Genomic DNA, 57671 nt, shown 5'->3' with positions numbered 1-57671 from the left:
TCCGGCCGCGCTGGAGCCGGTGGGCCTTGGAGAAGGCCCTGACCACCGTGAACGAACCGGTGGTGTCGCTGTCCAGCTCGACGGCGGTGACCTCACCGGTGAACAGCCGCTCGCGCACCCGCTCCTGCACGGTGACCACGGAGATCTTCAGCGGGGTACCGATGGTGATCCCGGTGGCGGTGAGCAGTTTGTGGTCGGGGTCCCGGTACATCAGCACGGCGGTGTCCGGCAGGCCGACGTTCTCGTCCACCACACAGCTCACCAGCTGGGCCGCCCAGGCCGCGGGCAGCTCACCGGGGGCCTCGACGATCGGATCGGCGGCGAAGGAGCGGCCGGCGGCGGTCATCGGCCACCCTCCGGAGCGGAGTCTTCGAGTCCGGGCACGACCAGCTCCCTGCCGGGTATCAACTGCATCGGGTCGTCGACGTCGTTGGCCTCGGCGATGGTGCGCCACGCGGTGGCGTCGCCGTACTCCCGCCACGCGAGCAGCGGCAGGCTGTCACCGGCGACCACCCGGTGGGTACGGCGTGCCTCGCGCGAGCCGGAGGTGGGGTTCTGCCCGGCCGGATCGACGCTCGCCTCCTCGATCGAGAGCGAGCAGGTGGCGCGCAGCGGCTTTCCGTCGACGTCGAACAGGGTGTACGAGACCGAGAGGCTGGACATCACGCCGTCGAACGAGGTCGTCTTCGACGTGCCCCAGTCGAAGCGGACCCAGGGGCTGGCGGGCGTCTTGCGGGCCAGGCTGCTCGGGGTGGGTACACAGGCCGTCATGAGCTGTTCCACCGCCTTCTCCACCGAGTTGTCATGGGTGGCGGTGGCGTCCAGGAAGACCTCCAGGGACAACGACCGGGGCCCGCTGCCCACGAATTCGGGCAGCGCGGACTGCCCGGCCATCCGGGACGGCGTACGCCGCCACTCGGTGCTCTTGCTCAGCGACAGCTTCGCGGGATTGAACTGCAACGTGAGCCGGGCGAGGTTTCCGCCCGGTTTGGCGCCGACGGTCGTCGGCGGTTCCATGATGGTCAGCTGGGCGCGGGCACGGCTCGTACGGACAGCGGGTGACATTGCGCTCCTCCTTCCCGGATCTTCTCTGCTACCTGTGGCCACTGCGATGCGCGTTGAGGGACATGACGGTTCATCAGGACGGTTCCAAGCCCTCGTGCGCGATCTCCAGGGTCTCGATCGCCGCCTGGGAGTTGGCGGGGTCGAAGGACGGCCCCTGCCAGCGGACCGGCACGATGCCGTGCACCTGCCAGCTGATGATGCGGCTGAGGTCCGGGCGGAGCGCGACGATCTCGCCGTCCTTGGGCTCGACCCGCTGGATCGTCTCGTTCAGCCATCGCGCGATCTTGAGCGTGTCGGCGGTGACGGGACGGGTCAGTGTGATGTTGGTCCAGGTGATCCGCCCCGGCAGCTGCCAGGTGAAACCGTTGTTGCCGCCCTCGGCGTACTGCTCCATCTCCACCTCGGCGCCCAGACCCGAGCAGGTGTGGAAGGCCCCCAGATCGCTGCCTCCGATGACGAGCTTGAAGAACACACTCGTCGCGAAGATGTTGTCCGTCATGTGCTTCTCTTCTTCTCTGCCGTTGCCACGTGCGTTGCGGAGGGGCCGGACCCTTGTCAGCGGCGGCCGTCGTACGGCCGTCCGGTACGTTCCCGCCCTCTGCGCAGGTCCGCGCGGATCAGCCGGCTCACCGGATCGATCAGCCGGCGGGCCAGTTCCTCGATGTCCGCCCCGGTGACCCGGTGCGCGGCCGGCGGGTCCGCGGTGGCCGAGGCGTCCGGTCCGGTCGAGGCGGGCCTGCCCGGCGGCTCGGCGCGCCTCACCGGGGCCGCCCGTACCGGAACGCCGGTGATCCCGGCGTCGGCCGCCGCGCGCTGGAGCACCTCGGCGGTGGCGGCGGAGGCACGGGCCCCGGCAGCCGGAGGCGGACTCGGGAGCGGCGTCGGATTCGGTGCGCGTTGTGGAATCCGTACCGCCAGGGCCGGAGGTCCGGTGGGCGCGGACATGGCGGACTCGGGCACCGGTCCGGTGGTCGCGGGGGTGGCCGATTCCGGCACCACCGGGAAGGTCATCCGCTGTACGGGGACGGCGGTTGCTCCTGGCCGGCCGGTCCCGGGCGGATGCGGGCGCACGACCGGGACCGGCCGGGTGGCGGACGGCGCGGACGGGATGTCGGGTACGGGGTCGCGGGGCGCCGGGGGCGGCGGCGGGGCGGAGTACGACTGCGTGGGGCCCGGCTCCGCGGGGCGTACGTCCGACCGCGACGATGGCGTTGTCGCCCCGCCGCGCGGCGAACGCTGTACGAGCCGCAGGAGAGAGCGGGCTGCCGACGGACCGCGACCAGGGATCCGGTCGGGGCCCCGATCGGGCTCGGTCCCGGCCCTGGATTCTGTTCCGGCTCCGGTCCGCGCGCCGCGGCCGGGGGCGGCGGCGGGCGGGTGGCCCGAGGGCGTTCCGCTGCTCCGGGTGGTGCCCGTCGACGGGCTGGCGGACACGAGGCGTTGGACGGTGCTGCCCGGAGCAGTGCCACCGGGTGCCGACCCACCGGACGTCGGCCCGCCCGGAGCCGACTGCCGTGGTGCGGGGGCCGGTTGTGTCCGGTGTTCCCCGGCGTGCGCGTTACCGAGCGCCGATGACGGCGACGCGGTATGCCCTGACTGCTGTGCATCACGGCGCCAGGTGGCCGCCACGACCGGCCGGGCCGTGCTGCCCGCCGTGGTGGGTGCCGAGAAGCCCTCGGCGGAGCCGGTGCTCACGTCCAGGGCCCTGCTCGCGAGGAGGGCCCGCGAGCGCTGAACGACGGATGCCGGTCCCCCGGGGACGGCCGCGGTCCCGGCTGCCTGGCCCTTCTGCCGCTCCGGGGTGATCCTCCGGACACGTACCGGCCCGGCGGGAGCGGGAGCGGAAGGGGACGCGGACGCGGACGGGGGCGGAGTGCTGAGGGAAGCGTTCGGACGTGTGGCGCCTGCCGTGCGCTGGACGGCGGCAGGTTCCGGCACGGACACGTCGGGCCGAGCGGGCACCCCGGACGAGCGCACCGGCATCTCGGCAGGTGTGCCGAGGGCCTTCGACGTCGGGCCGGCCGGTGCCGAGGACGAGAGCTGGAGCGGGGCTGCCCCGGGCTCTCCTGCCGACGCCGTGTCCGGCCGAGGGGCCGCGCTTCCCGGCTGCGCCCTGCGGCGGTCACCGAGCAGCGGTGCGTCGCTCCGGAGCATGGCGGTCGACGGAAGCGAGGTGAGCGGGGTGCCGATCCCGCCACGGACGCGTGCCGATGACCCGGACACATCCGGCTGGGACGGTTGGGACGGCTGCGACGAGCGCGACGACTGCGGCGCCCGGGTGTTCGGGACTCGACCGTCCGAGGCCGGCGGCTGACGCACCGACGGCTTCGCCGCCTCCGGCGACGGTGTGTTCGCCGCAGGGGCGGCCGGGTCCGACGCCTGGCGTTGCAACACGGGCATGCCCGCCGGCTCCTGCCCTGCCGGGGCGGACGGCACAACGCCGCCCGGCGCCGTCGAGTCGGCGGCCACCGCCCCGATGGGCAGCTCCCGCAGGGGCTTGCCCAGGGCGGGGCGCACCGGCGCGGCAGCCGGCCGGTCGGCGGTGTGGCCCGTCGGCAGGGCGGGTGCGGATGTGGTGCCGGCGGCGGTGGCGTCGGGAGTGACCGGTGCGGAGACTTCGGAAGCCTCGGTCGGCAGGATCCCGGCGATCTGCCGCAATGCCATCGCCGGACGCCGGGCGATGGTCAGGGGCGGGGCGGTCCGCCGAGGGCGTACGGCGACGGGCCGGGCGCGCTGGAGCGAGACCGGTGCCGATGACGCGGTGCCCGCGGGCTGCTGCGACGCCGATGCGACGACCGGGCCCGGGGCCGCGACCTGCCCCCGAGCCACGTCCGTTCCCGGAGCCGCATCCGTTCCCGGTGCCGACGGCGTACCGCTCGCCCCAGCCGTGGTGTTTCGCCCGGTCGCGCCGTCCCCGCGGCTCTGCCGCCCCGGTGCCCCGCTCCCGGAGGAGCGAGTGGTCGTCGTACCGCCGGACCTCTGAACGGTCTCGGGAGCCGGCCTCCCGCCACCCACCGCGGGTTCCGCCTCCCCCTCCGTGCCGGTCCGGGCGGCACGCAGCAGCAGCGGTCCGCCGGGGGCCGTGGACCGCGCGCCGCCCGGACGGGCGACGCCGTGGATCAGGCCCACCGGTGCGGACGGCAGCACGGCATGGCCGAGTTCGCCCGCGAACGCGAGGTTCTGCCACGAGGCGAGGCCGTCCCGGAACCGCAGACCGTCGCTCACCCCGATCGAGGACCGGGCGACGGTCACCGCCGGCGGCGCGACCCGCCGCCAGCCACCGTCCCAGCCGTTGTCCCGCCGGCCGGCCCCGCCGTCGCTCCGGCCGGCCTCCGGTTCCCGGGTGACGGCGGCAGTGACGGAGCCGGAGCCGGCCACGTCCCCGCCTCCGTCTGCGGCCCCGTCCCGGGAGGGCGTTGGGGACTGCTGGCGGTCCCCTCGGCGGAACCAGTTCCCGAGACCCACACGATCACCCGCCTTCGTTGACGCGGGTGTTGATCCGCGCTATCTCCCGTACCCACTCCTGACGCTCGGCGTGGGTGAGGTCGAGGATGTCCTCTCGTGGCCAATGGAAGTGGTAGGCGACGTACGCGATCTCCTCCCGCAGCCGGGGAAGCGCGTACGTCACGATTCCCCCAGGCGCCCACCCGAGAGGTCCACCTCGAACGATCCGTGGCACAGCGGACAGGTCACCGCGGCGTGCGTGTGCCCCTCGCTGTTGATCCGGCGGTAGAAGTCCTGGAGGAACGCCACGTCCGTGGCGTACATCCGCTCGACGACCCCGGCGTGCACATCGGTGATGGTGCCGAGCTGGGTGATCACCTGGCTCAGCAGCACCACCGACAGGTACGCCGGGTTCTCCTTCACCCGCAGATCGATCTGCGGGCGCAGTTCGTCCCGTGCCGTCGCGAGCCGCATCGAGCCGCGCCGGTGGACCTGGCCCTCGTCGTCCACGTATCCGCGCGGGAGCTCGAACTCGAACTCCGAACGCATCGCCTGCTGGTCCCGGGCCGGAGGCGGCGCCGGAGCGGCCTCCTCCCGAGCGGCGGGCTGGGCGGACGCGAGGCTGTCGAGGACTTCGTCGAGCCCGCCCGACGTAACGGTCCTGCGCCTCATTCGACCACGATCTCCTCGAAGGTGATGGTCACCGACTCGGTGGCGGCACTGGATTCACCGGCCTTCAGCGAGGGGCCCTCCCACTTGCTGGCCCAGCCCTGCATCAGCTGGATGCGCCGGACCGTCTCACCCTTCGAGTCCTTGATCTCGATGGTCAGGTTCTGGCGCGCGGTGTCGACCGCACCGTTGTTGAGCGTCTCCTTGATCCATTTGGTGAACTCGCTGCTCTTGTCGAGCCCGCGGGTGATCGTCACCTCGCCCGCCTGACGTGCGCCGGGCTGCTTGCGGATGATCTGCTTGCCCTCGGCGGTCACTTGACGGACCTCGACGACTTCCTCCTCGACGGTCAATCCGCTGATCTCTTGGATCGACTCGACGAGATAGCCGCCCAGCTGCACGCCGAAGACGTGGGTGGAAAGAGCGTCGCCCTCTGCCATGACTCTGTGTCACCTGTTCCGTTCGGGGACCCTGTCGGGTCACTCGTTGACGAGGCTCGTGCTGTCGGAGAACTGCGCGAGGCGGAAGATCACGAACTCCGCGGGCTTCACCGGAGCCACGCCGATCTCGCACACGACCTGGCCGAGGTCGATCGACTCCTGCGGATTGTTGTCGCGGTCGCACTTGACGTAGAAGGCTTCCTCGGCCGTGCGGCCGAAGAGCGCGCCACGGCGCCACTCCTCGGTGAGGAAGGCGGTGACGTTGCGCCGGATGCTCGACCAGAGGCGGTCGTCGTTCGGCTCGAACACCACCCACTGGGTGCCCAGGAGGATCGACTCCTCCAGGTAGTTGAAGAGGCGGCGCACGTTGAGGTAGCGCCAGGCCGGGTCGGACGAGAGGGTGCGCGCGCCCCAGATCCGGATGCCGCGCCCGGGGAAGGCGCGCACACAGTTGACCCCGATCGGGTTCAGCAGGTCCTGCTCGCCCTTGCTGAGGCGGATCTCCAGGTCCAGCGCGCCGCGGATGACCTCGTTGGCGGGGGCCTTGTGCACACCGCGCTCGCCGTCGCTGCGTGCCCAGACGCCGGCGACGTGACCGCTCGGCGGCACCAGGGAGTTCTGGCCGGTCGCCGGGTCGAAGACCTTGAGCCACGGGTAGTACACGGTGGCGTAGCGCGAGTCGTATCCGGCGTCGTCGTTGCGCCAGGTACGGACGCGCTGGGCGTTCATGCCGGGCGGGGTGTCCAGGACGGCGACCCGGTCGCCCATCTGCTCGCAGTGCGAGATCACCGCCAGCTGGACGGCCTTGACGCCGTCGGCGTCGATGTCCCCGCGCTGGTAGGCGCTCATCAGGTCCGGGACGGCGACCATGGTGATCTCGTCGATCGCTTCGAGTCCCGCGAACCCGGTGCGGGCGGCGGCGTCACCGACGTACTCGGACGGGTCGAGCCGTGCGACGCCGGCTCCGGGGGCGGCAGCGGCGGGCGCCAGGGCGAGGCTCTGGTTCTCGGGGCGGGTCTGGGCCGCGCCGGGCTGCTCGGTGACCTCGATGAGCTTGGACTGGCGGGCCTGGGTGACGAGATAGCCCTTGACGTTCTTGCGGCTGGAGACGTCGTAGGTCTCCACCACCTTGCCGGCCTGCCGCACCAGCAGCCGGAACCGGTCCTCCGGAGGGTTCTCGCCCTCGGCGTCGGTGACCTCGACGGAGAGGTCCGCGCTCGCGCCGGGCCGCGCGGAGACCTGGAACCCGCCGAGTGCGGCAGGCGCGGCCGACCCGGAAACGGACTGCTGCGCCTGGTCCTGCGCGGAGCCGCCGATGCGCACGATGTAGGCCGCGCCGCCGCCGTTGGCGAAGTAGCCGTAGACCGCGGGGGTCAGATAGGTGCCGTCGGTGAAGGTGCCGAAGGTCTGGACGTACTGGTCCCAGTTGGTCACCAGCGTCGGCTGGTGGAAGGGGCCGGACGCCGCGAAACCGACGAAGGCTGCGACCGCGGTGCCGACTCCCTCGATGGGCCGCGCACCGGACTGCACCTCCTCCACGTAAACACCCGGGGTGAGGTACGACGGCATGCTCGCTCCTTCGCGTGGTCATTCGTTCGTCGCCGAGTCTTCCCCGGCGGCGGTGGCGGACAGTAGGTCTCAAGGTCCTGGGCACGGGGCAAGGGTGCTGCCTTCCCAGGCACCCGCGGGGGCAGGAAGAGCTTCCCTTCGCGGGCCGGGCCCGACGGCCGGCGCCTTTCCTGTTCCGGCCATGTGACAGCGGTGTGAACAGTGGATTTCCGAAAGGCACTCAGCGGGGCAACGGCCGGTGCTTCGGGGAAAATTCGGGTGCTCGGCCTCCGGCGTCACAGCGGCGGAAATCAGCCAGAGTTCTCGGGCTAAGACGGCCCTGTCGGGCTCGGGTGACCGGATCCGGTCCTTGACCGCCCATCCCCAACTCTTAATGTGCGCAGGGAAGGAAACCGCCAAAGACCGGCAAGCCGGGTTTCCCTGGAACGGGATCTCTGCTGTTCTCATCTCCTGTGGAGGAAGCAGGAGGTCAGGCGCTTTGTTCCTACGGTGCGAGGTCGCTGAGCTCACCGCTGACATTGAGCACCTGGTGACACTTGGAAGCCTGAGTTCCGGTTGCCGGGGTGCCTGGTTTGTTACAGGTCACGGATGCGGTGACGGTTTCGTTCTGCTGAATCTGGATGGGGGTGACCCAGTGATAGTCCTGGTTGCGGAAGGTCTCCAGTGCGATGGTGGTGATCTTCCGTTTCCCGAAGGAGATCGTCAGCACTCCTTCGTCGCCCTGGAAGTTCGCCACCACGATGTCCGTGATTCCGAATACCTTGCCCTCCGGAACCTTGTAGGTCCCCTTCCTCTCACCCCCGGACCGGGTCTGCACATCGATCGTCGCCGAACTCTGCTGGGTGCCTCCGGTCCCGCCGTCCGCCCCCGAGCTGGAACCGCCCGAGCCGGCGCCCCCGGAGCCGTTCGGCTTGCCCTTCCCGTCACCCTTCTCCTGCCCCTGGCCGCCGGTCGGGTCACCCGTACCGCCGGCCGTCGCGTCCTGTTTCCCGCCGGGGGGCGTCTTCTCCTGCGCGGCCTCGTTCGCCGCCTGCTTCGCGGTGCTGCGCACCGCGGGCCGCACCAGCGCGAACCACGCGAGCAGCAGGGCCAGCAGCGCGGCGAGCACGATCAGCAACCAGCGGGGCAGCACCGGCAGTTGGGAGAACTCACCGGGCAGCGTCTCGGAGCGGCCGGGCTGCTCCCCGCCGGTTTCCCCTTCGGTGGTCTCGGCGGCTTCGACCTCGAACGGCCAGGCGACCGGCTGCCCGAACCAGATCAGTTTCCGGGCCCGTACCCGCAGGCCCACCTCGGCCGACTCGCCGGGTTCCAGGCGCCGTTGGCCCTCGGTGAAGGCCAGGCGGAGTTCCTCCCCGGCCTGCTTGCCGGTGAGAGCGACATCGACCGCGGTGTTCCCCCTGTTCTGCACCGCGGCCCGGAAGCGGGCGCCCAGCCAGCCGGAGCGCCGGCGCGGGTCGAGCTCCGCCCGGAGCTCGTGGAAGGGCCCGACGACCACCGTGGCCTCGGGGACCGCCACCGACTCGGGGTGCTCGGCGGGCAGCACGCGGACGCCCAGGGGTATCTCGCCGGCCCGGACCTCGTGGGATCTGGGCGGCGCGAGCCGCACGGTCACCACTTCGGAGGTGCCCGGGTAGAGGGACACGCGGGCCGGCTCGACGGTGCTCCAAGCGGCGCAGTCGCCGACCACTTCGAGCGTGTACGCCTCGACGATGTCGCCGTCGTTGCGCACGGTCAGGGTCGTCGTCGCTTCGGTGCCGGGCGACACCGTCACCGTGGGCGTTTCGAGTTCGGCAGATGTGGTCACGATGCGACGTTAGGCCGAGCCCCCGGCCGCGCAGCAGAGACGCGAGGGCAACGCACGGGCAGGGGTGGTGCCCCGGCGGCCCAACGGCGCGATGTCCCGGCGAGCCCTCCCCGGGCCCGGTCGCCGTGCCCGGGACCCGGGCGGTCGAGACCGGAACCAGACGTATCGGACGGAAGCAGCTGAGGAAGACAGGCACACAGAAGAATGACGACGACAGCAGCAGAAACGAACGAACGGGCAGTGGATCGCGGCCTGTTCCGCAGGTCCACCTCGCCGGCGTACGCCGCCGGCCGAGGCACCCCCGAGGCCCCCGGGGGCAGAGTCTCCGTGGCGGTCTACGCGGAGGACCTGATCCTGCAGACCGGTGTGGTGCACCAATTACGTCCACGGCCCGAGATAGAGCTGATAGCCGAGTCCGAGGCGGACCGGGCCCAAGTCTCCCTGGTGGTGGTGGACATGGTGAACGAACCCACCGTCCAGCTCCTGAACCGCCTCCAGCGCAACACCTCCACCCGTACCGGACTCGTCGTCGGCTTCTTCGAATCGGGTGCGCTCCAGACCATGATCGAGTGCGGTGTAGCCGCCGTGCTGAGGCGCGGGGAGGCCGACCAGGACAGTCTCGTCCATTTGGTGACGGCGATGGCGAACGGAGAAGGGGTGCTGCCGGGCGACCTGCTCGGAAAGCTCCTCACCCATGTCAGCAGCCTTCAGCGCACGGTCCTCGACCCCCGGGGGCTCTCGCTCTCCACCCTCACGACGCGGGAGGCGGAGATGATCAGGCTGGTGTCGGAGGGCTACGGCACCGCGGAGATCGCGCAGAAGACCTCGTACTCCGAACGCACCGTCAAGAACGTGCTGCACGAGGTGGCGACCCGGCTGGAACTGCGCAACCGGGCCCACGCCGTCGGCTACGCCATGCGGCACGGGCTCATCTAGGGCCTTTCGTCTGGATCAGGCGCGTGCCGGACCCCGCGAGCTCGGCGTGATCCAAGCGAGAGGCTCTGGGACCCGGCGCGGGCTCCCGTGCGGACGGCGTGCCGCCGCCGCACGGGGGCGCGCCGTGCGGGCGGCAGGGACGGCCGGGCGGGGCAGGAAGGCGCCGCAAAGGGCAACCACCCCTTCCCCCTGGCCGGGTCCCCGGGACCTGTGATTGCCCCCGCGCGAGCGGGATGCTCGTCGTGGAGAGTCATCGACAGAACTGCGAGGTGGGCCGTGACCGGCACCGCTGGCCCGGCGAGCCGTACCCGGCTGGGCCGACTGACAGGCGCTGTGGTGCTGTTGGCACCACTGCTGGTGGCGGGTTCCGCGTCCGCCCCCCAGGGCGCGCCGAGACTCGCCGCGGCGGCGGACGAGAGCCCCGTGGACGCCGGACGCATCACCTACGCCGGAACCGAGCACCGCAGCCTCGGCCGGGTCTCGGACCAGGCCACCACCGCGCCGCTGTTCGGCCCCGGACCGGCCCACTACGACCAGGACCCCTCCGCACGCGGTGAGGTGATGGTCTTCACCAGCCTGCGCGACAGTGTGCGGCCGCAGGTGTACGTGCGCGACGCGGGCGGAGAGGTACGCAGGCTCACCACCGACCGGGACGCCGCGCATCCCGAACTCTCCCCGGACGGGCGGACCGTGGTGTTCGACTCCGCGGAACGGGGGCCGGGCGATGTGGTCCAGCGCGAGCTGTGGACCATCGGGGTCGACGGCTCCGGACTGCGACGGCTGACGGACACCCCCAACAACGAGACCTCCCCGACGTTCTCCCCGGACGGCTCGCGGATCGCCTACTCCTGCGACTCCGGTCCCGGGGGGAACGGGCTGATCTACGAACGGGCGGTGGCGGGCGGCGCGGCGCGGGTGATCAGTGACGGACCGGCCGGCGACGCGACCGAGCCGGAGTGGAACCCGGTGGACGACGACACCCACCGCGCCCGCATCGCGTACACCCTCACCACGGACGCGAAGACCGGGCCCCGGCTCCGGGTGACCGAGGGCATCGGGAACGACCGTCCCCTGCTGGCCGGTGTCCAGGCCGGCTGGCGCACCCGCTCGGCCGCCTGGCTGCCGGACGGAAACGACCTGCTCTTCCTCAGCCCCGACACGATCTGCGGGTGCAAGGACTACGACCACGTCTACCGGGCGACCGCCTTCGACGGGAAAGAGCCGGGCCTGAACCTCGGCGAGGACCGGGCGGTCGAATCGCCCACCTGGATGGGCCCCATGGACCCCGGGACCATCGTCGTGGCCCGGCGGACCCCGCTCCTGGTGAACGACGTGACGCTCCAGGACGTCAGGCAGGACGGTTCGGATCCCCGGGACCTCGGGGTCGAGATCCTGAGGGAGGACCCGGCGGCCAGAACGAACACCGACTCCCGCAAGGACCCGCTGTTCAACCCGGCGGCGGACTACGACCCGTGGACCGAGCGGCAGAACTACACCCCGGACGGCAGGCGCATCGTCGTGACCCGCTTCGAGGGGGAGCCGAAGCAGCGCGTCGAACGGATCTGGCTGACCGACGCCGACGGCCAGAACAAGACGGCGATGCCGCTCGCCGGACGCGGTCCCCGCGACTGGGACACCGACCCCACGTTCTCGCCGGACGGCACCAGGCTGGCGTTCACCAGGACCTCGCCCGGCGGGGTCGGCGAGGCCGCGGGGCCGAGCAGCATTCTCATCGCGGACGTCGCCACGGGGGCGATCGTGGGCAGGATCGTGCCGCCTCAGGGGGAGTTGGCGGGCGGTGACGCGCAGCCGACCTGGTCGTCGGACGGCAAGACCCTCGCCTTCACCCGCAACCATGTGATCCGGGGCCTGGGCGGCATCAAGCACGTCTGGACGGTGCCGGTGGCGGCGCTCGACCAGCAGCGGGACCTCAGCGTCACCGTCTGCCCCGGCGAGTGCAAGAAGATCGACGACAGCCCCGCCTTCTCCCCCGACGGCACCCGGATCGCCTTCAACCGCAAGGACCGCGGCGGCCTGGTCAACGAGCGCACCGGCATCGTCGTGACCTCGCTGAAAGGCGACGACTGCCGGGTCGTGCTGCCTTCCGCGCAGCGCGACAACCCCGACGCGTGCCACCAGGAGATCCCCGACACCACCCTGACCGGGCCCTTCCAGCCCCGCGACGTGGCCTGGTCGCCCGATGCACAGCGGCTGGTGCTGAGCTCGCGCAGGAAGGTCGGTCCGAACTCCCCGGAGCAACTGTCCATGCTCGACCTCGCCTCCGGCACCCTGACTCCGTTCGGCGAACGGCTCGGCGGGCGGCAGAAGGAGCCCGCCTTCCAGCAGTCGGTCGACCTGGCCCTGACCGCACCGCCCACCGGCCCCTCGGTGGAGGTCGGCTCCTCCGTCACGGTGCCGGTCACCGTCACCAACCGGGGCCCCGCCGCATCGCCCGGCACCGTGCTCACCGCCGACGCCCCGCCCGGCGTGCGCCTGGAGGAGCTGACCACCCCGGCCGGCACCTGCGCCACCGGGGCGCCCCAGTGCGGCCTGGGCGTGCTGCGGCCCGGGGAGAGCATCGAGGTCACCGCCCGGATCACCGGCGTGACGAGCGGCGACCAGCAGATCGGCTGGTCGGTCACCGGGGCCGTGGTCGACCCGAACCCTACGGACAACGCCACCACCACCACCGTCCCGGTCCAGGACGCGCCCCCGGCGCCCACCCCGACGCCCAAGCCGCCCAAGCCGGCCCCCGAGCCGCCCGAGCCCGAGGCGGGGCCCGGGGTCACGGTGCGGGCCCAGCCCAGCCCCGGCTACGTCGGCGGCCGGGTGGTGGTGACGTACACCGTGCGCAACGGCCGCAACGCGCTCGCCACCGGGCTGCGGCTGAAGCTCGGGCTGCCCGCGTCCATCCCGGCGGATCCGCTTCCGCCGGGCTGCACGGCCGGCGTGTGCACCCTGCCCGACCTGACGACGGGTGCCTCCACGGTCGTGCGCGTCGTGCTCAAGCCGGACCGGGCTCTGAGGACCACCATCACCGGGACGCTGACCACGACCGGCACCGATGCCGACACCCGTGACAACGTCTCCAGGAAGCCGCTGCGCATCCTCCGGCCCCGGATCGTCCCGGTGCCCGCCGTCGGCAAGCCGGGATTCGTCACCTCCGTACGGGGCAAGGACTTCCCGCCCGGCGCGCCGGTGAAGCTCACCTGGAAACCTGGGATCACGGCGACCGCGCCGCCCGCCTTCCCGCGCCGCGACGGTACGTTCATCGCGCAGCTGCTGATCCTGGCGAAGGACCAGACCGGGCCGCGCACGATCACCGCCTCGGGGCCGGGGTTCGGCCCCGTCACCACGCGCTTCCTGGTCGTGGCCGGCACCATCGTCCCGCCGGACGAGGTGGGGCGCCGGTGATCCACGAAGTCGACGAGGGGCTGCGGCTGCTGCTGGTCGAGGCCGGACTCCAGGACAGCGGCGTCGACCTGGTCTTCGACGCGCCGACGAAGGACTGGTCCGCCCGGCGCAACGCCCCCACGATCAGCGTCTTCCTGCACCGCATCCGTGAGGACGCGGGCCGCCGCCGTACCGGCGCGGCCGAGGAGCACGACGAGGACGGGGTCGTGATCGGCTGGCGGACCCCGCCCCGCTGGTACGAGCTGACGTACCTGGTGACCGCGTGGACCAATCGCCCGCAGGACGAACACCGCCTGCTCTCCGAGGCGTTGCGCTGTCTCGTGCGCTCGGACGCACTGCCCGCCCACATGCACACCGGCAGCCTCGCCGAGCTGGGGCTGACCGTGGAGATCGAGGCGGCGGGTCCGGGCACCGACGGGCCGTCCGCCTCGGACGTCTGGTCGGCGCTCGGCGGTGAGCTCAAGGCCGCGATCGACCTGCGGGTGTGGGCACCGCTGGCCGGTGAGCGGACCACCGCGGGACCGCCGGTCACCGAGGGGCTGGTGGTGCGCAGCGCGCCCGGCCGGGACGGCGAGGGTGCGGAACCGGGGCGCCGGCTGCGGTACGACGGGGCGTCCGACCCCGGCGACCGGGGTTTCGCGGCGCAGCGGGAACGGCAGTTGCCGCCCGGCCGGCGCAGGCGCGGGGGCGCGGCCCGGTGACCACGACACAGGGCACCCGTGCCGTCCACGAAGCGGCCGGGGCCCCGACGGCGGTCATCGAGGACCTCTGGGAACGGCTGGTCCATGTCGAGCAGCGGGTCAGGAACGCCGTGGCCGTCCGGCGGGCCGTCGACCCGCAGCCGGACGATCCGTACCGGGGGCAGTACCTCACCCCCGAGGCGGCCGCGCGGATCGTGGACGCCCGCGACGCGTTCGCGCCCGTGCCGGAGTACGGCTCCGGGCCCTCGCCGCAGTCCCCGCCCGGGAGCCGGATCGGGCGGCTCGCCGAGCGGTTCGGCCTGGTGGAGCTGGACGTGGACCTGCTGCTGGTCGCGCTGGCCCCGGACATCGACAGCCGGTTCGAGCAGCTCTACGGCTACCTCAACGACGACCTGACCCGGCGCAGGCCCACCATCGGCCTGGCCCTGGAACTGTGCGGGCTGCCCGCCGCGAGTTCCGGCCGCTTCCGCTTCTCGCCGTCCGCCCCGCTGGTCGCGGGCGGGCTGCTGGAGGTCCGTGACGCCGAACGCCCGCTGCTCTCGCGGGTGCTGCGGGTGCCGGACCGGATCGGTGCGTATCTGCTCGGCGACGACGAGATCGACGGAAGGCTGCGCGGCCTGGTCCGCGTGGTCGGGCCCGGGGAAGCCCCGGCTCCCGGGACGGACGCCGGGCCGGAGGTGCTGCGGGTCGCTGCGGCGCTGGGCACGGGCAGTGGTCTGGTGCATCTGCTCGACCGGGGCGGCGACCCCGGCCGGCTGGCGGTCGAGGCGCTGCTCGCCGCGGGGCGCCGTCCCCTGGTGGTCGACATCGCGGAGCTCGCCGCCCTTCCCGAACCGGCGGAGGCCGTACGGACGCTGGCGGCCGAGGTCCGGCTGGGCGACGGCGGGATCGTCCTCGGGCCGCTGGAGGCGCTCGCCCCCGAACGCCCCGAGCGGGCCCGGCTGCTGGGGGCCCTGTGCGCGGCGGTCGGCGGCGCTCCGCTGGTCGCGTACGGGAAGAAGAACTGGGACCCGCTGTGGGCCGGGGAGAGCCCGGTCCCGGTCCAGGTCCACTCCCCCGGCCCCGCGGGCCTGGCCCGGCGGTGGCGGCAGGCGCTCGCGGAGGCCGGCACGTCCGTCGGGCTGCCGGCCGGGGGCGGGTCGGCCGACGAGGAGCTCATCGAGGCCACCGCCTCGTACCGGCTCGATTCCGAGCAGGTGCGCAAGGCCGCCGCGGTGGCCTCCCGGCTGGCCGTCCTGGAGGACCGCCCGGTGGACGTGCGGGACCTGCGCACGGCGGTCCGGGCCCAGAACGGCGCGGGGCTGGAACGGCTCGCCCGCCGCATCGAGCCGGCGGTCGGCTGGGACGACCTCGTACTGCCCCCCGCGACCCGCCGCGAGCTGTCCGAACTCGCCCTGCGGGCCCGCCACCGCGAGCAGGTGCTCGGTCAGTGGCGGATGCGGCCGGGCGGCGGCCGGGGGCGCGGCATCATCGCGTTGTTCGCGGGTGAGTCCGGCACCGGGAAGACCATGTCGGCCGAGGTGGTGGCGTCGGAGCTCGGCATGGAGCTCTATGTCGTGGATCTGTCGACGGTGGTGGACAAGTACGTCGGTGAGACCGAGAAGAACCTGGAGCGGATCTTCGTCGAGGCCTCCGACGTCAACGGCATCCTGCTGTTCGACGAGGCGGACGCCATTTTCGGCAAGCGCTCGCAGGTCAAGGACGCGCACGACCGGCATGCCAACGTGGAGTCGGCCTATCTGCTCCAGCGGATGGAGTCCTTCGACGGGATCGCGGTACTCACCACCAATCTGCGTGGCAATCTCGACGAGGCGTTCACCCGGCGCCTCGATGTGATCGCGGAGTTCCCCATGCCGGACGCCCGGCAGCGGCTGGCCCTGTGGGACCGCTGCCTGGGGACGGCGCTCCCGCGCGAGGCCGGGCTCGACCTGGAGTTCTGCGCGGGCCGCTTCGAGCTGGCGGGCGGGTCGATCCGGGCCTGTGCGGTGACCGCCGCCTATCTCGCGGCGGAATCGGGGAGTCCGCTCGGTATGGAGCAGATCGTCACGGCCGTGATCCAGGAGTACCGCAAGCTCGGCCGGCTGGTCCGGGAGAGCGAGTTCGGCACCTGGCTGGAGCGTGGGCGGGGAGGCGCCGGTCAACACCGGGCCGGGCGGGCCGTTCAGCCGAGGATCAGCTCGGGTTCGTAGAGGTCGAGCCAGGTGGCGAGGTCCAGGGTGCGTTCCAGGCCGCGACGGGAGGCCGCGGTGACCTGGGGCGCGCCGTGGTCGGCCGCCCTGCGGAGCCGGTCGCGGTCGATCAGGTCGAACACGCGGTGGTCCGGACGGGCGAGCAGCTCGCGGGCCTGCTCCTGCAGGGCCAGGGCGTACTTGGGGTCCTGGGTCGACGGGTAGGGGCTCTTGGTCCTGTCGTACACCGACTTCGGCAGCAGATCGGCGGTGGCTTCGCGCAGCAGGCTCTTCTCCCGGCCGTCGAAGGACTTGAGGGCCCAGGGCGCGTTGTAGACGTATTCGACGAGCCGGTGGTCGCAGAACGGCACCCGGACCTCCAGGCCGACCGCCATGCTCGCCCGGTCCTTGCGGTCGAGCAGGACCCGCACGAAGCGGGTCAGGTGGAGGTGGCAGATCCGGCGCATGCGGTACTCGAAGTCGCTCTCGTCGGTGAGCCGTTCGATGCCGGCGACGGCGGTCTCGTAACCGTGGCGGACGTAGCCCTCCAGGTCGAGGGCGCGGCCGAGGTCGTCGCGGAGCACGTCCGAGTCCTCGCCGAAGTGTTCGGCCATCCGTACCAGCCAGGGGAAGGTGTCGGCGGTGCGGGCCCGCTCGTCGAAGAACTGGAGGTAGCCGCCGAAGACCTCGTCGGCGGACTCGCCGGACAGGGCGACGGTCGAGTGCTCGCGGATGGCCCGGAAGAGCAGATAGAGGGAGGCGTCCATGTCGCCGAAGCCCATGGGCAGGTCCCGGGCCCGGATCATCCTGGCCCGTACCTCCGGGTCGGCGAGGGTTTCGGGGTCGAGCACGATGTCCCGGTGCAGGGTGCCCGACTGCTGGGCCACGTCGTGCACGAACGGGGTGTCGGGGGTGGTGCGCAGCTCGTCGGGGACGAAGTTCTCGGTGCGTCCCACGAAGTCGACGGCGAAGGTGCGGACCTTCTCGCCGCTGTCGGCGAGCTGCCGGGCGGCGAGCGCGGTGACCGCCGAGGAGTCGAGTCCGCCGGAGAGCAGGACGCAGCGGGGTACGTCGGAGACCAGCTGGCGGCGGACGATGTCGTCGAGCAGTGACCGTACGGTGGCGATCGTGGTGTCCCGGTCGTCGGTGTGCGGGCGGGTCTCCAGCCGCCAGTAGACGTGCCGGTGCAGACCGCGGCGGTCCACGGTGACGACCGTGCCGGGCTCCACCTCGTACATGCCGTCCCAGACGGCGTGGCCCGGGGTCTTGACGACGGTGAAGAGCTCCCGCAGCCCGTCGAGGGTCACCCGGGGCCGGGCCAGCGGGTTGGCGAGGACGGCCTTGGGCTCGGAGCCGAAGAGCACACCGTCGGGGGTCGGCCAGTAGTAGAAGGGCTTGACTCCCATCCGGTCGCGGATCATGACGAGCCGGTCGTGGCGGCCGTCCCAGAGCGCGAAGGCGTACATGCCGTTGAGCCGCTCGGCGAGGGCCTCGCCCCACTCCAGGTAGCCGCGCAGCACGACCTCGGTGTCCGAGTCGGTGGTGAACCGGTGTCCGCGGGCCATCAGTTCGCCGCGCAGCTCGGTGAAGTTGTACGCCTCACCGGAGTAGACGAGGGCGACCGGCCCCTCGGGGGTGTCGACGGCCATGGGCTGGCGCCCGCCGGGGAGGTCGATGATCGCGAGCCGCCGGTGTCCGAGCGCGGCGTGCCCGTCGGTCCAGGTCCCCCGGTCGTCGGGGCCCCGGCACGACATGGTCCGCGTCATCGCGTCCAGGGTCGCGGTGGCCTCCGCCGCCCGTAGATCGTGGTCGAAGGAGACCCAGCCCGTGATGCCACACATACGCGTCCTCCCGATCCGGTCCCGCCCGGCAGAACCACTTGTATCTAGCAGCTATATGACGAGCCTCTTCCTGGGATTGCGTACGGTCAACACGGTCGTTACCCGGACGGCGGCGCGTCCCCCATGCTTTCGGCCGCGATTTGCCGCTTCCTGTACGGAGTGCCGTGCACCGGAACCCGTGCGGGAAGGGCTCGTGGGCCCGGTGGGGATGCCGAATCGGCCATCGGCAAAGACTTGCCCAACCCGGAGTGGGCCAGTGGGGTGCACCGGTCGGCCGGCGCACCCCACCGCGCTCAGGACTTGTCGCCGGCCATCTCGGCCGTGATCGCCCACCGCTCGTGGTCGCGCCAGGCTCCGTCGATGAGGAGGAAGTCGGGCGAGAAGCCTTCGAGGCGGAATCCGGCCCGTCGCACCAGGGCGAGCGAGCCCTCGTTGCCGGGCTGGATGTTGGCTTCGAGGCGGTGCAGCGCGAGCGGCCCGAAGGCGTGGCGCAGGACCAGTTCCAGCCCTTCGCTCATCAGACCGCGTCCCAGCGCGTGGGCGAAGGCCCCCTAGCCGAGCGCGCCGCAGCAAAACCCGCCGGCGACGATGTTGTTGATGTTGATGAAACCCGCGATCGGGTCGGCGGGAGTGCCGCCGCCGCGTTCGCAGACGAGGAAACCGGCCTTCGTGGGATCGTCGATCAGCCGGCCCGCGTAGGCGGCGTACGCGCGGGCGTCGTCGGGCGGGAAGAGCCAGGGACGGTGCACGTCCCGGCTCTCCCGCGCCCGGGTGGTGAACTCCTCGGCATCGGCCTGCGTGATGGGGCGGATCGCCGTGCGCCGCCCCACGGCCAGGTAGTCGCTTTCAGGCATTCCGGCAGCTTAGACCGGTCGGCGATCGGGGGCGGACCGGTCATCCGGCCGTCCGTGTCACTTCAGCCGGCCGCCGACCGCCGGAAGCTCCAGCACACCGGTGTCCTCCGGGGCGCTGACCACCGTGACCGGCTTGATCCCCCGGTTGCCCGAGTACGCGCTGTCGCTCGCCGCGATCACGAATTCGAGCCGGTGACCCGCTTCGTACCGGTGGACGATGCCCGGCAGCTGCACGGTGAACGAGCGGGTGACGTCCGGCACCCGCACCGGGGAGACCAGCCGGTTCACGAGCGTCCTGCCGCCGTCCGGGGCGACGTCGTAGACCTTGGCGAACAGGACGAGCTTGTCGGCGGCGTCGCCGCTGTTCTGGACCCGCTCCGTCTTCGGCGAGACGACCTTCAGGGTGGCCTTCGGGGCGCCGACGACATCGAGGGGCGAACTCAGCGGGGCGCTGGTCCAGCCGAGGTAGGTGCCCTTGGTGTCATAGGGCTTGGGGTCGGGCAGCCCGATGATTCCGGCGAGCGAGCTCTCCGAATGGCTGGTGGGCACGAGCCAGTTGGCGTACTGGCGGCTGCCCCGGGTGACCTTGGACCGGTTGTCGACGAGTTTCCCGTCGCCGGACAGGTACAGCTTCTGCGAGAGCGCGGGTACGGAGTCCGCGGTGCCGTATCCGCTGCGCCAGTCGCGGTAGTAGGCGAAGTCGGGCCCGGTGTCGGTGTTCGTCCGGTGCTGGAGGTAGCGGTCGAACCAGGCGAGGACGCGCTGCCCCACGTAGCTGGTTTCCAGGTTGCCCTTGCCCAGGTCGAGTTCGCCGGGCACCTGCCCGCCGCTGTGGCCCCAGGCCTGCCAGATCATCTTGGCCGTGGTGCCCTGCGCCTTGAGGGCCTCGTACGTGGCGGTCGCCTCGTTCAGGTTGAACAGGCTGTCGGCCTGGCCCTGGACGAGCAGGGTGGGCGCCTTGACCTTGCCGAGGTGATCGACGGGCGAGACGCTGCGCGCGTAGTCGAGCATCTCGGTGGTCCGGTCGGCCGGGTAGCGGCCGGAGTTGAGCAGCCGGATGGTGTCGCACGCCTTGGACGCGAAGTGCAGGCAGGTGAGGTTGTTGAACCGGGACGGGTCCAGGCTCACGTTGAGGATCGTCTGCCCCTCCCCCATGAGGTAGAAGCCGTTGGTCCACTGCCACTTGAAGACCCCGGCGGTGTCGGAGGAGACGCCCTGACGGGTTCCGGCGTTGTTCGGGGCGAGCGCGTACGCGAGGTCGTTCCAGGTGATCAGCGGTACGAGGGCGTCCACGCGCCGGTCGACGGCCGCGGTGGCCAGCTGGATGGCGCCGCCGTACGAGCCGCCGATCATGCCGACCCTGGGGTCGCCCTCGCCGTCCCGGGTGACGTAGTCGGCCTTCGTGCCGTCGTCGGCGGCCCGCGTCCCGGCGAGGAAGTCGATGAGCCCGGCGGCCGCCCTGCCGTCGATGGCCGGGTCGTCGAGGGTGATGAGACAGCCCGACTTGCCGAAGCCGAGGCCGGAGTAGACGAGGCCGACATAGCCGCGGGAGGCGAAGGCCTTGCCGATGGCGTCGGTCGAACCGTCCGACTTGCTGCCGCCGAAGCCGTTGGTGGCGAGCACGGCGGGGGCCGGATGCTGTGCGTCGGCCCCGGCGGGGCGGTACAGATCGGCGTCGACGATGCAGGAACGGCCGCCCGCCTCGATGGTGAACTTCAGCGGGGTGACGGTGTAGGGGGACGGTTCGGCCGCGGTCGCGCGCGCCGCGCCGGTGAGGACCAGCGGTGCGGCAAGCGCGGCCCCGGCCACGTACGCGGCCGACTTCCGGGAGAACGTCCGATAGGCGGACCGGGGGCGGGGAACAGCACGCGACACGAAGACCTCCACACCGAGGGCGACTTACCAACCAGTAAGTAATGAGCCGCGCTCATGCTGTGACACGTGTCATAGTGCTGTCAACGATCGGGGCGGCGTTTCCTGAATGTCGCTCAACTTCTTTACGATTCGCCGCCGTTCAGCACAGGGCGGGCACCTCGACGGTCAGGGTGGCGGGGCCGCCGCCGGCCGGGGCGTCCAGCACGGCGGGCACCCCGAGCGGGACCGTGAGCGTCGTCGGGCCGTGCCCGAAGCCCAGCTCCTCGACGACGGGTACGCCCAGCGGGCCGAGCCGGTCGGCCAGCACGGCCCGCACCTCCTCGTACGGGCCGCAGCCCGCCCAGGAGCCGCAGGCCACCCCCGCCACCCCGTCGAGCGCCCCGGCCCGCAGCAGTTGGGTGAGGATGCGGTCGATGCTGTACGGGTCCTCGGTGGTGTCCTCGATCACCAGCAGCCCGCCCCGGGCCGAGGTCCGGGCGTGCGGGGTGCCGAGGTCGGCGGCGAGCAGGCTGACACAGCCGCCGTAGGTGATCCCGCGGGCCCGGCCGGGGACCAGCGCCCGTGCCCCCGGCAGGCCGAGGGTCCGCACCGATTCGGGCTCGAACAGGGTGGCCCGCAGGGACTCCTGGGTGTCCGGGTCCTTGAGGAAGGTCTCGGTGCCGGCCATCGGGCCGTGCAGGGTGGCGAGCCCCATGCGCTGCGCGAACGCCTCGTGGAGCACGGTGATGTCGCTGTAGCCGACGAACACCTTGGGCCCGGCAGCGCGCATCGCCGCCCAGTCGACCAGGTCGACCATCCGGTGCACGCCGTACCCGCCCCGGGCGCAGATCACCGCGTCCACGGACGGGTCGCACCAGGCGTCCTGGAGATCCCTGGCCCTCGCCCCGTCCGTGCCGCCGAGGTAGTCCAGCTCCGGGTGGACGTCGCGGGCATGCGGTGCCTCGACGGGCTCCAGGCCCCAGCCGCGCAGGATGTCCAGGCCCGCTTCGAGGCGGTCGGCGGGCACCGGACCGCTCGGTGACACGACGGCGATCCTGGCCCCCGGGCGCAGCCGGGCCGGGCGGGTCAGCGGTGCGAGGGTCGTCACTTCTTCAGCTCCAGCCGCGGCACGTCGGTGCGGTCGATCCCGAAGGTCTGTGCGTACAGGGAGAGTTCGGCCTCCAGGGCGCGGACCATGGTGTCGGCGCGCCGGAAGCCGTGTCCCTCGCCCTCGAAGGCGAGGTAGGCGTGCGGGATGCCGCGTCCGTCGAGCGCGGCCAGGAACCGCTCGCACTGGACGGGCGGGCAGATCGGGTCGTCCAGCCCCTGGAGCAGCAGGAAGGGGGTGGCCAGCCGGTCGACGCGGCCGACGGGCGAGCGTTCGCGGTAGCGTTCGGGGACTTCGGCGAGCGGGCCCACCAGGGACTCCAGGTACCGCGACTCGAAGTCGTGGGTCTCGTCCGTCCCCCAGCCGGTCAGGTCGAGGATGGGGTAGATGATCGTCCCGCAGGCGTAGACATCGGTGCCGGTCAGTGAGGCCGCGGTGGTCCAGCCGCCGGCGCTGCCGCCCCGGATGGCGAGCCGCCGCCGGTCGACCGTGCCCTCGTCGGCCAGCGCCGCGGCGACGGCCGCGCAGTCCTCGACGTCGACGACGCCCCACTGTTCGCGCAGCCGGTTGCGGTAGGCCCTGCCGTAGCCGGTGGAGCCGCCGTAGTTGACCTCGGCGACGCCGATGCCGCGCGAGGTGAAGTAGGCGATCTCCAGGTCGAGCACGAGCGCGGCGTGGCCGGTGGGGCCGCCGTGCGCCCAGACCACGTAGGGCGGCCGCTCGTCCTCGGGCCCGGTCCGGGCGGGGTTGCGCGGCGGGTAGATGTGGGCGTGGATCTCGCGTCCGTCGGGCCCGGTGAAGGTGCGGTCCTCGGGGCGGGGGTAGTACGCGGGGTCGACGGCGTCCTGGTGCGGTGCCCCGATGACCCGGGTGCGGCCGGTCGCGGTGTCCAGCTCCACCACCTCGAACCCGCTGTACGGGCTCGCCGCGACGCCGACGACCCGGCTGCCGTGCACGGCGAGCGTCTCGGCCCAGGCGGTCCAGGGTCCGGCGACGTCGACGAGTTCGCCGGTCTGCGGGTCGAGGATGCCCAGCGTGGTGGTGCCCTTGCCGTGGATGGTGGCGATCAGCCCGTTGTCCAGCGGCCGGAACCAGCTGAGCCCGATCTTCCAGAGCGGTCCGGCGAACTCCTGCTCGCGGGGGCAGAGCGCGACCATGCCCCGGTCCGGATCGGCCCGGTAGAGGTTCCACCAGCCGCTGTGGTCGCTGGCGAGGAGCAGTTGCCCGTCGGCGGCCCACTCGATCTGCGGCACCGATTCCTCGGGGCCGCCGGCGAAGGAGCGGGGGTGGTGGAAGGTGCCGTCGTCGGCGACGTCCGCGAGCATCACCTCGGTGCCGTCCCACGGCATCCGGGGATGGTCCCAGGCGATCCAGGCCGCCTGCCGCCCGTCGGGCGAGAGCTTCGGGCCGGTGACGAACCGGCTGCTGTCGTCGGTGAGTTCACGCACCGCGGCGCGGTCGTCGGCGGCCGAGCCGTCCAGCGGGACGGCGGCGATCACCCGGCGCAGCTCGGTGGGGCCCTCGCCGGTGAACTCCTCCAGGACGCACCACACCTCGCCCCGGTCGGGGTGGAGCTGCGGGTCGGCCCAGCGCAGCCCGCCGCCGGTGGCCGTGGCCGGGGTGAGCGGCACGGGGTCGCCGGGCCCGTCGGGGGCGTAGGCGTAGAGCCGCTGGTCGGCGAAGTGGACGAAGACGACGAGCGGGCCGCCCTCGGTCCGCGCGGTCCCCGCCCAGGGCACTCCGCCGTACTCGATGACCCGGCTCCGTACGTTCCACGGCGCGGGCAGCACGCTCTCGGTGCTCCCGTCCGCCCGTCGGCGGACCAGGGCGCGGCGGCCCGCCTCGGCCGGGCGCGGCTCCGTCCACCACACCTCGTCCCCGACGGTGCCGACGTACTCCGGGCGTCCGTCGTGGGAGGCGGCGAGCGCGGCGTCGATCGGCGACGGCCAGGTTCCGTGAGCCCCAATGGGCAGCATGATCGATTCCCCCTGTAGCGGTCAGGCAGTACGCAGGTAGTGGTCGAGGACCCGGACACCGAAGTGCAGGGCGTCGACGGGGACACGTTCGTCGACGCCGTGGAACAGCGCCTGGTAGTCGAAGCCGACGGGCAGCTTCAGCGGTGAGAAGCCGTAGCCGGTGATGCCCAGCCGGGAGAACTGCTTGGCGTCCGTGCCGCCCGACATGCAGTACGGGACGGTGTGGCCGGCCGGGTCGAAGCGTTCGATCGCGGCGCGCAGCTTCGCGAAGGTCGGCGAGTCGACCGGGGCCTGGAGCGGGACCTCGCGGTGGTGGAACTCCCAGTCGACGTCGGGTCCGGTCAGCCGGTCCAGGGTGGCGTGGAACTCGTCCTCGCCGCCGGGCACCATCCGGCCGTCGATGAAGGCGGTGGCGTGGCCCGGGATCACGTTGACCTTGTACCCGGCCTCCAGCATGGTCGGGTTGGAGCTGTTGCGGACGGTCGGCGCGACCAGGTCGGCGGCGGGGCCGAGCTTGCCGAGCAGTTCGTCGACGTCGAAGCCGGGGGCATCGAGGTCGGGGTGGATGCCGTGCAGCGCGGCGATCTCGGTGAGTGCGGCGCGGACCGTCGGGGTGAGCCGGACGGGCCATTCGTGCTGGCCGATCCGGGCGACGGCGGCGGCGAGCGAGCTGACCGCGTTGTTCCTGTTGACCTTGGAGCCGTGCCCGGCCTTGCCGTGTGCGGTGAGCTTCAGCCAGGCGGTGCCGCGTTCACCGGCGGCGATCGGGTAGAGCGGCAGGCCGGGTCCGGCGTGGAAGGTGAAGGCGCCGGATTCGCTGATGCCCTCCGTACAGCCCTCGAAGAGCCCGGCGTGCTGGTCGGCGAGGAAGCCGGAGCCGTCCTCGGCGCTGGCCTCCTCGTCGGCGGTGTACGCGATCACGATGTCGCGGCGGGGCCGGATGCCGGCCCGCGCCCAGGCGCGGACGACGGCCAGGACCATCGCGTCCATGTTCTTCATGTCGATGGCGCCACGTCCCCAGACGACTCCGTCGCGGACCTCCCCGGAGAAGGGGTGCACGGTCCAGTCGGCCGCCTCGGCCGGGACCACGTCGAGGTGGCCGTGGACGAGCAGGGCGTCGGCGGACGGGTCGGTGCCGGGGATCCGGGCGACCACATTGGTACGCCCGGGGGTGCGCTCCAGCAGGGTCGGCTCAAGACCGGCGGCGGCCAGCCGTTCGGCGACGTACTCGGCGGCCGGGCGCTCGCGGCAGTCGCCGCCGCCCCGGTTGGTGGTGTCGATCCGGATCAGTTCGGAGGTGAACGTCACCGATTCGTCCAGCGCCTGCTGGTCGACGTTCTCCCGGGGACCGTTCGGCTCAGCCATACTGCTCCTCCACGGCGGACGACACGATCGTCGTCACCGCCTTGAACGTGCGGATTGCTTCGTACATCGTCGCGCTGGTGTAGGCGACGCGCCGTTCGCCGCTCGGCGCCGCACCGGGGACCACGGTGGCCGCCTGGGCCAGGTGCTCGGCGTCGAACTCCAGCTCCACGGTGAAGGGTCCGCCCTCCACCGGTGTGTGCCGCACGGCGAGCGCGGCGGCTTCCTTCGCGGCGGCGCGGATGTCGGCGGCGGTACGGGCCGGGGTGCGGCAGACCGCCGCGTACCGCGACACGTGGTCCTTGACGGCGACCTTGCGGGCCCGGGGGGCGTAGCCCTCGGCGTCCACGCAGGTCAGGTCGTCGCCGGTGACGAGGACGACGGGCACCCCGTACTCGGCCGCCACATGCGCGTTCAGCAGTCCCTCGCTCGCGCGGTTGCCGTTGAGCCAGACCCCGGTGATGGAGTTGGCCAGGTAGGTGTGGGCGAGGACGCCCTCCGCGCCGGCGCCCGTGTGGTAGCCGATGAAGGCGATGGCGTCGACGTCACCGTGCTGGATTCCCTCGACCATGGAGAGGGGCTTGTGCCTGCCGGTGAGCATCTGGACCCGGTCGTCGAGCCGCTCCAGCAGGAGGTTGCGCATGGACCAGTGGGCCTCGTTGACGAGGACCTCGTCCGCGCCACCGTCGTAGAAGCCCAGCGCCGCCGCGTTCACGTCGGAGGTGAACAGGGGACGGCACCGCTCCCATTGCGGAGTGCCCGGCAGCACATCGCCCGGCCAGGTCACACCGGTGGCGCCCTCCATGTCGGCGCTGATCAGGATCTTCATGCCGGGTCACGCTACGCGCCCGGGAACCGCCAGGCCAGAGCCACCGGGACGTTCAATGGTCCAGTCCTCCGAAGAGAGTGCGGCGCACACCCCGAACAGCCGCATCACGGACATCCCGCCGGCGAGGCCGCCCGGCGCGCCTTGACACTTTCCACTACCCCAGACCATGATTCCATTAATTGACTAATGGAATTGAGGCGAAGTGCATGGCAGACGCATTCACTCCGGACGGCGCATCGGGCGCCTGGGCCCTGGAGGCCCGCGGCCTGGGTAAGCGCTACCGTCGCGGCTGGGCGCTGCAGGACATCTCGTTCCGGCTCCCGGCCGGCCGGATCTGTGGTCTCGTCGGCCCCAACGGGGCGGGAAAGAGCACCCTGTTGGGGATCACGACCCGTCAGGTGCAGCCCACTGGAGGTGACTTGCGGATCTTCGGCGTGCCGGTGGACGACCCCGAGGTCATGCCGAAGTTCGCGTTCCTCGGCCAGGACAAGCCGCTGTTCAAGCGGTTCACCGTGGCCGAGACGCTGCGCATGGGCGCCGAGCTCAACCCCGGCTGGGACATGGCCGCGGCGGAGCGGATCGTGCGGTCCGGACAGGTGCCGATGGACGCCCGGGTCGGCACGCTCTCCGGCGGCCAGCGCACCCGGGTCGCGTTCGCCCTGGCCTTCGGCAAGCGGCCCGATCTGCTGCTGCTCGACGAGCCGATGTCCGACCTCGACCCGCTGGCCCGCCACGACATGAGCACCCTGCTGATGTCGGAGGCCGTCGAGCGCGGGACCACGGTCGTGATGTCCTCCCACATGCTCTCCGAGCTGGAGGACATGTGCGACTACCTGCTCGTCCTGGCCGACGGCAGGATCCGGATGGCGGGCGACGCGGACGCGCTCGTCCCGGCCCACGCACTGGTGACCGGACTCGCCACGGACGGGGATCCGGCCGCCGCGCTGGCGCCGCACACCGTGATCCAGTACCGCGTCCAGGGCCGGCAGTTCCACGCGCTGGTCCGCCCGAACGGCCCGCTGTCGGGTGACTGGGTGGTCGCCGAACCGAGCCTGGAGGAGGTGCTGCTGGCGCATCTGCGCGCGCCGGACGCGCCCCCGCTGTTCACGCCCGGTGCCCGTATCGAGGCCGAAGGGAGCCACACCTCATGAGCACCACCCTGACCGACGCGCCCCGGACCGGGCGCACCCCCCGGCCCCGCCTGCTGCGCGGGCTGAGCTGGCTCGTCGCACGCCAGCACCGGGCCGCACTGCTCAGCCTGCTCGCCGTGACGGTCCTCGGCTCGGTCTGGCTCGTCTACGAGCGCGGCCACATGAAGGACGTCCTGGACGCCGCGGGCTGGCCGGGGAAGGAACTGGCGCAGCCGGTGTTCGACTCGGACGGGGTGGGTCTCGTCGTCACCGCGCTGGGCGGGCTGCCGCTGATCCTCGCCGTCTTCGTCGGCGCCCCGCTCATCGCGGGCGATCAGGAACAGGGCACCGCGCAGCTGGTGACCACCCAGTCGGTGTCCCGCCTGCGCTGGGTGGCGACGAAGTTCACCTGGGTCTACGCGGCGGTGCTCGTGACCACCGTGGCGCTCTCGGCGCTGTTCACCTGGTGGTGGAAGCCCTACCGTTCGGTGTTTCCCAGCCAGTGGTCGGAGGGGTCGATCTTCGATGCCACCGGTCCGGTGCTCCCCGCGCTCTGTCTCTTCATGACGGCCCTCGGCATCACCGTCGGTGTGCTGGTCCGCCGCGTCCTGATGTCCATGGCGATCACCTTCGTCCTCGCCGGGGCCGTCGGGATCTTCTGGGACCGGATGATCGTCAACCTCGCCCCGACCCGGACGATCACCTACCCGCTCGACGCGGACATGCCCTCGCTGCTCGACGAATCGCTGGAGGTGGACCGCTGGATCGGTTCCGCCGACGGCCATCTCTACGGCTGGGGCATGTGCGCCAAGACGACCGAGGCGGCCTCCGACGCGTGCGTCAAGGAGCACGGAATCGTCAACAATGTGTACGAGTACCTCGGCTTCGACCAGATGCCGGCCATGCAGTGGACCGGGGCGGGCATCCTGCTCGCGGGTACCGTCGTGCTCACCGCGTTCGTCCTGTGGCGGGTGTCCCGTCGGCCCCTCTAGGACCTGCCGACGCAGGTGCGCGGGGATTCGGCAGTTGAAGAGGAGGTGAAGGCAGTGGTCGTGTTCCGTATCGACCGGCGCAGCGGAGTGGCGACGTACCTCCAGATCGTGCGGCAGGTCGAACAGGCGCTGCGCATGGGCGCCCTGGAGGAGGGGGACCGGCTGCCCACGGCCGCTCAGGTGGCGGCCGAGACCAAGGTCAACCCGAACACCACTCTCAAGGCGTACCGCGAGCTGGAGCGCGCGGGGCTCGCCGAGGTCCGGCAGGGGGCGGGCACCTTCATCACCCGCTCCCTCGTCCCGCCCCAGGCGGGCGCCGACTCCCCCTTGCGCACGTCACTCACCGAGTGGCTGGACCAGGCACGGGCGCAGGGCCTCAGCGGCCCGGAGGTCGACGCCCTCTTCCGGTCGGCCTTCGCGGCCGTGTATCCGGCCGGGGCGGACGCCGGCTGAGGCGCGGCGCCGTGCGCCTCGTGGACGAGTGGTGGCCGGTCCCCCGGTGGGGGGGGCCGGCCACCGTCATCACCGCGCGGGGTAGTCGCCCGTGGCGCCGTCGGTCCGCTCGCGCAGCAGGTCCGCGTGGCCGTTGTGGCGGGCGTAATCCTGGATCATCACCGGATACACCCGGCGCAGGCCGACGGTCCGGCCGGGGATGGCGTACACGAAGGTCTCGTCGAGGCCGCGCCCCGTCACGCCGGCGGTGCGGACCGTCGTGGGGCCGGGGCAAGCGACACGGAGATCTCTACCCCCCGGGGCGGGCGCGAAGGCAGCGGAACCTCAGCCCCGGAACTCCGGAGTGATCGCCTTCCGCACCACGCCTTTGAGCGTGGCCTGTCCCCCTGCCGCCCCGCCTTGTAACCTCTGGTCATATTGTTCACGGAAGACGACGGTTCGGGCTCACCGTCGCCTGTCTCCGACGGTGGGGCGAATGTCTGCCAGCGATTCCGACACACGCAACCTGCCGGCGATCGCATCACCCGGTTTGGTCGGGCGCGAGCGCGAACTCGCCGCCTTGAAAGCCGCGTTGTCCGACCCGCCGGTGGTCGTGCTGATCGAGGGCGAGGCCGGGATCGGTAAGAGCCTGCTGGTTCAGGAGCTACTCGCGGCGCATGCCCCGGCCCGGCAGCTGGTGCTGCTGGCAGCCTGCCCGGCTGTTCGACGGCCTTTTACGCTCGGGCCGGTGGTGGACGCGATCCGATCGGCGACCGAGGACGTCGCCCGGCTCGGTCTGAGCGGGCTGGCGGGGGCGCTCCGGCCGTTGTTCCCCGAGTGGGCATCGGCGTTGCCGCCCACACCCGACCCGGCCGAAGACGCGGCAGCGGCACGGCATCGGCTGTTCCGGGCCATCGAGGAGATCCTCGAACGGCTCGACATCGGCTTGCTCGCGGTCGAGGACGTGCATTGGGCGGATGAGGCCACCCTGGAGTTTCTGCTGTTCCTGGCATCACGTCCGCGACAACAGGTCAGCCTGCTGGTGAGCTACCGCCCGGAGGAAATCGCGCCGGACTCTCTGCTGCTGCGGTTGTCGTCGCGGCAACCGGCGGGGGCGGCGCGGCTGCGACTGTCGTTGGAGCCGTTGGATGTCCCCGGGACTGCCGCGATGGTGTCCTCGATGCTGGGTGGGGAACGGGTTGCCGACGAGTTCGCGACCATCCTGCACGACCGGACCGACGGGCTTCCGCTCGCGGTCGAGGAGTCCGTCCGGCTGATGTGGAACCGCGCAGACATGCCGCGACAGGGTGATTCCTGGGTGCGGCGGCGGCTGAGTGAGATCGACGTACCGCCGACGGTCCGGGACGTCGTGCTGGAACGCAGCGCACGTCTCGGCCCGGCGGCGCAGGCCGCGTTGCGCGCGGCCGCCGTACTCGGCGACCCCGCCTCCGAGGACGCCGTCGTCGAGGTGATGGCTCCGGAAGGCGATCCGGCGAGCAGGCTGGCGGGCCTGGCGGAGGCAGTGGGTTCGGGGCTGCTGAGGGAGGACCAGCGCGGGCTGGTCTCGTACCGGCACAAGCTGGCGTGCCGCGCGCTGTACGAGGCGATTCCTGTGCCGCAGCGGCGGGCGATACACCTGCGTGCCGCACACGTTCTCGAAGACACCTCCCCGTCCCCGGTCGCCCAGCTCGCACGCCACTTCAGGGAGGCCGGCGACACGGCGGCGTGGTGCCGGTACACGGAACAGTCCGCCGACCTCGCCCTCGCCTCGGGTGACGATGCGACGGCGGTCGCTCTGCTGCACGATCTGCTCACCAACGCCGTACTGCCGCCCGCCGACGTGGTCCGGCTGACCGGCAAGGTTCCGTTCCATCTGCTCAGCGGGCACGAACGCTACCGCGCACTGATGGACGCCCTCCACCTCGTACTGGACACCGGCGGGCCGACGCCGAGCGAGGCTGCGGAGATCCGCTTCCACGTCGCCCGTCTGCTGCAGCAGACGGAGGGGTTCGAGCAGTCCCGGATCGAGATGGAACGCGCGCTGCCCGACCTCGGGCACGACCCGGCGAAGTCAGTTCGCGCAATGATGTTTCTCGGCCTGCCGTACGGGACGACGACACCGGCAGCCGAACACCTCAGGTGGCTGCGGCGCGTGGCGCAGGTGCCGGCCTCGATCGCGCCGATGGACCGGCTGCCCATCCGGGTCGGACGGGCGAGTGGGCTTTTGCTGCTCGGTGAGGAGGAGGGTTGGGCCGAGGCGGCATTGATCGCCGATGACGCGTCCACCTCCGCGGAAAGGCAGCAGATCACGGTCGGCCGTCACAACGTCGGGCACATGGCGCTGATCTGGGGGAGGTACCCGGAGGCGAGGCGGTCGCTCACGCTGGCCGCAGGACTGACCGACACGTATCAGTACCAGAAGCTCCACAGGAAGGGGCAGGTGACGCTGGCTCAGCTCGACTGGCTTACCGGAGCCTGGGACGGGCTGGCCGACCGGGCCCTGTCGCTGGCCGGTGACGAGGAACTCCTGCAGCCGGTGAGCCGCCTGGCGCCGGCCGTAGTCACCGGCTTGCTGTATGCGGCCCGCGGCGACCAGGGCAGAGCGGACGAGTGCCTGCGGCGCGTCCTTGAACAGGCGGACCGACATGGCGGTGCGGAGTATTCCGTCGAACCTGCCGGCGCCCTGGCCAGGCTCCGGCTCGGCGCCGGGCGGGTCGACGACGTGCTGCGGTTGACCGACGGGCCGATCCGGTTCCTGGAACGCAAGGGCACGTGGATCTGGGCCAGCGAACTCGCCCCGGTCCGGGCCGAGGCACTACTTATGGCCGGCCGCATCGACGAGGCCGGCGACTTGGTCGACGCATTCGCAGCGGGAGTGCGTGATCGCCGCGCACCTCGGCCGCACGCCGCCTTGTCGACCTGCAGGGCGATTCTGGCCGAGCATCAGGACGATCCCCTCAGCGCCGCCGAACTGTTCGCGCGTGCGGCCGACGCGTGGCAGGGCCTTCCGCAGCCGTACGACGCCCTGCTCAACCGTGAGCGACAGGCCCGTTGTTTGCTTCGTGCGGACCAGTCCGATGCGGCTCTCTCCCTCCTTACGGAAACTTTCCAGGGGTTGTCCACCCTCGGCGCTCGTGGCGACGCCGAGCGCGTCATGCGCACACTGCGTGCGTCCGGTGTCGGGGTGAAGCGCCCGTCGTGGCACGGTGGACGGCGAAGCTACGGCGATCAACTGTCTCCCCGTGAGCTCGACGTGGTCCGGCTGCTCGTCGGAGGCCGGACCAACCGGGAGATCGCCGGTGTCCTCATCCTGTCGCCGAAGACGGTCGCGCGGCACGTGGAGACAGCGATGCGCAAGTTCGAGGTCTCGTCCCGGACGGCGCTGGCCGTGAAGGTCGTCGAAGCCGGTGTCGTCGCCGACAGCACGGCCGACGCGCACCGTCAGGGCCTGTTCTGAGCTGTTCCGTGCCGGGCGTCTCGAAGCCGCGGGCCAACTCGGAACAGGCCCTGGGCGGGCGCGGCAGCAAAATTGGGTCATCTGCCCAGTCGTTGGGTGGCCGGTCCGTGAACAACACTCAGCGTCATGGAATCACTACCTCCGCCTGTCGCCACTCGTCCCCTGCGTCCGTAGAGCTTCTGTCGCACGGTCACATCTGACGGATCGCCTCGACCGTCCCTGATTCCCCGACGAGGCCAGGTTCCGGAACGAACCCCGCGGGCCGGCCGACCGGTGCCATAGCCGCAACAGCGGGACGCGTCGTTCGCCGCCCGGCGCTGTACCACCGATCCGCCCGAAGCAGCCCTGGCCGGCATTCACCACATGCATCCGCAGCCATTCGGCGCGATGCGCAATCCCCGCAACCGCGCGGTATCCGCGCGCATCCTCCCCCTCAGAAAAGGTCATTGCCGCATGAGACAGTCACCACCGGCCGGGGCATCCGGGCTCCCGGTCCACCTGACCACCCCCATACTCCGGCGCTTGCCACACCGTCCGCATCGCGCGCTCACGGCGCTGCTGGCCACGGCCTGCGTGGCCGGGACACTCGGCATCCCCGCCATCGCCGCCGCCGAGACGCCGGCCACTCGGGCGAGCCAGGCACAGCAGAACGGCCCCGTCGTCGCCACGCACAGGCTCACCCTCGTGACGGGTGAGGTGGTGACGCTGGAGCGTCATGCCAATGGTTTGCAGGCGGCGACGGTGGAGCCCGCGGCCGACGGTACCCCGGCGGCGTTCACCACCATGAAGGTGGGCGACGAGGTCTACGTCGTCCCGGACAAGGCGCAGCCCTACCTTGCCGCGAACGAGCTCGATCGCGAACTGTTCAACGTCACCAAGCTGGTCGAGTACGGCTATGACGACGCACACCGCTCCGCCGTGCCTCTGATCGCGACGTACGGGGGCGTGCCGGGCAAGGCCGGCAAGGCACTTGAGAAGGCCGCGCCGACAGGTTCGGTGAAGAAGGACGAGCTGCCCAGCGCCAACGCGGTGGCGCTGCACGCCGGCAAGAAGAAGGCGGCGACGTTCTGGGAGGCGGTCGACGACGACAGCACCGCCGGGACGAAGGCACCGAAGCTCGCCGGTGGCATCATCAAGAAGCTCTGGCTCGACAAGCCGGTGCACGTCGCTCTGGACCAGAGTGTGCCGCAGATCGGTGCCCCGGAGGCGTGGGCGGCCGGCTACGACGGCACCGGCACCAAGGTGGCCATCCTCGACACCGGTGTCGACCCCGACCACCCTGATGTGGCGGGGCGGGTGAAGAAGGCGCAGAACTTCACCGACGACCCCGACGCGGTCGATCACCACGGCCATGGCACGCATGTCGCCTCGACCATCGCCGGCTCGGGTGCCGCGTCGGGCGGCAGGCTCAAGGGTGTGGCGCCGGGCGCCGACCTGTACATCGGCAAGGTCCTCAACACGGCCGGTTCGGGCTCCGAGTCGGGGGTCATCGCCGGCATGGAGTGGGCGGCGGCCCAGGACGCGGACGTCATCAGCATGAGCCTGGGCGGTGCGGCCAGTGACGGCACCGACCCGATCAGCCAGGCCGTCAACCAGCTCACCGAGTCCTCCGGGTCCCTGTTCGTCATCGCGGCCGGCAACGACGGCCCGGGCAAGGGGACCGTGGGTTCGCCGGGTGCCGCCGAGGACGCACTGACCGTCGGCGCGGTGTCCAAGCAGGACCAGCTCGCGAACTTCTCCAGCCGCGGCCCGGTCAAGGAAACCTTCGCGGTCAAGCCGGAGATCACCGCACCCGGCGTGGGCATCGTCGCCGCGCGCGCCGCCGGCACCACGATGGGCACCCCCGTCGACGCCAACTACACCGCGGCCAACGGCACCTCGATGGCCACCCCGCACGTGTCCGGCGCCGCCGCGATCCTCGTCCAGCGCCACCCCGACTGGACCGCCGACCGGCTCAAGCAGGTGCTGGTCAGCACCGCCAAGCAGGGCTCGTACGGCGCCTACCAGGGTGGTAACGGCCGCGTCGACGTTCCCAAGGCGATCGACGCCACGACGTACTCCAGCCCCGCTGTCGTCAGCATGGGCAAGAAGTCGGCCGAGAGCGAGCCGGTCACCAGGACGATCGACTACGTCAACACCTCCGCGACGGACACCACGCTGTCGCTCAGCCTGTTCAGCGCCGGAGAGACAGCGCCTCCGCCGAACGGCATGTTCACGCTCAGCGCCAACAGCGTTACGGTCCCGGCCAACTCCACCGCGAGCGTGACGGTGACCTACCACCCCGAGCTCGGCGCCGTGGGCGACTACACCGGTGTCATCACCGCCACCGGGGCCGACGGCACCGCGATCCGCACCACCGTCGGCGCCACGAAGGACGTGCCCACCGTCGACCTCACTCTCAACACGATCGACCGGAACGGAGGCCCGGCAGGCGCCGAACTCACGGTGTTCGACCTGGACAACGGCGTCGTCCGCCAGGTCTTCCCCCAGGACGGAACCAAGACCGTCGCGCTGCCGCAAGGCCGCTACTCCGTCATGGGCTTGGTGTACACGAAGGACAAGGCCACGGGCCTGGCCGTGAGCAACACGCTCGCCGGTGAGCCCGTCGTGGATCTGAAGGCGGACCGGACGATCACGATGGACGCCCGGCTGGGCAAGGAGGTCAAGGTCACGACCCCCAAGGAGTCGCAGTCGAGCCAGCACAAGCTCGGGTACCGCCAGAGCCTCCCCGGCAAGCGGGGGATCGACTACATGAAGGGCGCGTCGAGCCTGTTCTCGCCGCGCGCCTATGTCGTGCCCACCGCGCCCGTGACGGACGGCACCTTCGAGTTCAACTTCCAGGACCGCAGGTACTCGCCGGTGATCAAGGCGTCCTATGCCGGTCAGGGAGGCGCGCTCCCGCTCAAGCCGGTGACCTATGCGGCCCGGTTGTACGGCTCCAGCAAGCTCCAGGCAGTCGACGCCGGCACGGGACGGCCGCAGGACCTGGCCGGCAAGGACCTCGACGGCAAGCTCGCGGTCATCACCCGCGACGCCACCCAGAAGGTCGTCGACCAGATCGCCGCAGTGGCCGGTGCCGGCGCGAAGGCAGCGATCATCGTCAACGACCGGCCCGGCGTCTACGCCACCATCGTGCCGCGCCGCACCGGCACCGCCATCCCGGCCTGGAGCCTCACCCAGGACGAGGGCGCGGAGCTCTTCGGCCGGATGGCAGACGGTCCCACGTGGATCAACCTGCAGGGCATCAGGAAGGACCCCTATGCCTACAACATCGCGCTGATGGTTCCCGGAGGCATTCCGGCCGACCCCACCGACGCGGTCACCACGGAGAACTCGGCCGTGGCGAAGTCCCACTACCGCGGCACCAAGGGCACGCTGATCGGCGACACCACCTCGGCGATCCGCCCGGGAGAGGCCTTCATCACCCAGCTCGTGGACTTCTTCGACGCGCCGATGGACCGGGAGGAGTGGTACTCCACCGGCAGCAAGTGGCAGACGATGAAGGACATGCGGTGGTGGCACACGGTCTACCCGGACCGCAACGACATCGCCATCAGCCTGAACGACCTCATCCGCAACTACAGCCCGGGCGAGCAGCGCGAGGAGACCTGGCTGGGTGCGGCGAACGGCCCGGCCGGACCGGAGACCACCCTCGCGTTCCGCGACGGTGACAAGGTCACCCTCAACATGATGGATATGGGCGACAGCCAGCCCGGACACTACGCCTACTTCACGGAGTACGGCGGCACCACGTCGACGGTGCGGGTGTACCAGGACGACAAGCTCCTCAAGGAGCAGGGCTGGTTCAACCTCACGACGCTGCCGGTCGGCCCCGACCCGGCGACCTACCGGATCACCATGGACTCCGAGCACCCGGCGTGGTTCCCGCTGTCCACCAAGGCCGGCACCGCGTGGACCTTCAAGTCCGCCCGGCCGGCGAGCGGCAAGGAGAACCTGGCGCTGCTCTGGCCGGAGTACGGCCTGGACCTGGATGCGGAGAACACCGCCAAGGGTGGCAAGACCTACCACTTCGACCTGGCCTTCGTCCTCCAGAACGGCGCCACCCCGGACATCGACGAGGTCGCTGTGGAGGCGTCCACCGACGACGGTGCCACCTGGCAGCCCGCGAAGGTCGAGAGCAAGAGCAACGGCGGCTACAAGGTGTCCGTGAACAACCCGGCAAAGGGACACGTGTCCTTGCGCGTCAAGGCACAGGACACCAACGGCAGCAAGATCGAGCAGACCCTGATCAAGGCCTACGCCATTCGCTGACCCGCACGGCAGTCCTTCCCTGACCGCGCCCCTGGCACAAGGCACGCCCTTGCGCCAGGGGCGCACTCCTCCGGTCGGCCATGCGGCGGTGCATCCGTCGGACACCGACAGCCGGGGGGGGCGGCGCGTCCGTCCGGCACGGGCAGCTGACGGGCGGTTCCGTGTTCCTCCCCCGAGGAGCGCGGAACCGCGCTCACTGTCAGGCCGGGTAGTCGCCCGTGGCGCCGTCGGTCCGCTCGCGCAGCAGGTCCGCGTGGCCGTTGTGGCGGGCGTACTCCTGGATCATCACCGCGTACACCCAGCGCAGGCTGACGGTCCGTCCGCGGGTGGCGTACACGAAGGTCTCGTCGAGGCCGCGCCCCGCCACGGCGGCCTCGCACGCCTCGGTCTCGGCGCGGAAGGCGGCGAAGTCGCGCTCGGCGTGGGCGGCGTCGACGCCTTCGATCCCCTCGTCGCCGTCGCCCGGACCGGTGAAGACCTCACCGATCGGCTCGCCCGCGAAGCTCCGGCGGAACCACCAGCGTTCGATCTCCGCCATGTGCCGCACCAGGCCGAGGAGGGTGAGGCCGGAGGGCTCCGCGGTGGTGCGGGCGAGCTGGACCGGAGTCAGCCCGGCGCACTTGGTGAGCAGCGTCTCGCGGTGCCACCGGAGCCAGCCCTCCAGCATGGCCCGCTCGTCCGCCGCGCTCGGGACGTTCAGCTGGTCGCCGTCGGCCGTCGTACGTTCGATGTGAGGTGCCGTCCATGTCATGGCGGCCATCCTCACACCACCGGGCCCACCGGGCCCACCGGCTCAGGTCAGTTCCCGCAGGAGCGGCTCCGGGTCCGCGAGCAGGAAGAGATGACCGCCGTCGGGGACGGTGCGCAGCTCGGCGCCCGGGATCTGTGCGTGCGCCCAGCGCGCCACCTCGACGGGAACGTTGCCGTCCGCGTCGCCGTGGAGGAACAGGGTCGGTACGGAGACCGAGCCCAGCGGCTCCGGCAGCGGACGGGAGTAGCCGGCGAGGTCGGTGATGGCCGCGTCCACGCCCTGGCGCTGCCCCTCGGCGGTGTCCAGCTCGGACAGGGTCCGGAAGGCGGGGGTGCTCATGATCAGCCGGTCGGAGCGGGGCCAGGCGTCGAGGTTCGGCTCGCGCCTCGTCTTCTTGAAGATCCCCTTTCCCGCGAGCATCGGCCGGGCGATCAACGGGGCCCGGACGACGATCCGGTTCAGCCACTTGACCAGCGGGATCCGGCGCGCGTACGCCGAGCGGGGCGCTCCGGGGACGGCGGCGCACGCAAGGATCAGCCGGGTGACCCGCCCGGGGTGGTGCTGGGCCGCCGAGAGCGCGTACCCGCCGCCGCCCGAGATCGCCACGAGCGTGGCCCGTTCGTGGCCGAGGTGGTCGAGCAGGGCCACGAAGTCGTCGTTCCAGCGGTGGAAGCCACGACCGGGCACGGGGTCCGTCCCGCCGTAGCCCGGACGGTCCGGGAAGACCAGACGCAGGCCCGCGTCCGTCGCCGCCTGCCGCAGCGCGAGGCCCTCGTAGCGGCTGCCGGGGGTGCCGTGGAGCACGATCACGGGCGGGGCTGCTGGGTCGCCGTAGGAGCAGTACGCGATGCGGCGCCCGTCCGGGGCCGTCAGCCGGTGCGTCTCGGGCAGGCCGGTCGCCGGCGGGTCCGTCTCGGGAAGCTCCGTCCCCTGCGTCCTCGGCGTCTGCGCGGTCTTCGGCGGGTCCTGCGGGGAGGGGGTCATCTCTGCTCCTCGTGGGATACGGGGGTGGCTGCAGCGGCGGCAATCCCGCCGATGACGAAGTCGAGGCCGAAGGAGAACCGGCGGTCGTAGTCGTGGTGGTCCGCGAACACCGACGCGGCCCGTCGTTCCGGCGGGAGCTGGTGCAGTTCCAGATCGCCCCGGCCGAGGCGGATCGCCACATGGCCGGTGACGAAGTCGTGCAGGGTGCCGTACGCGTACGCGGCGGCCTCCTCGTCGAGTCCCGCGTCGCGCAGCGCCGCCACCACCCGGTACGCGACGTCGTCGGCGCCGGGCCCGACGAGCGAGGCGCGGCGGTGCGCCTCAAGGATGACGGGGTGCCGCATGAGCAGGTCGTGGAGCGTGTCGGCAAAGAGTCGGACGATGCCGCGCCAGTCCTGCGGCCAGTCCACCGACCGGGTCACCTCTCCGACGATCCGGGACACCAGCGCGTGCTGGAGCGCGTCGATGCCGCCCGTCGTGCGGTGGATCGCCATCGGTGACACCCCCAGCCGGTCCGCCAGCGCGCGGAAGGTCACGGCATCGAGCCCCCGGTCGTCGGCCAGCTCGGTCGCCGCGTCCAGGATCGCGTCGAGCGTCACCGCCCGGGGACGGCCGTTCCTGTGAGTGCTTGCCTTCTCGACCACCATGCCCGCACCATATCGATACGCGTAACGAAACTTCAAGGGGAGCGCGCATGACGGAGTTGCACGACCTCACGGCTCTACAGCTGGCCGCCGCCTACGAGCGTGGCGAAACGTGTCCGACCGAGGTGGTGGACCACCTGCTGGCCCGGATCGGGGACGGCGACCGGGTGGGGGCGTTCACCACCGTGTCGGCCGACCGGGCCCGCGCCGCGGCGGCCGGGGCCGATCGCGTCCTGCGCTCGGCGGACCGCACCGGACTGCCGCGCCTGTTCGGCGTACCCACCGCGATCAAGGACCTGGAGGCCACCGCGGGGGTGCGCACCACGCTGGGCTCGGCGCTGTTCCGCGACTGGATTCCGGAGCACGACGACGAGATCGTCGAGGTCATGGCCGACGCCGGGCTGATCAGCCTCGGCAAGACGACCGTTCCCGAGTTCGGGGCCGCCTGCTACACCGAGCCCGAGGTGTCCGCCCCGGCACGCAGCCCGTTCGACCTCTCCCGGAGCGCGGCCGGGAGCAGTGGCGGCGCGGCCGCGGCGGTCGGCGCGCTGCTGGTGCCGATCGCGCAGGGCAGCGACACCGCCGGCTCGGTGCGCTCCCCCGCGAGCGCCTGCGGGGTGGTCGGGCTCAAGCCCAGCCGGGGGCTCGTCACCGCGGGCCCGGCCGGCCATGACGGGATGGGGCTCTCCGCGCGCGGCCCGCTGGCCCGCACGGTCCGCGACACCGCCGCGTTCCTGGACGTGCTGACCACCCGTACCGGGGCCGGCACCGTGCATCCGCCCCGGGTCGGCGGCTACGAGCGCGCCTGCGACGCATCCGTGCCGCGGCTGCGGATCGCGCTCGCCCAGGGGTCGGTCTCGGGCGCGCCCGTGGACCCCGAGGTCGCCGCCGTCGCGGAGCTCACCGCCCGTACGCTGGCCGGGCTCGGCCATGAGGTGTTCGTCCGGGACCAGGCACCGGACCCCGAGCTGACCGAGGGCTTCCGGGTGATGTTCACGGCGCTCGTGGGGTCCAGGACCATGGCGTTGGACGAGTCGGCGCTGCGTCCGATCGTCCGCCATCTCCGTTCCCGCGCACAGGAGTTCACCGCGGCCGAGCTGGCCGCCTCGATCGGCGCGGTCCAGGCCCGCGCCCGCGCCTGGGCGCTCGCCCACGCGGACGCGGACGTGGTGATCACCCCGACCGTGACGGCCCCGCCCACCCTCGTCGGCCAACTCCGCGACGATTCGGATCCGGCGGCGGAACTGGCCGCGATGACCGCGTTCACGGGCAACACCGTCCTGGCCAACGCCACCGGGTTCCCCGCCATCAGCCTTCCGCTGGGCTGGAGTTCGCGGGGCCTGCCGCTGGGGGTCTCGCTCACGGCCGGATGGGGCCGCGAGGATCTGCTGCTCGGCGTATCGGCCCGGCTGGAGGAGGCCCTGCCGTGGGCCCACCGCTACGGCGAGCGGGCCGGGGCACCGGCGGCGGGCCGGGCCTGACCGGACAGCTGCCGGCGAGCGGCCGGACCGTACTCGGCCGCACCCTGCCGGGCCCGGTCCGGCTACTCGCCGGTGGCGCCGTCGATCCGCTCCCGGAGCAGGTCCGCCTGGCCGTTGTGGCGCGCGTACTCCTCGATCAGGTGCGTGAGGATGTAGCGCAGCGAGAACACCTCCTCGCCGTAACTCCCGGTGATGTCAAGGGACTCGGCGGACTCGACGGTGGCCCGGGAGCGCGCGCACTCCTCGTGCCAGATCCGGAACGCCTCCTCGGGATCGGCGTCGGCCACCTCGAACTCGGCGAACTCGCCGGGGTTCGGCCCCGGCCAGTGCGGCGGTGCCACCTCGTCCTTCAACACCCGCCGGAACCACGACCGTTCGACCTCGGCGAGATGCCGGACGAGCCCGAGCAGAGTCAGGTCCGACGGGGGCGCGGCCGCCTCCCGCAGCTGGGCTCCGGTGAGCCCGGCGCACTTCATGGCCAGGGTCTCGCGCTGGTACTGGAGGAATCCGCTCAGCGACGCACGCTCGTCGCCCACCTGCGGGGGCCTGTTTCTCAGGTCTTCGATCATGACGTCATCATGCCGAGCGCCGCATCCGTGCGCCCGTGAATTCCGCCGGGGCCGATCAGGGTCCCGCCGGTCCGCCCGGAGCCCCGGCGCCACGCAGCAGGGTGTCCACGACGCGCGTGGCGAGCGTGTCGGCGTCCCCGCCTTCCACTCCCTCCTTGGCCGCCTCGTGGATGAGGCCGTAGTAAACGCGCCGCGTCCAGTCGAGGTCGATGTCGGGGCGGAGCGCACCCGCCTCCTGGGCGCGACGGAAGAGCCGGGCACAGGTGGCCCGGACCTCGGCGTGGAGACGGGCCGCCTCGGGGTGGCCGTCCTCGGCCGTGCGGTTCATGGCGAACGACCAGTCGGTCTTCACGCGCAGGACGTTGGCGGTGACCTGATAGAGGGCGACGAGCGGAGGGGCGGCGTCGGGGCGGGCGGCGTCCACGGCCTCGGCGAACTGGCGGGCGGCCCAGCCGGTGAGTTCGTCCAGCAGCGCCTCGCGGGTGGCGAAGCGGCGGTGGACGGTGGTCCGGGCGACCCCGGCGGCCCGTGCGAGCTGCTCCATGGTCGCCGCCGGGTTGTCGGCCAGGACACGCTCGGCCGCTTCCAGGATGGTCCGCACCGTCCGCTCGCTGTCCGCCCGGAGGGGCCGTTTCGCCTGCTGCTTCTGCACCGTCATGGCGAAACGCTACATCAACATTCCACTAAAGCCTATAGTTGCAACACTGATGTTGCATGTATTACCTTCACCGCGTCGAAGAGGTAGCAACTCCGCGCCTCTCCACGGGGATACGACATCAGGGGGCAGTCATGCAGCACCGGATTCTCGGCCGTACCGGAATTTCCGTGAGCAGGTTCGCCCTGGGCACCCTGCACCTGGGCGCCTGGGGGAACAGCGACCACGACGAAGCGACCCGGCTGATCCGCACGGCGCTGGACGGCGGGATCAATTTCATCGACACCGCCGACCAGTACTCCGGCGGCGAGGCCGAGGAGATCATCGGCAAGGCCCTGCACGGCCGGCGCGACGAGGTCGTGCTCGCGACCAAGGGCCACTTCCCGGTCCGGATGGGGGACGACGATCCGAACCGGCGCGGAAACTCCCGGCGTTGGCTCACCCGGGCCGTCGAGGACAGCCTCCGCCGGCTGGGCACCGACCGGATCGACCTCTACCAGGTGCACCGCCCCGACCCGGCCACCGATATCGACGAGACGCTGTCCGTACTGTCCGACCTGGTACGCGCGGGCAAGATCATGGCCATCGGTACATCGGACTTCCCCGCCGAGCAGCTCGTCGAGGCCCAGTGGGCCGCCGACCGGCGCAACCACATCCCCTTCCGCACCGAGCAGCCGCCCTACTCGCTGTTCGTACGCGGCATCGAGGCCGACGTGCTGCCCACCGCGCAGAAGTACGGACTCGGCGTGCTGACCTGGAGCCCTCTCAACAGCGGCTGGCTCACGGGGCGGTTCCGCCACGGCGAGCCGGTCGAACTGGACGCCTTCCGCCGCGTGGTGGCCCACAAGTTCGACCTCGAACTGCCCGGCAACCGCCGCAAGGCCGAAGCCGTCGAGGAACTGCTGGCGGTGGCACGGGAGGCGGGTGTCTCGCTGACGCACCTGGCGCTGGCGTTCGCGGCGACCCACCCGGCGGTCACCTCGGTGATCCTCGGGCCCCGCACCGTCGACCAGCTGACCGACCAGCTCGCCGCCTCGGAGCTCCTTCTCGACGACGGGATCCTGGACCGCATCGACGCGATCGTCCCGCCCGGCGTCACGCTCAACCCCTCGGACACCGACTACCGCAGCCCGGCCCTGGCCGCCGCGGCGCGACGGCGCGGGCCCACGGGCTGACCCGCCGCGGTAGGCCCTGTCGCCGAGCCGGGCGGCAGAGGCAGTTCGACGACTGGGCCTACCGCCGGTCTGCGTCCCGACGCCCCGCGGGCGCCAGCACGTACCAGCGCGACGGCAGCTCGACGCGGGTCCCGTCGGGCAGGAACTCGGTCTGGGCCAGGGCGGTCGCACCGCCGGCCAGTGTGGTGAGACCGGCCTCCTGGAGCAGCCGCCGTACCTCCTCCTCCGTGGCGCTCGCCGGCTTGAGCCCGTGCCGGAGCACCCGGCGCAGCTTCTCCGGCGGGCCGTCCGGCGCCTGCGCCACCAACTGGAGCACATCCTTGGAGGCCGGGGTCGGCTCGACGACGAAGGCCCGTCCGCGCTCCCCCAGCAGCGCCGCGACCGCCGCGGCGACGGCGGGCCTGGCCCCGGGTTCGCTCTGGTGGATCACCGCTCGCATGTACACATTGGTGTCGCCGATCCGCTTGTGCAGGTCCGCCACGGCTGCCTCGTCGACGAGATCGAGCTGGGCGAACTCGGCAACGCCCGTAGTGTCCGCGCGGCGGGCGTGCGCGATGGCCGCGCGCGCGAGGTCCACACCGATCGCGCGGGCGAAACGGGTCGCGAGATAGCGGGTCTGCGTACCGTTCCCGCAGCCGAGGTCGACGACGGGCAGCGAGGTGTCGGCGTGCGGCAGCAGACGTTCGGTGTCGGGTACGGAGGTGAGGGAGGGGTCGGAGTCCCAGATCGCCTCGCCCGGCAGGTCCGAGGTGGCGGCCCAGAACCCCTCCCACGCCTCGCGGTAGTGCTGTGACACGTCCATGCGCTCCCCGGTCCGTTCGTCGTGCGGCGTTCTGTTCAGGACCGGACTACCGTCCCGGAACGGCCGCGGCAAGACCCCGCACAGCATCCACCCGCTCGTGGCGAGGACTTCACCAGGTGTGCGACCTGGGCCCCGGGATCCCGTTCAGCGCCTGTTCGAACCAGACGGTCTTGCCATGGGCCCTGGTGCTGGTGCCCCATTCGCGGGCCAGGCTGCTCACCAGGAGCAGGCCGCGCCCGGACTCGTCGTGGGTGGCGGCGGCGAGCAGTGTGGCCGGGGCGGGTTCGTCGTCACTGACCTCGCACAGCAGGGCGCCGGTGCGGACCAGGCGGAGCACGATGTGATGGGACCGGCCGTGCTTCACCGCGTTGGTCACGAGCTCGCTGACCATCAGCTCGGCCGACTCCACCGCGTCCGGCAGCTCCCAGTCGAGCAGCTTCCCGCGCACCAGGCGGCGCGACCGCGCCACTTCACGTGGATCCAGGGCTAGTTGCCACTCTGCGACGTCGACGTCCGCGATGCCGTTCAGCCGGGCCATCAGCAGCGCCACGTCGTCCTTGCGGCCCCCGCTCGGGTTCAGGGCGCGGATGATCGTGTCGCAGGCGTCGTCCATGGAGGCGGCGGGATGGGCAGCCGAGGCGCAGAGTGCGGCAAGCCCGGCCCCGATGTCCTGGCCTCGCACCTCGACCAGGCCGTCGGTGCACAGGATCAGACGGTCGCCGGGCCGCACCCGTACGGCAGCGGTCTCGAAGGCGACGCCACCCACCCCGATGGGGGCGCCGGTGGGCAGGGTCAGGAGTTCGGCCCGCCCGTCCTCGGCCCGGACCAGCACGGGCGGGATGTGCCCGGCGTTGGCGATCTGGACCTCGGAACGGATCGGGTCGTAGACGGCGTAGAGGCACGTCGCCAGATACTGCTCGCCCAGGCGCTGCGCCAGGTCGTCCAGGTTGCGCAGCAGGCGGGCCGGCGGCACCTCCATGGTGGCCATGGTCAGTACGGCAGTACGCAACTGGCCCATCATCGCTGCCGAGTTGAGGCCGTGGCCCATGACGTCGCCGACCACGAACGCGGTCCGGGAACCGGGCAGTTTCACCGAGTCGAACCAGTCGCCGCCGACGCGTCCGAGCCGGGCGCCGGGCAGGTAGCGGGTGGCGATGTCGCAGCCGGCCATCCGGGGTGCGACCTGGGGCAGCATGCTGTCCTGGAGCGTCTCCGCGACGTTCTCCTGGTACGTGTACATCCGGGCGTTGTCGAGTACCAGCCCGGCGCGGGTGGCGAGTTCGGCGCCGGTGGTGCGGTCCATGTCGTCGAAGGGCTCACGGCCGGGACGGCGCATCAGGACCATGAAGCCGAGGACCACGTCGCGGGCCTTCAGCGGCACGATCAGCAGGGAGCGGTGAGTGATCAGCGGGCGCAGGTCGCGTTTCTCGAACTCGCCGGAGATCCGGTTGCTCAGCTCCTCGCTGACGTACGGGACGAGGACGGGTTCGCCGGTGACCATGCACCGGAAGAACGGGGTGTGTTCGGGGAAGGCGATGGACTCGCCGACCGGGACGGTGTCGTCCCAGCGGCCGGGCTCGTCGTTGTGCTCGACCCAGACCCGGTGCCAGACGGTAGTGACGTCGGGCGGCCCGTCGGGGAAGCCCTCGCCGGCCAGGACGGCGGCGCGCAGATGCGTACCCGCGAAGTCGGTGAACCGGGGTACGGCGGCGCTGGTGACCTCGCGGATGGTGCGTTCCAGGTCGAGGGAGGTGCCGATACGGCCGCTGATCTCGTTGAGGAATTCCAGCCGTTCGCGGACCGCCGCGTATTCGAGGTCGAGCTCGGGGCGGGGCGCGGTGCGGGGCACGGGCGATCCGCCGGTTTCGCCCGGCGGGCCCTGGGCGGGAAGCCTGGAGGTGCGTCGCGGCACACCCCAGTCGGGGGTGACCGGGACCTGGCTGCGGTGGCTGAACTCCAGTACGGGATATCCGAGTTCGAGGATCTGGGCAACGATTCTGGTCGCCTCGCCGACGCTCATGCTGGGCAGGATCTCGGGCAGCCGGCCCGCCAGTTCCTGGTAGCCGGGGAAGTCGGTGTGGAGTGCGAACGCGGGGGCGACGGTCCCGGTGTCCCGGCCGTCCTCCTCACCGTCCCCGCCGAGCCGTCCGGCGTCCGCGGCGAGCACCAGGAGGCGCTCGGGCCCCGGGCCGACCAGCGGGTAGGCCCACCACAGGACATCGATCCGGCCGCGCGCCGGTTCGTCGATCCGGGCCCTGCCCGCCGCCGGGTACGAGAGGTTCCCGCCCGGCGGTCCGTCGAGTTCGGAGCCGAGTCCGCAGTCCGGACCGGGGCCGCCTCCGGAGCGGCTCTCTTCTTCCACTCGCCCCAGCACACCGGAGATCGGCAGGAGTTCACCGGCCGGGCAGCCGACCGCCTCGTGCCTGGTGACGCCAAAGAGCCGTCTGGCGCCGGTCGACCAGTGGGAGACGAGCCCGTTCGCGTCGACCACTGCGACGGCCAGTGGCACACGGCCCGTCATGGCGCCGCTCGGCGACGGTGTCCGCTGTGGCGACACCCCGGGTTCCATGGCTGGGAGACTCCTTCCCCACCGCTGCGTTCCACGGTTCGTGGCTCCACGGTACGGCTCCGTGTCCGGCACCCGCCGGTCATCGACGGAATCACCCCCGGGGGTGGTGCGCCCGGCGCGCCGGGCGGCGCGCGGAGCGGCCCGGCCACGGGGCGGGGCCGGCCCGGGAAGCCGTCGGCCGGCCCGTCGTCCCTCGGGACGTTCAGTCCTCGTGCCCCAGTTGGAGGTCGCGTTCGGTGCGTCCGCCGCCCGCCACCTGGAGCACGGTGGCCACCGGCGGATACCCGGCCGCGATCACCGTGTACTCGCCGGTGGACAGGTCCACGAACCGGAACGCGCCGTCGGGGCCCGTGGTGAGGGTGTCGACCACATTGCCCGCCGCGTCCAGGAGCGTGACCCGGGCGTCCTCGACGGGCCGGCCGCCGCTCGCCCGTACGACGCCGCGCAGCACCGCGCCGCCGGCGAGTTCGATGTCCTGCCGGGTCTCCCTGGCCGCCTGCACGCTCACCGGCAGCGCGGCGGGCCGGAAGGCGGGGGCGCTGGCGGCGAGGGTGTACTCCCCGGCCACCAGCTCCGAGATCACATAGCCGCCTTCGCGACCGCTGCGGGTGGACGCGACGACCTCGCCGCAGACGTCGGTGAGGGTGACGGCGGCGTCGCGGACCGGGATGCCGTCGGCGGTGACGACGGTCCCGGCGAGGCGCCCGGCCCCGCCGAGCACCACGTCGAGCTCGACGGGCCGTTCGCCCACGGTGACACTGACGGCCTGCGGCTGGTGACCGCCGGCCGCGGCGATGAGCACGTACGAACCGGCACCCGGCACGCTGAGCGCGTACCGTCCGTCGTCGCCGCTGGCGCCCCGTCCGACCTGCTGACCCTGGACGTCGATGAGGGTGAGGGCGGCGCGCGGGACCTTCGTACCGTCGGGGTGCTGGACGCTGCCGCAGACCGGCACCCCCGACAGATAGACGGGCGGCGGCGCGGCGGGGGCCTCGGTGGTCGTGTTCGTGAGGGTGGTGCGGGCGGCCGGAACGGTCACGGGCTCGGCGGCGTTTTCGGGGCTGTGGTGGGACACCAGAGGTTTCTCCTTGAGGAAGAAGGCGAAGAACAGGCCGAGCGCGAGCACCGGCACGAGGTAGAGGAAGATCCGCGGCATCGCGTCGGCGTACGCCTGGACATAGCTGTCGCGCAGCGCGGGCTCCATCGCGTGGACCAGCTGCGGGGTGATCGACTCGGGGTCGGGGAGGTCGGCACCGGACGGCAGGCGGACGGCGAGCGCGTCCGCGAGGCGGCCCGCGAAGAGCGTCCCGAAGACGGCGGCGCCGACGCTGCCGCCGATCTGCCGGAAGTAGTTGTTGGCGCTGGTGGCGGAGCCGATGTCGGCGGGCTCGACGGAGTTCTGCACCGCGAGCACCAGGACCGGCATGATCAGCCCGATCCCGATGCCGAGCACGGCCTGCGCAATGCTGTATTCGAGGCGCGGGGTGTCGGTTTCGAGTCGGGAGAGCAGCCACATCCCGACCACCGAGATCGCGCTGCCGAGGATCGGGTGGACGCGGTAGCGCCCGGTGCGGGAGATCAGCTGGCCGGAGACGACGGACGCGATGACGATGCCGCCCATCATCGGGAGCATCAGCAGCCCGGATTCGGTGGCCGTGGCCCCGTCGACCATCTGGAGGAAGGTCGGCAGATAGCTGGCGGCGCCGAAGAGCCCCACCCCGACGATCGCCCCGACGAGCGCGGTGACGTTGAAGATCGAGTCGCGGAACAGCCGCAGCGGGATGACGGGTTCGGCCGCCCGGTGCTCGACGACCAGGAACAGCAGGGCCGTTCCGAGGGCGCCGGCCCCCAGCCCCAGGATGGTGCGCGAGCCCCACGCGTACTCCGTACCGCCCCAGCTGGTCAGCAGCACCAGGCAGGTGGAGGCGGCCGCGAGCAGCAGCGCGCCGAGGACGTCGAGCGGGGGCCGGACGGTGGGCCTGGGGAGTTTCAGTACGACGGTGATGACGGCGAGGGTGACCAGGCCGAACGGGACGTTGATGTAGAAGCACCAGCGCCACGAGGCATGGTCGGTGAAGAAGCCGCCGAGCAGCGGGCCCGCCACGGACGCGAGGCCGAACGCGGCGCCGATGAGCCCCATGAACCGGCCGCGTTCCCGGGGCGGCACGACATCCGCGATGATCGCCTGGACCCCGATCATCAGCCCGCCGCCGCCGATGCCCTGGACGGCGCGGAACGCGATCAGTTCGTCCATGGTGCGGGACCAGCCGGCGAGCGCGGAGCCGATGACGAAGACGACGATGGCGAACTGGAAGACGCCCTTGCGGCCGAAGAGGTCGCCGAGCTTCCCGTAGATCGGCAGCCCGATCGTGGAGGCGAGCAGGTAGGCGGTGACGGCCCAGGACATCTTCTCCAGGCCGTGCAGCTCGCCGACGATCTTCGGCAGCGCGGTGGCGACGATCATCTGGTCGAGCGCCGCGAGCAGGAGCGTGAGCATCAGCCCGAGGAAGATCAGCCTGATGCGGCGGGGACTGGTCTCCGGTACGCCGTACGGGTCCGGCGCCCGGTCCCGTTCCGCCGCTTCCGTCTCGGCGGAACGCGGCGAGGGCGGCCCGTCGGGTGGCGCGGCAGCCGATTCGGCGGTCCCCGCGCCGCCCGGCTCCTCCTCCAGCAGACTGATCCCACCCACCACGTGCCGCTCCCCTCGTCGCATCTGCGCCGCCCATTTCTGCCATTGCGCGAGAAGGGAGGGCAAACGCGACGAGGGGGCGCTGACGGCGCACTCGGGGGGCTTAGCCCCCGGTGGGAGCCACTACGGCGCACCACCGGACGGGCCGGGAAGACCACCCGAACCGGTGAGGCCGGTCAAGAGTCCGCGGGCTACTTCTCGACCTCGGTGGCGAGGTTCTGCAGCAGCTCGTCGTAGATCCGCCCGAGGCCCTTGGGCGCGAAGGTCTTCTCGAAGAATCCGCCGATGCCTCCGGCGCCGTTCCAGACGGTCGAGACGACGGCCTTCGACCTGCCCTCGCCGGCCGGGGTGACGGTCCAGGTGGTGACCATCGAGGAGTTGCGGTCCTTCTCCACGAGTTGGCCGTCGGTGGGCTCGCTGACCTCCAGCAGGCAGTCGCGGACCCGCTTGCTGGTGGCCTGGAGCTTCCAGTGGACGAGGGTGCCCTCGCCGTCACCGCCCTCGCGCACCTCGTACTCGCTGAAGTGTCCGGGCAGCACCTTGCCGCGGACCTCCTTGTAGTCGGCCAGCGCGTCGAACACCGTCTCCGCGTCCGCGGCGATGACTCGCTCTGTCGTGGCCTCGACCTGCGCCATGGCTGTTCCTCCAGCACTCGGTTGTTCGGGGGTGTGCTGAGCCAACCACCTCGGGCACGCCGCTCAAAATCCAGGCCGGGACGAAGGGGAGAAAACGATCAAGGGAACAAGTGTTCTATTCTCTGTCCAGTGCTACCGAGGAGGCGTGCGCCGAGGGCCGCTACCGCCTGATGCCGGGGATCATCCCGGCCCTGCGCGATCACGCGAACCCGTTCTCGATCCTGACCAAGGGGACGCTGATCCTGCGCGATCTGGAACTGCTGCGCCAGGCCGCCGAGGTCACCGACGTGGGCATCTCCGTCTCGGTCGGCTTCGTCGACGAGGCGCTGTGGCGCACCGTGGAGCCCGGCACCCCCTCCCCCGCGCGCCGCCTCGACGCCGTCCGCACCCTGAGCGAGAACGGCATCGACTGCGGCGTGCTGATGGCCCCCGTCATCCCGTTCCTCGGCGACCATCCGGACCAGCTGCGCGCCAGCGTCCGCGCGATCGCCGCCGCCGGGGCGACCTCGGTGACCCCGCTCGTCCTGCATCTGCGGCCCGGCGCCCGGGAGTGGTACACGCAGTGGCTCGGGAAGCACCACCCGCATCCGGTGCGGCGGTACGAGCGGCTGTACGCCGAGGGGGCGTACGCGCCCAAGTGGTACCAGCGCCGCATCACCCGGTACGTGCACGAGCTGGCGGCCGAGTTCGGCATCGGCCCCTCGCACCGCGGCACGGCCCGGCGGCTCCCCGTCCGGAACGGGCAGCGGACGCAGCAGCACGCAGCGCTCGACGGCCCCGGGCCCACACAGCTGACCCTCCTCCGACCTGCCCCGGCACGGGCAAACGGGTCAACTCTCGGCGCAACGGGTCCTTCCCGGCGCGAATGCGGGGAGCATGCGGCGGGGGCTGCGCCAAGCGCAGCCGTTTTTCCCCGTTTCCCCCACCACGGGAGGCCATATGACGAAACGTCCGGGAATTCTCTTCGCCGTCGGTGCGACGGTCGCCGGTCTGGTGACCGCCGCACCGCCCGCGGCGACCGCCGACAACGGCGCGCGGCCCGCCGCCGCGAAGCTCACATGGACCGACTGCGCCACCAAGTCCGCTCCGCGGCTGCAGTGCTCATCGGTCAGTACACCGCTGGACCATGACAACCCGTCGGGCCGGCGGATCACCCTCGCCCTGTCCCGCGTCCCGCACACCGCGAAGACCTTCCAGGGCCCGCTGCTCGTCAACCCGGGCGGCCCCGGGGGCAGCGGTCTGTCGATGGCCGGATTCGTGGCGTCCGCACTGCCGAAGGCGGTCGCCTCGCAGTACGACGTGATCGGCTTCGATCCGCGCGGCGTCGGGAGGAGCAGCCCGGCGCTGGACTGCGTACCGGGCTACTTCGACCCGGTGCGCCCCGACTCGGTGCCCGGCTCGCCCGGCGTCGAGGAGGCCAACCGCAACCGGGCCGGTTCGTTCGCCGAGGCGTGCGGGCGCAAGTACCCGGACCTGCTGCCGTACATGGACACGGTCAGCGCCGCGAAGGACCTCGACGTGATCCGGCAGGCCATCGGCGCCCAGCAGCTCAACTACTTCGGGTACTCCTACGGCACCTACCTCGGCGCGGTGTACGGCAAGCTCTTCCCGGAGCGGGTGCGGCGCTTCGCGCTCGACTCGAACGTGGACCCCGACGGGGTCTGGTACGACGACAACATCAGCCAGGACTACGCCTTCGACGCCCGCCACAAGGCGTTCGCCGCCTGGGTGGCGAAGCACGACTCCACGTACCGGCTCGGCAGCGACCCGGCGGAGGTCGAGGCGGCCTGGTACGCGATGCGCGAGGCCGTGAAGGCTCGGCCGGCGGGCGGGAAGGTCGGCCCGAGCGAACTGGAGGACACCTTCCTGCCGGGCGGCTACTACAACGGGTACTGGCCGTACCTGGCCGAGGCGTTCGCCGCGTACACCGAGGACGGCGACCAGGACGCGCTCGTGAAGGCGTACAAGAGGTTCGGCGCGACCGACGCCGAGGACGACAACGGGTACTCGGTCTACGCGGCCGTGCAGTGCCGCGACGCCCAGTGGCCCCGGCAGTGGAACACCTGGCGCACGGACAGCCGCCAAGTGCACGCCAAGGCGCCCTTCTACACCTGGAACAACAACTGGTACAACGCCCCTTGTGCCGACTGGCCGGTGGAGCCGCTGAATCCGGTGCGCGTCTCCAACAGCGCCCTTCCGCCGGTGCTGCTTTTCCAGGCCACCGACGACGCGGCCACGCCGTACGAGGGCGGGGTCACCCTGCACCGCAGGCTGCGCGGCTCCAGCCTGGTCGTCGAGCAGGGCGGCGGCAACCACGGCATCACCCTGAGCGGCAACGACTGCCTGGACACCTACCTCGTGGACTATCTCGCCAAGGGCACCGTCCCGCGCGGCGGGGGCAGCCGGGCCGACGCGGACGCGGTGTGCGCCAAGTCCCCCGACCCGCAGCCGCTGTCCGGCGAGGCGGCGCCGAGGTCGGTGCCGCGGACGGGCACCGACAGCAGGGGGGCCGTCCTGCACGGGCTGCTCGGCTTCCGCGGCTGACGGCCCCGCCCCGGCTCTCGCGTACGGGCCGTCCCGGCGGATGCGCCAGGATGGCCCGTATGACGACTCGGACACAGGTGCGGGACATGACCGTCGACGACTGCGAGGCGGTCACCCGGGTCCGGGTGCGCGGCTGGCAGGCCGCGTACGCGGGGCTGGTGCCGCAGTCGTATCTGGACGACATGGACCTCGCCGTCGCACAGGACGTGGAGCGGCGCCGCGCGTCCTTCACCCGGGGCACCACGCTCGTGAACGTGGTCGCCGAACGGGCGGACCTCGGGGTGATCGGCTGGGGCTGCTACGGGGCGCGCCGGGAGAACGGCAGGCCGCTCGCGCGGGGCGAGCTGTACGCGCTGTACGTGGCGCCCGAGCAGATCGGGACCGGGGCGGGCCGCGCCCTGATGGCGGAGATACTCACCCGCGCCGCGGCCGACGGCTTCCCGGACCTGGCGCTGTGGGTGCTGAAGGAGAACGCCCCGGCCCGCCGCTTCTACGAGCGCGCGGGCTTCTGTCCCGACGGTGCCGAGGAGTCCTTCGAGGCGGACGGCGTACTCGTGCCCGAGGTGCGGTACCTGCGCGAGCTCGGCACCCCTGCCGCCTCCTGAGTCCGGCGCCCCTTCAGGACGCGCCCAGGCGGCCGAGCGCGTCGCGGGCCGCGCCGCCCAGCCTCGGGTGCGGCAGGGCCGCCTCCAGGAGCGGGCGGGCCCGCTCGTCCCCCAGCTGCCCGAGCCCCTCGACGCAGGCGAGCGCCACCCGCCAGTGCGGATCGCCGGGGGCGAGCAGCCGTTCCAGGGTGCTCATCAGCGCCGGTACGGACTCCGGGGCCCGCAGCGCGGTGAGCAGCCGTACCGGGTGCAGGGCGTACGCGGTGCGCAGGGCGTTGGTGGCCAGGGCCGCGGCGGCCCGGGGCGTACGGGGGTCGCCCAGGCGCACCAGGGCGTGGGCGGCCGAGACGCAGCGCTCCGGGTCGCGGTGGTTGAGCAGCAGCACCAGCGCCTCGAAGGCCCGCCGGTCCCCGCCGCAGCCGAGCCGGAAGGCGGCGATCTCACGGGCCCAGAGCGGGCGTTCGCGTTCCACCAGGACGCGGGCCAGTTCCTCCTCGTCCTCGGTGGCGAGCAGTCCGCGGCACTGCGCCGACTCCCCCGCCGCTTCCGCCTCGTCAGCAAGCCGGTCCGCGAGCGACCGGAACTCCTCGTCCATGACCGTCAGCGTATCGGCGGGGACTCTGCGTATCGAGGGGCGGGAGGAATGTGGCATGAGGCACATCGATCGGGGGCTGGCGCGCTCGTTACCCGGCAGTTAATCTCATGTGAGCGGGACACCATCCCCGCTTGCTCCGGTGGCCTGGTGACGCAGCCACCCGGAGTGCTTGTCGGTTCGGCAGTTCCACGAGACGTGACTCCGGGACAGAGTCCGTCGCCCCCTTCCGGGTCCGGGCGTGCCCATGGCGCGCCGGCCCCGAGTACCACGACACGCAACTCCCGCACGTGTCGCGCCGGTTCTCCCGTTTCACAGTGCGCGCGCCGTGCCCTCTCACAGTCGTCACTCATTCTCTGGAGTCCCGTGATGGACACCCCGCTCAGCACCATTGCCGTCGTCGGTCTCGGCACCATGGGCACCGGCATCGCCGAGGTCCTGGCCCGCGCCGGCCACGAGGTCATCGGCATCGACATCAGCGACGCGGCCGCCCGCCGGGCCGTCGCCGCCCTGGAAGCCGCGACCGCCCGCGCCGTGCGGCGCGAGCGGATCACCGAGGAGGAGCGGGGCGACGTCCTCGCCCGCTTCCGCACCTTTGACGACCTGCGGGCCGCCGCGGAGGCGGAGCTCGTCATCGAGGTCGTGCCCGAGTCGTACGAGATCAAGCAGCAGGTCTTCCGGGAGCTCGACGCGATCGTCTCCCCGACCACGATCCTGGCGACCGGCACCAACGCCCTGTCGGTGACCCGGCTGGCCGCCGAGTCGCTGCGCCCGGAGCGCGTGCTCGGCCTGCACTTCTTCAACCCGGCGCCCGCGATGAAGCTGGTCGAGGTGGTCTCCTCGGTGCTGACCGCGCCGCCGGCCGTCGAGGCCGTCACCGCGCTCGCCCGCAGCCTGGGCAAGGAGCCGGTCGCGGTCGGCGACCGGCCGGGCTTCGTCGCCGACGGCCTGCTGTTCGGCTACCTCAACCAGGCCGCCGCGATGTACGAGGCCAACTACGCCTCCCGGGAGGACATCGACGCGGCGATGAAGCTCGGCTGCGGTCTGCCGATGGGTCCGCTCGCCCTGCTCGACCTGATCGGGATCGACACCGCCCGCACCGTGCTGGAGGCGATGTACGCCGAGTCGCACGACCGGCTGCACGCCCCGGCGCCGGTGCTCAGGCAGCTGAGCGAGGCGGGGCTGACCGGCCGCAAGGCGGGCCGCGGCTTCTACACGTACGAGGGGCCCGGCAGCCGGACCGTGGTGCCGGACGCGCTGACCCCGGGCGACGACGGGTCGGCGACGGCCGGGCGCACGGTGCGTTCGGTGGGGGTCGCGGGTTCCGGGACGATGGCCTCGGGCATCGCCGAGGTCTTCGCGAAGGCCGGGTACGACGTGGTGCTCGCCGCCCGCGGCCAGGAGAAGGCGGACCTCGCGAAGGGCCGGATCGCCAAGTCGCTGGAGCGCTCCGTCACCAAGGGGCGGCTGACGGCCGAGGCGCGGGACGCGGCCCTGGCCCGGATCACCGCGGCCGGTTCGCTGGACGCCTTCGCCGATGTCGATCTCGCGGTGGAGGCCGTCGCCGAGGACCTGGCGGTCAAGCAGCAGCTGTTCGGGACCCTGGACAAGGTCTGCAAGCCGGGCGCCGTGCTCGCCACCACCACCTCGTCGCTGCCGGTCGTCGCGATCGCGCGCGCCACCGCGCGTCCCGAGGACGTGATCGGGATGCACTTCTTCAACCCGGCGCCGGCGATGAAGCTGGTCGAGGTGGTCCGTACGGTGCTCACCGCCGACGATGTCCACGCCACCGTCCGCGAGGTGTGCGGCAAGGTCCGCAAGCACCCGGTGGACTGCGGGGACCGGGCCGGTTTCATCGTGAACGCGCTGCTGTTCCCTTACCTCAACAACGCGATCAAGATGGTCGAGGAGCACTACGCGACCCTCGACGACATCGACGCGGCGATGAAGCTGGGCGGCGGCTATCCGATGGGCCCGTTCGAGCTGCTCGACGTCGTCGGCCTCGATGTCTCGCTGGCCATCGAGAAGGTGCTGCACAGCGAGTTCCGCGACCCGGGCCTGGCCCCGGCGCCGCTGCTCGAACACCTGGTGGCCGCCGGCTGCCTCGGCCGCAAGACAGGGCGCGGCTTCCGCGAATATGCCCGGCGCTGAGAAAGGTGCCGGCTGGGGCGGGCTGCTCGATCCCTCGGGCGGCCCGCCCCCACGGGCGCACTCCCCCGACGCGATGCAGTACGTTCACACCATGTCCCAGCCCGCCAGGTCCTCCCGTGTCTCCGCCGCGCCCGATCCGCAGGAAAGTGCCGCAGGCACGCGCGCCGCCGCCCAACGGCTCAAAATGCGCCGTGAGCTGGCCGCCGCGGCGATGGAACTCTTCGCCACGAAGGGGTACGAAGCGACGACGGTCGATGAGATCGCGGGCGCCGCCGGGGTCGCCCGGCGGACCTTCTTCCGGCATTTCCGCTCCAAGGAAGAGGCGATCTTCCCGGACCACGACGACACCCTCGTCAGGGCCGAGGCCGTCCTCAATGCCGCACCGGCGCACGAGCACCCCCTCGACACCGTCTGCCGCGGCATCAAGGAAGTCATGAAGATGTACGCGGCGAAGCCCGCCGTCTCCGTGGCCCGTTACAAACTGACCCGTGAGGTCCCCACCCTGCGCGAGGCGGAGATCGCCTCGGTGGCCCGCTACGAGCGGCTGTTCACCCGCTATCTGCTGGGCCACTTCGACGAGCGCGACCACCATGTCGGCAACGACGACCCGCTGCTGGCGGAGGTCGCGGCGTCGGCCGTGGTCACCGCGCACAACCATGTGCTGCGCCGCTGGCTGCGGGCGGGCGGCGAGGGCGATGTGGAGGCGCAGCTCGACCACGCCTTCGCGATCGTCCGCGACACCTTCGGGAGCGGCATCGGGGCCGGTCGGACCGTCGGCGCCGAGCCGGTGAAGCAGCCGGCCGCCTCGGTGACGTCCCAGGGCGAGGTGCTGGTCGCCGTGGCGCGGACCGACGCACCGCTCGACGAAGTGATGCGCACGATCCAGCAGGCGCTCCAGGACCGCTGAACGGGCGGGGCGGGGCGGGCAGGCCCCGGCCCCGCCCCGCCCCGCGCCGAAACCTGGTTGCCGGACCCGTTCGCCGCTGTTGTGGTGGGCGCATGAATCACGAACACGAAGCACTGCTGACCCTTTTCGACCGCGAGATGCGCGAGCACGCCCGCCCCGACGGCCCCGGGGTGCGGGTGGAGCGCACCGACGACGTCGTACGGCAGGTCGGCGCGGCCGACGACTGGAACGGTGTCGTCTGGTCGGCCCCGGACCTGGATCCCGCTCGGGCGGACGCGGTGATCGCGGCCCAGGTGGCGCACTACACGGCGCTCGGGCACGGCGAGTTCGAGTGGAAGCTGTACGCGCACGACCGGCCCGCCGACCTGGCCCCGCGGCTGCTGGCGGCCGGTTTCGAGGCGGAGGAACCGGAGACCCTGCTGGTCGCCCCGGTCGCGGAGCTCGCGACGCGGGTGGAGCTCCCCGACGGCGTTCGGCTGCGCACCGTGCGTGACGCGGACGACGTGGAGCTGATGGCCCGCGCCCATGAGCAGGCGTTCGGCTCCGACTGGTCGCGGCTGCGGCATCAGGTGCTGGCCCGGCTGGCCGAGGACCCGGACGGCTTCGTCGGCGTACTCGCCATGGCGGGTGACGAGCCGGTGAGCTCGGCCCGGATGGAGCTGTACCGGGGCACCGGCTTCGCGGGACTCTGGGGCGGCGGGACGGTCGAGGCGTGGCGCGGAAAGGGCGTCTACCGGGCGCTGGTGGCCTTCCGCGCCCGGATCGCGGCGGAGCGCGGCTACGGCTACCTTCAGGTCGATGCCTCCGACATGAGCGCTCCGATCCTCCGGCGGCTCGGATTCCTCGCGCTGAGCACCACGACGCCCTATGTGTACCGCTCGCACTGATCGATCATCTGCGGCTTTTTACGGGGCATTTCCTTGCGAAACACCCCTCTTCTTGCTCATACGTGGCCGGCGGGCGACAAGTGAGAGAAATTGTTGGCACCGAGTGCCTTGCCAGGTGTCACGGAGTGCCATACGTTGAAGTTGTCCGGGCGGCCGGCGTGCTGCGAACTCACGTACGCCGGCTGTCCCCGCAAGCGATGTGCCTGCGCGCCCGGACGCCTGCGTCACAGGCAAACCCTTCTGCTCAACAGAGCAAGCCGAAGCTTTGACAGCCGAACCGACGGCAGCACCTCCACCCCGTTCCCTCTCCTGCTCGCAGGGATCGCAAGCGTTCCCTCAGCGCCCCCATCCCGCCGGAGGCACCCCGTGAAGGAAATCCTGGACGCGATCCAATCGCCGGACAGCACGACCGCGGACTTCGCGGCCCTGTCCATCCCCGAGTCGTACCGCGCGGTGACCGTGCACAAGGACGAGACCGCGATGTTCGACGGGCTCGCCACTCGCGACAAGGACCCCCGCAAGTCGCTGCACCTCGACGAGGTCCCGGTGCCCGAACTCGGGCCCGGCGAGGCCCTGGTGGCCGTCATGGCCAGCTCGGTGAACTACAACTCCGTCTGGACCTCGATCTTCGAGCCGCTCTCCACCTTCGGCTTCCTGGAGCGCTACGGAAAGCTCAGCGAGCTCACCAGGCGCCACGACCTGCCGTACCACGTC

Annotated in this window: 42 protein-coding genes and 3 pseudogenes (1 of these 45 running past the window's edge); 18 read left to right on the top strand and 27 right to left on the bottom strand. The window is 71.9% G+C overall.

Going from position 1 to position 57671, the window contains the following annotated elements:
- The 9 genes from ACFYY1_RS33155 to ACFYY1_RS33115 form a co-directional block, all read right to left on the bottom strand.
- Positions 1-346, bottom strand: the 5' end (the start) of a protein-coding gene (locus tag ACFYY1_RS33155) for a VgrG-related protein (protein WP_388592137.1). Its footprint begins 1421 nt before the window's first position; 346 of the gene's 1767 nt are visible here — the first part of the coding sequence; its start codon is at positions 344-346; its stop codon lies beyond the left edge, outside the window.
- A complete protein-coding gene (locus tag ACFYY1_RS33150) occupies positions 343-1065 on the bottom strand; it encodes a LysM peptidoglycan-binding domain-containing protein (RefSeq protein WP_388592135.1) in 723 nt (240 codons plus the stop codon). The genes ACFYY1_RS33155 and ACFYY1_RS33150 overlap by 4 nt, the downstream gene beginning before the upstream one ends.
- Positions 1066-1138: 73 nt before the next feature.
- Entirely contained in the window at positions 1139-1564 is a 426-nt protein-coding gene (locus ACFYY1_RS33145; RefSeq protein WP_072486909.1) for a phage tail protein, read from the bottom strand.
- A gap of 56 nt (positions 1565-1620) precedes the next feature.
- Entirely contained in the window at positions 1621-4443 is a 2823-nt protein-coding gene (locus ACFYY1_RS33140; protein ID WP_388592133.1) for a hypothetical protein, read from the bottom strand.
- Positions 4444-4534: 91 nt separating this feature from the next.
- Complete coding sequence (locus tag ACFYY1_RS33135; protein ID WP_164495324.1) at positions 4535-4693, bottom strand: DUF6760 family protein; 159 nt, start codon at positions 4691-4693, stop codon at positions 4535-4537.
- Positions 4690-5181 carry a hypothetical protein gene (locus ACFYY1_RS33130; protein WP_266728354.1) on the bottom strand — a complete coding sequence of 164 codons (492 nt, stop codon included), beginning with the start codon at positions 5179-5181 and terminating at the stop codon, positions 4690-4692. Before ACFYY1_RS33130 ends, ACFYY1_RS33135 begins: the two co-directional genes overlap by 4 nt.
- Positions 5178-5618, bottom strand: a complete 441-nt coding sequence (locus ACFYY1_RS33125; protein ID WP_072486912.1) for a phage tail protein — start codon at positions 5616-5618, stop codon at positions 5178-5180. The genes ACFYY1_RS33130 and ACFYY1_RS33125 overlap by 4 nt, the downstream gene beginning before the upstream one ends.
- A gap of 39 nt (positions 5619-5657) precedes the next feature.
- On the bottom strand, positions 5658-7187 hold the full coding sequence (locus ACFYY1_RS33120; RefSeq protein ID WP_388592130.1) for a phage tail sheath family protein: 1530 nt from the start codon (positions 7185-7187) through the stop codon (positions 5658-5660).
- A gap of 484 nt (positions 7188-7671) precedes the next feature.
- Positions 7672-8991, bottom strand: a complete 1320-nt coding sequence (locus ACFYY1_RS33115) for a hydrolytic protein (RefSeq protein WP_388592128.1) — start codon at positions 8989-8991, stop codon at positions 7672-7674.
- Positions 8992-9195: 204 nt separating this feature from the next.
- Between ACFYY1_RS33115 and ACFYY1_RS33110 the strand changes: the two genes are divergently transcribed.
- From ACFYY1_RS33110 to ACFYY1_RS33095, 4 genes are all read left to right on the top strand, one after another.
- The gene (locus ACFYY1_RS33110; protein ID WP_388592126.1) at positions 9196-9927 is read left to right on the top strand and encodes a response regulator transcription factor; all 732 of its coding nucleotides are present in this window, start codon (positions 9196-9198) and stop codon (positions 9925-9927) included.
- Positions 9928-10203: 276 nt separating this feature from the next.
- Positions 10204-13341 (top strand): hypothetical protein, encoded by a 3138-nt coding sequence (locus ACFYY1_RS33105; protein ID WP_388592125.1) that lies wholly within the window; start codon positions 10204-10206, stop codon positions 13339-13341.
- On the top strand, positions 13338-14042 hold the full coding sequence (locus ACFYY1_RS33100) for a DUF4255 domain-containing protein (RefSeq protein WP_388592124.1): 705 nt from the start codon (positions 13338-13340) through the stop codon (positions 14040-14042). Before ACFYY1_RS33105 ends, ACFYY1_RS33100 begins: the two co-directional genes overlap by 4 nt.
- Positions 14039-16231: an ATP-binding protein gene (locus ACFYY1_RS33095; RefSeq protein ID WP_388592122.1), complete on the top strand. Its 2193-nt coding sequence runs from the start codon at positions 14039-14041 to the stop codon at positions 16229-16231. The genes ACFYY1_RS33100 and ACFYY1_RS33095 overlap by 4 nt, the downstream gene beginning before the upstream one ends.
- Here ACFYY1_RS33095 and asnB read toward each other — a convergent pair.
- The 7 genes and pseudogenes from asnB to ACFYY1_RS33060 form a co-directional block, all read right to left on the bottom strand.
- The gene (gene asnB, locus ACFYY1_RS33090) at positions 16204-18051 is read right to left on the bottom strand and encodes an asparagine synthase (glutamine-hydrolyzing) (RefSeq protein ID WP_388592120.1); all 1848 of its coding nucleotides are present in this window, start codon (positions 18049-18051) and stop codon (positions 16204-16206) included. The genes ACFYY1_RS33095 and asnB overlap by 28 nt on opposite strands.
- A 293-nt stretch (positions 18052-18344) precedes the next feature.
- Positions 18345-18905, bottom strand: a pseudogene (locus tag ACFYY1_RS33085) (GNAT family N-acetyltransferase).
- 57 nt (positions 18906-18962) lie between these two features.
- On the bottom strand, positions 18963-20792 hold the full coding sequence (locus ACFYY1_RS33080) for a CocE/NonD family hydrolase (RefSeq protein ID WP_388592119.1): 1830 nt from the start codon (positions 20790-20792) through the stop codon (positions 18963-18965).
- 127 nt (positions 20793-20919) lie between these two features.
- Positions 20920-21867: an LD-carboxypeptidase gene (locus ACFYY1_RS33075; RefSeq protein WP_388592117.1), complete on the bottom strand. Its 948-nt coding sequence runs from the start codon at positions 21865-21867 to the stop codon at positions 20920-20922.
- Positions 21864-23843 carry a prolyl oligopeptidase family serine peptidase gene (locus tag ACFYY1_RS33070; protein WP_388592115.1) on the bottom strand — a complete coding sequence of 660 codons (1980 nt, stop codon included), beginning with the start codon at positions 23841-23843 and terminating at the stop codon, positions 21864-21866. Before ACFYY1_RS33070 ends, ACFYY1_RS33075 begins: the two co-directional genes overlap by 4 nt.
- Before the next feature lie 21 nt (positions 23844-23864).
- Positions 23865-25208 (bottom strand): M20/M25/M40 family metallo-hydrolase, encoded by a 1344-nt coding sequence (locus tag ACFYY1_RS33065; RefSeq protein ID WP_388592114.1) that lies wholly within the window; start codon positions 25206-25208, stop codon positions 23865-23867.
- Positions 25201-26034, bottom strand: a complete 834-nt coding sequence (locus tag ACFYY1_RS33060) for a M55 family metallopeptidase (protein ID WP_388592113.1) — start codon at positions 26032-26034, stop codon at positions 25201-25203. The genes ACFYY1_RS33065 and ACFYY1_RS33060 overlap by 8 nt, the downstream gene beginning before the upstream one ends.
- A gap of 206 nt (positions 26035-26240) precedes the next feature.
- Between ACFYY1_RS33060 and ACFYY1_RS33055 the strand changes: the two genes are divergently transcribed.
- The 3 genes from ACFYY1_RS33055 to ACFYY1_RS33045 are packed head-to-tail and all read left to right on the top strand — an operon-like array spanning position 26241 to position 28609.
- Positions 26241-27185, top strand: coding sequence for an ABC transporter ATP-binding protein (locus ACFYY1_RS33055; protein WP_388592111.1), 945 nt, complete (start codon positions 26241-26243; stop codon positions 27183-27185).
- On the top strand, positions 27182-28156 hold the full coding sequence (locus ACFYY1_RS33050) for an ABC transporter permease subunit (protein WP_388592110.1): 975 nt from the start codon (positions 27182-27184) through the stop codon (positions 28154-28156). Before ACFYY1_RS33055 ends, ACFYY1_RS33050 begins: the two co-directional genes overlap by 4 nt.
- A 45-nt stretch (positions 28157-28201) precedes the next feature.
- Positions 28202-28609, top strand: coding sequence for a GntR family transcriptional regulator (locus tag ACFYY1_RS33045; protein ID WP_388592108.1), 408 nt, complete (start codon positions 28202-28204; stop codon positions 28607-28609).
- A 69-nt stretch (positions 28610-28678) separates the two neighbouring features.
- On the opposite strand, the gene ACFYY1_RS33040 is transcribed toward ACFYY1_RS33045, so the two are convergent.
- Positions 28679-28849, bottom strand: a complete 171-nt coding sequence (locus ACFYY1_RS33040) for a DUF664 domain-containing protein (RefSeq protein ID WP_388592106.1) — start codon at positions 28847-28849, stop codon at positions 28679-28681.
- Between the two features lie 235 nt (positions 28850-29084).
- Here ACFYY1_RS33040 and ACFYY1_RS33035 point away from each other — a divergent pair, with 235 nt between their 5' ends.
- Both ACFYY1_RS33035 and ACFYY1_RS33030 read left to right on the top strand, forming a co-directional pair.
- Positions 29085-32045, top strand: a complete 2961-nt coding sequence (locus ACFYY1_RS33035) for an AAA family ATPase (protein WP_388592104.1) — start codon at positions 29085-29087, stop codon at positions 32043-32045.
- A 522-nt stretch (positions 32046-32567) separates the two neighbouring features.
- Positions 32568-36317 carry a S8 family serine peptidase gene (locus tag ACFYY1_RS33030; protein ID WP_388592102.1) on the top strand — a complete coding sequence of 1250 codons (3750 nt, stop codon included), beginning with the start codon at positions 32568-32570 and terminating at the stop codon, positions 36315-36317.
- A gap of 199 nt (positions 36318-36516) precedes the next feature.
- Here the strand turns inward: ACFYY1_RS33030 and ACFYY1_RS33025 are convergent, their stop codons facing one another.
- From ACFYY1_RS33025 to ACFYY1_RS33015, 3 genes are read right to left on the bottom strand one after another with little or no spacing between them, the layout of a single operon-like run.
- Positions 36517-37068 carry a DinB family protein gene (locus ACFYY1_RS33025; protein ID WP_388592100.1) on the bottom strand — a complete coding sequence of 184 codons (552 nt, stop codon included), beginning with the start codon at positions 37066-37068 and terminating at the stop codon, positions 36517-36519.
- A 42-nt stretch (positions 37069-37110) separates the two neighbouring features.
- Positions 37111-38052 carry an alpha/beta fold hydrolase gene (locus ACFYY1_RS33020; protein WP_388592099.1) on the bottom strand — a complete coding sequence of 314 codons (942 nt, stop codon included), beginning with the start codon at positions 38050-38052 and terminating at the stop codon, positions 37111-37113.
- Entirely contained in the window at positions 38049-38699 is a 651-nt protein-coding gene (locus ACFYY1_RS33015; protein ID WP_388592098.1) for a TetR/AcrR family transcriptional regulator, read from the bottom strand. Before ACFYY1_RS33015 ends, ACFYY1_RS33020 begins: the two co-directional genes overlap by 4 nt.
- A 47-nt stretch (positions 38700-38746) precedes the next feature.
- On the opposite strand from ACFYY1_RS33015, the gene ACFYY1_RS33010 reads away from it, so the two are divergent.
- Positions 38747-40177, top strand: a complete 1431-nt coding sequence (locus ACFYY1_RS33010) for an amidase (protein ID WP_388592097.1) — start codon at positions 38747-38749, stop codon at positions 40175-40177.
- Between the two features lie 62 nt (positions 40178-40239).
- On the opposite strand, the gene ACFYY1_RS33005 is transcribed toward ACFYY1_RS33010, so the two are convergent.
- Positions 40240-40746 carry a DinB family protein gene (locus ACFYY1_RS33005; RefSeq protein WP_388592095.1) on the bottom strand — a complete coding sequence of 169 codons (507 nt, stop codon included), beginning with the start codon at positions 40744-40746 and terminating at the stop codon, positions 40240-40242.
- 55 nt (positions 40747-40801) lie between these two features.
- Positions 40802-41404 carry a TetR/AcrR family transcriptional regulator gene (locus tag ACFYY1_RS33000; RefSeq protein WP_388592094.1) on the bottom strand — a complete coding sequence of 201 codons (603 nt, stop codon included), beginning with the start codon at positions 41402-41404 and terminating at the stop codon, positions 40802-40804.
- A gap of 131 nt (positions 41405-41535) precedes the next feature.
- Here ACFYY1_RS33000 and ACFYY1_RS32995 point away from each other — a divergent pair, with 131 nt between their 5' ends.
- A complete protein-coding gene (locus ACFYY1_RS32995) occupies positions 41536-42576 on the top strand; it encodes an aldo/keto reductase (protein ID WP_388592093.1) in 1041 nt (346 codons plus the stop codon).
- A gap of 58 nt (positions 42577-42634) precedes the next feature.
- Here ACFYY1_RS32995 and ACFYY1_RS32990 read toward each other — a convergent pair whose 3' ends face one another.
- From ACFYY1_RS32990 to ACFYY1_RS32975, 4 genes are all read right to left on the bottom strand, one after another.
- Positions 42635-43378, bottom strand: coding sequence for a methyltransferase domain-containing protein (locus ACFYY1_RS32990; RefSeq protein ID WP_388592091.1), 744 nt, complete (start codon positions 43376-43378; stop codon positions 42635-42637).
- Positions 43379-43487: 109 nt separating this feature from the next.
- The gene (locus ACFYY1_RS32985; RefSeq protein ID WP_388592090.1) at positions 43488-45947 is read right to left on the bottom strand and encodes a SpoIIE family protein phosphatase; all 2460 of its coding nucleotides are present in this window, start codon (positions 45945-45947) and stop codon (positions 43488-43490) included.
- A gap of 202 nt (positions 45948-46149) precedes the next feature.
- Complete coding sequence (locus ACFYY1_RS32980; protein ID WP_388592088.1) at positions 46150-48639, bottom strand: MFS transporter; 2490 nt, start codon at positions 48637-48639, stop codon at positions 46150-46152.
- A 188-nt stretch (positions 48640-48827) separates the two neighbouring features.
- Positions 48828-49271, bottom strand: a complete 444-nt coding sequence (locus tag ACFYY1_RS32975; RefSeq protein ID WP_388592086.1) for an SRPBCC family protein — start codon at positions 49269-49271, stop codon at positions 48828-48830.
- A 149-nt stretch (positions 49272-49420) separates the two neighbouring features.
- Here ACFYY1_RS32975 and ACFYY1_RS32970 point away from each other — a divergent pair.
- From ACFYY1_RS32970 to ACFYY1_RS32960, 3 genes and pseudogenes are all read left to right on the top strand, one after another.
- Positions 49421-50074: pseudogene (locus ACFYY1_RS32970) on the top strand (radical SAM protein); the annotation flags it as partial.
- A 136-nt stretch (positions 50075-50210) separates the two neighbouring features.
- Entirely contained in the window at positions 50211-51815 is a 1605-nt protein-coding gene (locus ACFYY1_RS32965) for an alpha/beta hydrolase (RefSeq protein ID WP_388592085.1), read from the top strand.
- 59 nt (positions 51816-51874) lie between these two features.
- Complete coding sequence (locus tag ACFYY1_RS32960; protein WP_388592084.1) at positions 51875-52420, top strand: GNAT family N-acetyltransferase; 546 nt, start codon at positions 51875-51877, stop codon at positions 52418-52420.
- A gap of 13 nt (positions 52421-52433) precedes the next feature.
- Here the strand turns inward: ACFYY1_RS32960 and ACFYY1_RS32955 are convergent, their stop codons facing one another.
- On the bottom strand, positions 52434-53015 hold the full coding sequence (locus ACFYY1_RS32955; protein WP_388592083.1) for an adenylosuccinate lyase: 582 nt from the start codon (positions 53013-53015) through the stop codon (positions 52434-52436).
- Positions 53016-53381: 366 nt separating this feature from the next.
- Between ACFYY1_RS32955 and ACFYY1_RS32950 the strand changes: the two genes are divergently transcribed.
- The 4 genes and pseudogenes from ACFYY1_RS32950 to ACFYY1_RS32935 form a co-directional block, all read left to right on the top strand.
- Positions 53382-55163 carry a 3-hydroxyacyl-CoA dehydrogenase family protein gene (locus ACFYY1_RS32950; protein WP_388592082.1) on the top strand — a complete coding sequence of 594 codons (1782 nt, stop codon included), beginning with the start codon at positions 53382-53384 and terminating at the stop codon, positions 55161-55163.
- A gap of 91 nt (positions 55164-55254) precedes the next feature.
- Positions 55255-56070: a TetR family transcriptional regulator gene (locus ACFYY1_RS32945; RefSeq protein ID WP_388592080.1), complete on the top strand. Its 816-nt coding sequence runs from the start codon at positions 55255-55257 to the stop codon at positions 56068-56070.
- A 92-nt stretch (positions 56071-56162) separates the two neighbouring features.
- Positions 56163-56957, top strand: coding sequence for a GNAT family N-acetyltransferase (locus tag ACFYY1_RS32940; protein ID WP_388592079.1), 795 nt, complete (start codon positions 56163-56165; stop codon positions 56955-56957).
- Between the two features lie 366 nt (positions 56958-57323).
- Positions 57324-57671, top strand: a pseudogene (locus ACFYY1_RS32935) (crotonyl-CoA carboxylase/reductase); the annotation flags it as partial.

Origin of the sequence: Streptomyces sp. NPDC001890 (assembly GCF_042891445.1) — a bacterium.
Lineage (GTDB): Bacteria > Actinomycetota > Actinomycetes > Streptomycetales > Streptomycetaceae > Streptomyces.
Note: the sequence above shows the minus strand (reverse complement) of the source record. Positions and strands in the feature narration are given on the sequence as shown.

What these genes read in the sequence shown, in the direction of transcription:
- ACFYY1_RS32945 (WP_388592080.1), top strand. Translation starts at nt 55,255, where the DNA reads ATGTCCCAGCCCGCCAGGTCCTCCCGTGTCTCCGCCGCGCCCGATCCG.
- asnB (WP_388592120.1), bottom strand. Translation starts at nt 18,051, where the DNA reads ATGTGTGGCATCACGGGCTGGGTCTCCTTCGACCACGATCTACGGGCG.
- ACFYY1_RS32955 (WP_388592083.1), bottom strand. Translation starts at nt 53,015, where the DNA reads ATGGACGAGGAGTTCCGGTCGCTCGCGGACCGGCTTGCTGACGAGGCG.
- ACFYY1_RS32960 (WP_388592084.1), top strand. Translation starts at nt 51,875, where the DNA reads ATGACGACTCGGACACAGGTGCGGGACATGACCGTCGACGACTGCGAG.
- ACFYY1_RS33110 (WP_388592126.1), top strand. Translation starts at nt 9,196, where the DNA reads ATGACGACGACAGCAGCAGAAACGAACGAACGGGCAGTGGATCGCGGC.
- ACFYY1_RS33070 (WP_388592115.1), bottom strand. Translation starts at nt 23,843, where the DNA reads ATGCTGCCCATTGGGGCTCACGGAACCTGGCCGTCGCCGATCGACGCC.
- ACFYY1_RS33020 (WP_388592099.1), bottom strand. Translation starts at nt 38,052, where the DNA reads ATGACCCCCTCCCCGCAGGACCCGCCGAAGACCGCGCAGACGCCGAGG.
- ACFYY1_RS33025 (WP_388592100.1), bottom strand. Translation starts at nt 37,068, where the DNA reads ATGACATGGACGGCACCTCACATCGAACGTACGACGGCCGACGGCGAC.
- ACFYY1_RS33035 (WP_388592104.1), top strand. Translation starts at nt 29,085, where the DNA reads ATGTCTGCCAGCGATTCCGACACACGCAACCTGCCGGCGATCGCATCA.
- ACFYY1_RS33150 (WP_388592135.1), bottom strand. Translation starts at nt 1,065, where the DNA reads ATGTCACCCGCTGTCCGTACGAGCCGTGCCCGCGCCCAGCTGACCATC.
- ACFYY1_RS33120 (WP_388592130.1), bottom strand. Translation starts at nt 7,187, where the DNA reads ATGCCGTCGTACCTCACCCCGGGTGTTTACGTGGAGGAGGTGCAGTCC.
- ACFYY1_RS33130 (WP_266728354.1), bottom strand. Translation starts at nt 5,181, where the DNA reads ATGAGGCGCAGGACCGTTACGTCGGGCGGGCTCGACGAAGTCCTCGAC.
- ACFYY1_RS33065 (WP_388592114.1), bottom strand. Translation starts at nt 25,208, where the DNA reads ATGGCTGAGCCGAACGGTCCCCGGGAGAACGTCGACCAGCAGGCGCTG.
- ACFYY1_RS32975 (WP_388592086.1), bottom strand. Translation starts at nt 49,271, where the DNA reads ATGGCGCAGGTCGAGGCCACGACAGAGCGAGTCATCGCCGCGGACGCG.
- ACFYY1_RS33005 (WP_388592095.1), bottom strand. Translation starts at nt 40,746, where the DNA reads ATGATCGAAGACCTGAGAAACAGGCCCCCGCAGGTGGGCGACGAGCGT.
- ACFYY1_RS32985 (WP_388592090.1), bottom strand. Translation starts at nt 45,947, where the DNA reads ATGGAACCCGGGGTGTCGCCACAGCGGACACCGTCGCCGAGCGGCGCC.
- ACFYY1_RS32965 (WP_388592085.1), top strand. Translation starts at nt 50,211, where the DNA reads ATGACGAAACGTCCGGGAATTCTCTTCGCCGTCGGTGCGACGGTCGCC.
- ACFYY1_RS33125 (WP_072486912.1), bottom strand. Translation starts at nt 5,618, where the DNA reads ATGGCAGAGGGCGACGCTCTTTCCACCCACGTCTTCGGCGTGCAGCTG.
- ACFYY1_RS33145 (WP_072486909.1), bottom strand. Translation starts at nt 1,564, where the DNA reads ATGACGGACAACATCTTCGCGACGAGTGTGTTCTTCAAGCTCGTCATC.
- ACFYY1_RS33015 (WP_388592098.1), bottom strand. Translation starts at nt 38,699, where the DNA reads ATGGTGGTCGAGAAGGCAAGCACTCACAGGAACGGCCGTCCCCGGGCG.
- ACFYY1_RS33000 (WP_388592094.1), bottom strand. Translation starts at nt 41,404, where the DNA reads ATGACGGTGCAGAAGCAGCAGGCGAAACGGCCCCTCCGGGCGGACAGC.
- ACFYY1_RS32950 (WP_388592082.1), top strand. Translation starts at nt 53,382, where the DNA reads ATGGACACCCCGCTCAGCACCATTGCCGTCGTCGGTCTCGGCACCATG.
- ACFYY1_RS32990 (WP_388592091.1), bottom strand. Translation starts at nt 43,378, where the DNA reads ATGGACGTGTCACAGCACTACCGCGAGGCGTGGGAGGGGTTCTGGGCC.
- ACFYY1_RS32940 (WP_388592079.1), top strand. Translation starts at nt 56,163, where the DNA reads ATGAATCACGAACACGAAGCACTGCTGACCCTTTTCGACCGCGAGATG.
- ACFYY1_RS32995 (WP_388592093.1), top strand. Translation starts at nt 41,536, where the DNA reads ATGCAGCACCGGATTCTCGGCCGTACCGGAATTTCCGTGAGCAGGTTC.
- ACFYY1_RS33055 (WP_388592111.1), top strand. Translation starts at nt 26,241, where the DNA reads ATGGCAGACGCATTCACTCCGGACGGCGCATCGGGCGCCTGGGCCCTG.
- ACFYY1_RS33010 (WP_388592097.1), top strand. Translation starts at nt 38,747, where the DNA reads ATGACGGAGTTGCACGACCTCACGGCTCTACAGCTGGCCGCCGCCTAC.
- ACFYY1_RS33050 (WP_388592110.1), top strand. Translation starts at nt 27,182, where the DNA reads ATGAGCACCACCCTGACCGACGCGCCCCGGACCGGGCGCACCCCCCGG.
- ACFYY1_RS33060 (WP_388592113.1), bottom strand. Translation starts at nt 26,034, where the DNA reads ATGAAGATCCTGATCAGCGCCGACATGGAGGGCGCCACCGGTGTGACC.